Annotated in this window: 36 protein-coding genes and 1 riboswitch; of the genes, 24 read left to right on the top strand and 12 right to left on the bottom strand. The window is 44.7% G+C overall.

The window, feature by feature from the left end; all coding sequences use genetic code 11:
- Positions 1 to 103 precede the first annotated feature (103 nt).
- Together RN22_RS08130 and RN22_RS08125 are read left to right on the top strand one after the other, a co-directional pair.
- Positions 104 to 445, top strand: a complete 342-nt coding sequence (locus RN22_RS08130; RefSeq protein WP_046303860.1) for a PilZ domain-containing protein — start codon at positions 104 to 106, stop codon at positions 443 to 445.
- Between the two features lie 165 nt (positions 446 to 610).
- On the top strand, positions 611 to 958 hold the full coding sequence (locus RN22_RS08125) for a hypothetical protein (RefSeq protein ID WP_046303859.1): 348 nt from the start codon (positions 611 to 613) through the stop codon (positions 956 to 958).
- A gap of 88 nt (positions 959 to 1,046) precedes the next feature.
- Here RN22_RS08125 and rarD read toward each other — a convergent pair whose 3' ends face one another.
- Positions 1,047 to 1,946, bottom strand: coding sequence for an EamA family transporter RarD (rarD, locus tag RN22_RS08120; protein ID WP_046303858.1), 900 nt, complete (start codon positions 1,944 to 1,946; stop codon positions 1,047 to 1,049).
- A 666-nt stretch (positions 1,947 to 2,612) separates the two neighbouring features.
- Here rarD and RN22_RS08115 point away from each other — a divergent pair.
- Positions 2,613 to 3,689: an RES family NAD+ phosphorylase gene (locus tag RN22_RS08115; protein WP_046303857.1), complete on the top strand. Its 1,077-nt coding sequence runs from the start codon at positions 2,613 to 2,615 to the stop codon at positions 3,687 to 3,689.
- A 191-nt stretch (positions 3,690 to 3,880) separates the two neighbouring features.
- Complete coding sequence (locus RN22_RS08110; RefSeq protein ID WP_046303856.1) at positions 3,881 to 4,342, top strand: hypothetical protein; 462 nt, start codon at positions 3,881 to 3,883, stop codon at positions 4,340 to 4,342.
- Positions 4,343 to 4,402: 60 nt separating this feature from the next.
- On the opposite strand, the gene RN22_RS08105 is transcribed toward RN22_RS08110, so the two are convergent.
- A complete protein-coding gene (locus RN22_RS08105; RefSeq protein WP_046303866.1) occupies positions 4,403 to 6,121 on the bottom strand; it encodes an RluA family pseudouridine synthase in 1,719 nt (572 codons plus the stop codon).
- A gap of 266 nt (positions 6,122 to 6,387) precedes the next feature.
- On the opposite strand from RN22_RS08105, the gene RN22_RS08100 reads away from it, so the two are divergent.
- The 3 genes from RN22_RS08100 to RN22_RS08090 all read left to right on the top strand — a co-directional run bounded on the left by RN22_RS08100 (position 6,388) and on the right by RN22_RS08090 (position 17,305).
- Entirely contained in the window at positions 6,388 to 8,133 is a 1,746-nt protein-coding gene (locus RN22_RS08100) for a ShlB/FhaC/HecB family hemolysin secretion/activation protein (RefSeq protein ID WP_046303855.1), read from the top strand.
- A 21-nt stretch (positions 8,134 to 8,154) separates the two neighbouring features.
- Positions 8,155 to 12,753 carry a filamentous hemagglutinin N-terminal domain-containing protein gene (locus tag RN22_RS25590; RefSeq protein ID WP_046303854.1) on the top strand — a complete coding sequence of 1,533 codons (4,599 nt, stop codon included), beginning with the start codon at positions 8,155 to 8,157 and terminating at the stop codon, positions 12,751 to 12,753.
- A gap of 61 nt (positions 12,754 to 12,814) precedes the next feature.
- The gene (locus tag RN22_RS08090) at positions 12,815 to 17,305 is read left to right on the top strand and encodes a filamentous hemagglutinin N-terminal domain-containing protein (protein ID WP_046303853.1); all 4,491 of its coding nucleotides are present in this window, start codon (positions 12,815 to 12,817) and stop codon (positions 17,303 to 17,305) included.
- 70 nt (positions 17,306 to 17,375) lie between these two features.
- On the opposite strand, the gene RN22_RS08085 is transcribed toward RN22_RS08090, so the two are convergent.
- The 3 genes from RN22_RS08085 to RN22_RS08075 all read right to left on the bottom strand — a co-directional run bounded on the left by RN22_RS08085 (position 17,376) and on the right by RN22_RS08075 (position 20,051).
- Positions 17,376 to 18,674: an alpha/beta fold hydrolase gene (locus RN22_RS08085; RefSeq protein WP_046303852.1), complete on the bottom strand. Its 1,299-nt coding sequence runs from the start codon at positions 18,672 to 18,674 to the stop codon at positions 17,376 to 17,378.
- A gap of 37 nt (positions 18,675 to 18,711) precedes the next feature.
- Positions 18,712 to 19,413, bottom strand: coding sequence for a PilZ domain-containing protein (locus tag RN22_RS08080; RefSeq protein ID WP_002541854.1), 702 nt, complete (start codon positions 19,411 to 19,413; stop codon positions 18,712 to 18,714).
- Between the two features lie 212 nt (positions 19,414 to 19,625).
- Positions 19,626 to 20,051, bottom strand: coding sequence for a thiol-disulfide oxidoreductase DCC family protein (locus RN22_RS08075; protein WP_046303851.1), 426 nt, complete (start codon positions 20,049 to 20,051; stop codon positions 19,626 to 19,628).
- 106 nt (positions 20,052 to 20,157) lie between these two features.
- On the opposite strand from RN22_RS08075, the gene RN22_RS08070 reads away from it, so the two are divergent.
- A complete protein-coding gene (locus RN22_RS08070; RefSeq protein ID WP_002541851.1) occupies positions 20,158 to 20,787 on the top strand; it encodes a LysE family translocator in 630 nt (209 codons plus the stop codon).
- A 153-nt stretch (positions 20,788 to 20,940) separates the two neighbouring features.
- The gene (locus RN22_RS08065; protein WP_046303850.1) at positions 20,941 to 21,336 is read left to right on the top strand and encodes a hypothetical protein; all 396 of its coding nucleotides are present in this window, start codon (positions 20,941 to 20,943) and stop codon (positions 21,334 to 21,336) included.
- Positions 21,337 to 21,394: 58 nt separating this feature from the next.
- Here RN22_RS08065 and RN22_RS24665 read toward each other — a convergent pair whose 3' ends face one another.
- Positions 21,395 to 22,144 (bottom strand): Crp/Fnr family transcriptional regulator, encoded by a 750-nt coding sequence (locus RN22_RS24665; protein ID WP_082111384.1) that lies wholly within the window; start codon positions 22,142 to 22,144, stop codon positions 21,395 to 21,397.
- Positions 22,145 to 22,229: 85 nt separating this feature from the next.
- On the opposite strand from RN22_RS24665, the gene RN22_RS08055 reads away from it, so the two are divergent.
- Positions 22,230 to 23,603: a hypothetical protein gene (locus tag RN22_RS08055; protein ID WP_197076270.1), complete on the top strand. Its 1,374-nt coding sequence runs from the start codon at positions 22,230 to 22,232 to the stop codon at positions 23,601 to 23,603.
- Positions 23,604 to 23,698: 95 nt separating this feature from the next.
- Positions 23,699 to 24,370, top strand: a complete 672-nt coding sequence (locus RN22_RS08050) for a hypothetical protein (RefSeq protein WP_197076269.1) — start codon at positions 23,699 to 23,701, stop codon at positions 24,368 to 24,370.
- A 48-nt stretch (positions 24,371 to 24,418) separates the two neighbouring features.
- Here RN22_RS08050 and RN22_RS08045 read toward each other — a convergent pair whose 3' ends face one another.
- Positions 24,419 to 24,958, bottom strand: a complete 540-nt coding sequence (locus RN22_RS08045) for a peroxiredoxin (RefSeq protein WP_046303849.1) — start codon at positions 24,956 to 24,958, stop codon at positions 24,419 to 24,421.
- Between the two features lie 230 nt (positions 24,959 to 25,188).
- Here RN22_RS08045 and RN22_RS08040 point away from each other — a divergent pair, with 230 nt between their 5' ends.
- From RN22_RS08040 to gbpA, 4 genes are all read left to right on the top strand, one after another.
- On the top strand, positions 25,189 to 25,818 hold the full coding sequence (locus tag RN22_RS08040; RefSeq protein ID WP_046303848.1) for an NAD(P)H-dependent oxidoreductase: 630 nt from the start codon (positions 25,189 to 25,191) through the stop codon (positions 25,816 to 25,818).
- A complete protein-coding gene (locus tag RN22_RS08035; RefSeq protein ID WP_046303847.1) occupies positions 25,815 to 27,764 on the top strand; it encodes a monovalent cation:proton antiporter-2 (CPA2) family protein in 1,950 nt (649 codons plus the stop codon). The genes RN22_RS08040 and RN22_RS08035 overlap by 4 nt, the downstream gene beginning before the upstream one ends.
- On the top strand, positions 27,764 to 28,246 hold the full coding sequence (locus RN22_RS08030) for a GNAT family N-acetyltransferase (protein WP_046303846.1): 483 nt from the start codon (positions 27,764 to 27,766) through the stop codon (positions 28,244 to 28,246). The genes RN22_RS08035 and RN22_RS08030 overlap by 1 nt, the downstream gene beginning before the upstream one ends.
- Before the next feature lie 215 nt (positions 28,247 to 28,461).
- Positions 28,462 to 28,554, top strand: a riboswitch (cyclic di-GMP riboswitch).
- A gap of 95 nt (positions 28,555 to 28,649) precedes the next feature.
- On the top strand, positions 28,650 to 30,215 hold the full coding sequence (gene gbpA / locus RN22_RS08025) for an N-acetylglucosamine-binding protein GbpA (RefSeq protein ID WP_046303845.1): 1,566 nt from the start codon (positions 28,650 to 28,652) through the stop codon (positions 30,213 to 30,215).
- Between the two features lie 107 nt (positions 30,216 to 30,322).
- Here the strand turns inward: gbpA and RN22_RS08020 are convergent, their stop codons facing one another.
- From RN22_RS08020 to RN22_RS08005, 4 genes are all read right to left on the bottom strand, one after another.
- Positions 30,323 to 30,571: a hypothetical protein gene (locus RN22_RS08020; protein ID WP_046303844.1), complete on the bottom strand. Its 249-nt coding sequence runs from the start codon at positions 30,569 to 30,571 to the stop codon at positions 30,323 to 30,325.
- Positions 30,572 to 30,580: 9 nt separating this feature from the next.
- Entirely contained in the window at positions 30,581 to 31,723 is a 1,143-nt protein-coding gene (locus tag RN22_RS08015) for a Na/Pi symporter (protein ID WP_046303843.1), read from the bottom strand.
- A gap of 159 nt (positions 31,724 to 31,882) precedes the next feature.
- Complete coding sequence (locus tag RN22_RS08010; protein ID WP_046303842.1) at positions 31,883 to 32,386, bottom strand: murein L,D-transpeptidase family protein; 504 nt, start codon at positions 32,384 to 32,386, stop codon at positions 31,883 to 31,885.
- 206 nt (positions 32,387 to 32,592) lie between these two features.
- A complete protein-coding gene (locus RN22_RS08005; RefSeq protein WP_046303841.1) occupies positions 32,593 to 33,165 on the bottom strand; it encodes a hypothetical protein in 573 nt (190 codons plus the stop codon).
- Positions 33,166 to 33,592: 427 nt separating this feature from the next.
- On the opposite strand from RN22_RS08005, the gene RN22_RS08000 reads away from it, so the two are divergent.
- The 4 genes from RN22_RS08000 to RN22_RS07985 all read left to right on the top strand — a co-directional run bounded on the left by RN22_RS08000 (position 33,593) and on the right by RN22_RS07985 (position 37,397).
- Positions 33,593 to 34,303 (top strand): DUF969 domain-containing protein, encoded by a 711-nt coding sequence (locus RN22_RS08000; RefSeq protein WP_046303840.1) that lies wholly within the window; start codon positions 33,593 to 33,595, stop codon positions 34,301 to 34,303.
- 5 nt (positions 34,304 to 34,308) lie between these two features.
- Positions 34,309 to 35,214 carry a DUF979 domain-containing protein gene (locus tag RN22_RS07995; RefSeq protein WP_046303862.1) on the top strand — a complete coding sequence of 302 codons (906 nt, stop codon included), beginning with the start codon at positions 34,309 to 34,311 and terminating at the stop codon, positions 35,212 to 35,214.
- A gap of 8 nt (positions 35,215 to 35,222) precedes the next feature.
- Positions 35,223 to 35,861, top strand: a complete 639-nt coding sequence (gene pcp / locus RN22_RS07990) for a pyroglutamyl-peptidase I (protein ID WP_002538581.1) — start codon at positions 35,223 to 35,225, stop codon at positions 35,859 to 35,861.
- Positions 35,862 to 36,245: 384 nt separating this feature from the next.
- Entirely contained in the window at positions 36,246 to 37,397 is a 1,152-nt protein-coding gene (locus RN22_RS07985; protein ID WP_002538582.1) for a porin, read from the top strand.
- A 404-nt stretch (positions 37,398 to 37,801) separates the two neighbouring features.
- Here the strand turns inward: RN22_RS07985 and RN22_RS07980 are convergent, their stop codons facing one another.
- Positions 37,802 to 38,833, bottom strand: a complete 1,032-nt coding sequence (locus RN22_RS07980; protein WP_002538584.1) for an extracellular solute-binding protein — start codon at positions 38,831 to 38,833, stop codon at positions 37,802 to 37,804.
- Positions 38,834 to 39,267: 434 nt separating this feature from the next.
- Here RN22_RS07980 and RN22_RS07970 point away from each other — a divergent pair, with 434 nt between their 5' ends.
- The 5 genes from RN22_RS07970 (at position 39,268) to RN22_RS07950 (ending at position 42,170) form a co-directional block, all read left to right on the top strand.
- Positions 39,268 to 39,771: a GNAT family N-acetyltransferase gene (locus RN22_RS07970; protein WP_046303838.1), complete on the top strand. Its 504-nt coding sequence runs from the start codon at positions 39,268 to 39,270 to the stop codon at positions 39,769 to 39,771.
- On the top strand, positions 39,768 to 40,151 hold the full coding sequence (locus tag RN22_RS07965; RefSeq protein ID WP_046303837.1) for a RidA family protein: 384 nt from the start codon (positions 39,768 to 39,770) through the stop codon (positions 40,149 to 40,151). Before RN22_RS07970 ends, RN22_RS07965 begins: the two co-directional genes overlap by 4 nt.
- Positions 40,152 to 40,213: 62 nt before the next feature.
- Positions 40,214 to 40,846 carry a LysE family translocator gene (locus RN22_RS07960; protein ID WP_046303836.1) on the top strand — a complete coding sequence of 211 codons (633 nt, stop codon included), beginning with the start codon at positions 40,214 to 40,216 and terminating at the stop codon, positions 40,844 to 40,846.
- Positions 40,847 to 41,303: 457 nt separating this feature from the next.
- A complete protein-coding gene (locus tag RN22_RS07955; RefSeq protein WP_052737508.1) occupies positions 41,304 to 41,783 on the top strand; it encodes an RDD family protein in 480 nt (159 codons plus the stop codon).
- Positions 41,784 to 41,924: 141 nt separating this feature from the next.
- Positions 41,925 to 42,170, top strand: coding sequence for a hypothetical protein (locus tag RN22_RS07950; RefSeq protein WP_046303835.1), 246 nt, complete (start codon positions 41,925 to 41,927; stop codon positions 42,168 to 42,170).
- Positions 42,171 to 42,336: the final 166 nt, after the last annotated feature.

The raw sequence follows: 42,336 nt of genomic DNA, 5'->3' as shown, positions 1-42,336 counted from the left end.
GCCGCGCCTAAAACGCTTATGGCTAGAACAAAATTTAACCACCAAAGGTCAACAGCCCCTAATATAAAAGATAGGAGTCCGGCAATCGGGAGTCAGCGCGCCGATGGAAAAAGACGAAGAACAAGAAGAACAGCACCGCAATTTCTTTAGGCTGAGATATAACGAGCCTGAAATGCCTACTTTCCTGTGGGATGGGGAATCATTCCGTGTGAGTGAGATTTCAGAGCAGGGTATCCGCATTGAAGTCAAAGCGGATACCCAGATTGTTGATGGGGAAGTGATTGCGGGCGTTATTCAATTTGACGATGGTGGCGAGATAGAAATCCAGGGTAAACCACTGAGAAGGGAGGAGGATGAGTTGGTCATCAAACTCCATCATGGGGTCGAACTCAGAATCATGAATAAAGAACAGATTCGAATAAGAAAAAAATATAGCCGCGACTGAACCTGATCTGGGTTCAGCTCTCGAATTTCCTCCGCTTTATCATTTGAAATCCTATGCCTTTCCTTCTTAAAAAAGGGAGAAAGGCAATGGAATGCTTGCCTTAAACTACGACATTAAGTGTTGGATAAATCAACTCGACATGAGCTTGTTCTCAAAGGATTTGGTATGGCTGATATGGCAAAAAATGCAAAATGCGCCTTGGTGTCTTGTTCTCTGTTTTTGACCAGCTTTGCACCTTCATCATTCGCGCTGGAATTGACTCAAGCACAAAAAGAAGAATTCGTGAACAGCACAGTGATGATGCTCGAAGCAGGCGGAATTCTGGGTTCTATTGCTAAATGCTCGGGTAAATCTGAGGGTGAACTAAAACAAGGGTACGAAGAAGTACTGTTCAAGTGCTACGACGAGATTAAGAGTTTTGACGACATCTCTGTCTGCCTGACGGAAAAAGTACCCAAGATGACGGGACTCACCGCGGAGCAACTGGATAAGTGCGTGCCGGACGATATGTGATTTGATCAAAAAGGGGGCATAACGCCCCCTTAACTTTTTCTAACGCAAAGCTTTACTAGAAAGCCAATCTGCCCAAGGCCAACAGCCCCTAGTGCTGCGGTAAGTCCGGCTTGGGTTTTACCTTCACCAGACTTTCGATAATGCTGATCGCCAAGCCCAGCCAAATCAGACCAAAGCTCACCGTTTTCACGTTATCAAATGTCTCACCAAATACTGCGACAGCCAGAACAAACTGCAATGAAGGTTCAATGTACTGCATAAAGCCAATCATCGACATTTGCGCATACTTCACCGCTTCAGAGAAGAAGAACAGCGGCAACAAAGTCACTGGCGCAGCGCCAAGGTAAAGCAGCAGAGTAGAGATATCGCCGGATACCGCCACACTGGTGCCTGAGCCCATCTTGTACGCCATGTAGATTGCCGCAATCGGCAGAAGCACAATGGTTTCCACCAACAGGCTTGAAATCGCATCATACTTCACATGACGCTTACACCAGCCATACAGCGCAAAACCCACTGCCATCAGCAATGCAGCAACAGGTAGCTCACCGTATTGCCAGATTTGATAGCTCAACCCCAAGGTGCCGAAAACCACAGCGGCTTTCTGCCCCAAAGAGAGCTTTTCATTAAACGCCACCACACCCAGTGCAATCACCAGAAGTGGGTTAATGAAATAGCCAAGGCTTGCATCCAACACGCGATCGTTGGTCATCGCCCATGTAAAGGCACTCCACGACACACACATCATGACAGAGGCAATGCCCGCAAAGAGAAACGAACGCTTGTCGGCAATCAGCGCTGCCCAGTTCGGCGACTTGGCTTTGCGCAGTTGAAGCACCAAAAGCAAAAATGGCAACGACGCGAGAATACGAAGTGCCAACAGCTCATCCATGGCTGCGTTGGGCAAAAATTGGTAATAGAGCGGCATTGCGCCCCACAACAGGAAGGCAACAGCCGCCATCACGTTACCAAAACGTGTTGGACTCATAGATAAATACCTGGATGAAAAGTGGTCAGAGGATGCGCGATTGTATAGCGAGATCGGGATTTGTAAAGTGACTAAGTTGAAAGAATGACGCGTTAGGATGTGGATTTTCGTGGACGTATGGAAACGGTGAATTTTTGGATGTTTTCAATGGTTAAAAAATCAGTTATCTAAGGGGATTAGGCGAAATCATTTAACATTCAAAGTTGAGTTTCTTGCTCGGAGATTTTGGTCTGCCAAAGCGTTCAGTCTGTGACTTTTAATTGCTTGATAGCCGTTGAGGTAAAATCCGTCGCCAATTCCGCTCTTAGTCCCTTCGTCTTAACAAGGGGAAGGTTAGTATGGAGGTTGGTTCTGACAAGGTTTTGCCTAAAAGTGAGTTAGCATTTCGACCATCTGAGCGCACGATTCATCTAACAAAATCTAAATTTTTCTTATTCATTTCAGCTATATAAATACACAGCACAATGTAAATAGTAAAAAAGCGCATGTTTTTAGTAAGGGACGCCCGTTTTCTCCCATTTAGGTCGCAACCATAAAAGTTAATTCACTGATTTTACATGCCTATATGGTAAGTTGGCATAAGTGTACGCGAACTAATCGAGCGTCTCGGTTTTGTACTAAACGGGAAAGCTGCCGCTAATAAGTTGTTAGGCAAATAGGTAAAATATGAATCAACAGTCCCTTCTTCGTGAAGAAATACTTCTTTGTTCCAATTGCTTTAATGATGAAGGCTTAAAAATCGATGCATATAAGGTAGGCAATGAATCTCAAGAAAAGTGCCCAAACTGTGGTACTTCAGGGGGGAGCAAGCTTACTAAAGATTTAATTAAAGGTTTGGCTTATCGTTTCTTTGTCAGTGGCACCACAATTCGTTGTGATTATGGTGCTGCGCCTGTAATTCAAACCAATGAGTATCATTATGGTAAAAGTGATATAAGTCCATCGGTATGGTTAAAGAAGGACATCAAATTGATAGAAGATGCGGCTCAAATTGGTTTTTTCCATTACGGTCCGCGTTTATGGATGATCGGTGAAGTTGAACCGCTCAAAGATTTACAAAACGAAAGCACACGAGACGGTATTATCAAACGAGTAATACACGAGTATCCCGAAAAAATAGTCCCTATCGGTACTAAATTTTACCGTTTGAGAATTAGCCCTAACAAACCTTCTGAGCCCATGGAATATGATAGTCCGCCAATTGAATTTTCAGGTAGAGGGCGCTTAGACTCATCAGATTTATCTGTGATGTACGGCTCCCAAGATCTTGACGTTTGTATTCATGAATGCCGAGCTTCGGTAGATGATGACATATATGTAGCTACGCTAAAAACTATTAAAAACTTGCGGTTGTTGGATCTGACTCATGTTCTGGAAGAGAGTTTGACAGAGTTTGAGAGTTTAGATATGGCTATACATATGTTGTTTTTAGCTAAGTCTCATTCCTATGAAATCTCCCGCGCCATAGTTAAGGCGGCTAAAAATGCAGGTTATGATGGCGTTATCTATCCTTCATTTTTCAGTTTAATTAGAACTGGAGGGCATCCATTCGAAACTTCTTATGGTCTGTCATTACGTAGGTATCACCCTGAACGAGAAAAGTATGCACAGGCTTACACCATAGAAAATTTGGCTCTTTTTGGTTTTCCACTACAGTCTCAGTTGGTAGAAATGGTTTCCATTAACCGGCTTATCATCACACACGTTGGGTACCAAGGACATTTCGGTCCTGTCGAGTATTAAGTTGAATCGATTGACAGTATTTGCCTAACAAGTTGCTCAAACGGACAAAAAAGCAGCTGGCTTTTGCTCGTTATTCGCTAATTTTTGCTAGCTATTTTATTGCCGCTTAGCAAGGCTTTAGGTAAAGAAGAATGCATTATTGGCAGGACAGGAATTTTTAGATACAAATGCATTAAGACAGGAGGCTAATCTTGGCGAAAACTTACGACTATAGCTTTCTTTGGAGGGCTAGACATCTAATACTGATCTTTGTTGCTGGTGCTGTTCCACTTACACTGGTAACTATAAAGCAGGGTATATCACCAATACTCGAGGATCCTTTAGTTATACTCGCTATTTGGGCTCTATTAAGTATAGGTGCGGTTGTTAGAATAATTAAAGAAAGGTCATTGACGAAATCAATTTCAATCAGTGGGAAAGAAGTTGTTCATATAAGAACTGATGGTGCAGTAAAAGAATTTACCATCGACAAAATATCAAATATTAAAATTTTGGATGTGTCACAAAGTTTAAATGGCTATAAAGAAAAAGAAATGATCCTTGAATTTAAGCAGGATGATGAAAAACTCATAGTGCCAGTGAACATTAGGCAGTTTGATGAGTTGTATTCGATTCTAGCTAATGAATTAAGCGGTAACCAAACTTCCATCTAACTTCCCCCTGAAAAGGGGGAAGAACTAAGAGCCAAACCCCAGCCTTAACCTTTAATCTTCCTAAAACCCACAATCCGCCTCAAACGTCATTCGCTTATGCGTATACGGATGATCAAACGATAACTGCTCAGCATGCAGGTGGAGGCGTGTATCCGGCTCTCCATAAAGTACATCGCCGACCATAGGCTTATTTAGTCCCTTCGAATGTGCGCAGTGAACGCGGAGCTGATGGGTGCGGCCGGTTTTAGGGTGCATGTAGAGTTTGCTGCGGTCGTTTTTCACTTCAATCAACTGCCAATAAGTGGTCGCGGGTTTGCCGTGTTCAAAACACACCAACTGGCGCGGTCTGTCGTCTGGATCGCCGCGCATCGGTAAGTTGATTTCACCTTGTTCTTGCTCAACCACACCTTCCACCATGGCGACATAGCGCTTTTCCACTCCTCGGGTGATGAACTGCTTTTGCAGGCTTTTGTTTGCACGACGGGTGAGTGCGAATACTAACAACCCAGATGTAGCCTGATCCAGTCGATGAAGCACAAAAGGGCCTTCTACTTCAGGGAACATTTCAATAACGCGGGTGTAGGCGGAGTCTTTAATCGTCTTGCCCGGCACGGAAAGCATGCCAGAAGGTTTGTTGACGACAACAATCGCTTCGTCCTGATAAACCACGTCCAGCGTTTTATCTTCTGCCCAGTTTTGCTCAAGTGGGTTTGGGTCAACCGTTAAGCCTTCCAGCATATGCCCAAGGATGGGATGACACTTTCCGTGGCAAGAAGGGTAGAACTTTTTGTGCTGACGCACTTCGGATTTTGGCGATACACCCCACCAAAATTCCGCCATCGCCAACGGTGTGTAACCGTGTTTATAAGCGAAGTGCAAGAGTTTAGGCGCTGCACACTCACCTGCCCCCGCTGGTGGCGTTGGGTTGGTGGTGGGCGCAAAGATCGCTTTGAGGGACTTCTCTTCGCCAAGCGCATTGAGGAAACGGTATTGCTCAAACAGCTTATTCTGAAGGGCATTTGAGAGCGTTTTACGTTGCTGTTTGGCGTGCTCAATATCTGTGGTTAATGCGCTGAGCTGTGATTCGATAGCGTGGGTCTTATCGTCCCACGCCATTTTCAGGTATTTAAGCGTGTTCTTCTCTGCCACGCTTTGCTTTGCCAGATGGTCCAAGGCAGTTTTCAGGGCATCACCCGTTAAGGTTTCTTCCGCCAGTTTTCGTTCTTGTTTTCGGGTGGCGCGGCCTTCAATCATGCGCTGGCGTTGCTGCTGTTCTTCTGCCTCGTATTCGATCTGCATTTGAGCAAGTTGAGCGCCCAACTGGGCTAACAAAGGATTGGTCGAAAGTGTGGATACCTGAGTGTTTAGCTCAGTGATCGCTTCCAGTTCTGTTCTGAAGAAACACTCTTCCGCCAGCATATCGAACACAGGTGGAACGAAGTGAGGCAGTAAGTTTTGGTCAGCAATTTTGCCGGAGAAGGCACTGAAATAGCCAAGTTCACCTTGAGGTGATCGCACTAACAGCACACCAAACATTTTGCCTGTGCCTTCGGCAGACTCTTCAAGTCTTGGAGCCAGAGCTTCGTCTAAACCGAAATTATGTTGCCAATCTGTCTGCCTTGCGAGGTGTTGTTGCAGTTCATCTGCTGCCAGTACACAAAGCGGATGTGGCTGATAGTAAAAGGGAAAGGTAAATGCACCTGGCAGTTCGAACTGCTCTGTCTCGCCTTGAAAGCGGGTGAACAATTCTTCAGGGGTAAATAGCATTTCTTGGTGCATGGTCTTCATCTATCAGCGCCTAGGTTGGGGGCGTGATTTTACCTGTTTAGGTGAGAAAAACCACGTCATTAAATGGCTTTGGATAAAGCCAGTTCTCCGATTTTAATCCATGATAAATATAATGTTTTTATGTTAATAAATCATTTATGTGACATATGGCTTGTTTGTGGGTCTATAGTTAAGTGAATTCCCCAGCATTGGTCTAAAAATTAGTTTGGGAACAGTGGTTTTTAATATCATCGAATTTGAGTTATTGGAAAGGACGTATGTTTACACGAGTGAAGATACAATGTTTATTACTACCTTTTTTATCTTTTTCTCATATTGAGTCAGCTTGGTCAGTTCAAGATATTGGAAGAGCGCTGGAAAGTAAAGATAAAGAAAAATACCTAAGAGAACTGCCTAATAGTTTAGAGGTGGAGAGTAAGTCTAATAAAAGAAATAACATAAGTGTAGATAGCAAAGACTATAAATTCCATGTGGAAGGTATTTTCGTTGATGGGTCCTCCGGATTAATTGAAAAAGTGGGTGCCGTTGAATACTTCGGAGGTTTTAAAGGTGCTTCGTACACATTTAACGAACTGCAGAAAATTGTTGATGATATAAATTCTAAATTATTTGAAGAAGGGTATGTAACAAGTAAGTTTTACTTTCCTCCTCAAGATGTCACTGAAGGTAATGTCGTAGTTAAATTTATTGAAGGTGTTATTGATAAGCCAGGGACGTTAGAATTAAATTCGAGTTTTCTAGGAAATGATGATGAAAGTTATATTTATGATTTCATTGAGAAAAACCTTAATGACGGGGATGTGCTTGATAACGACGATATAGAAAGGAATCTTTTATTGCTTTCTGATCTTCCTTCATTCTCAGTAAGTGGAAATCTAAAGCCTGGGAAATATGAAAACAGTACAAGAATTGAATTAGATATAAGTAAAGATGACACATTGAATCTTGTCACTAGTGTGGATAATTATGGTTCGAGATACACTGGTGAATACAGATATATAGCGGGATTGACATGGAACAACCCAACCTCAATTAAGGACCGACTATCGTTTTCCTTACTTAAATCTGGTGGGATGGGAGATCAGATTTATGGGCAAGTTAACTATCAAAATTACATTGGCTACTCAGGACTCAATTTGAAGTTAAGCCAAAGCTGGATGGAGTCAGAGTTTGGTGGTGTATTCGAACCTCTAGATTCAGTAAGCAAGGCAAGCGTAAGCAATATATCGATTTTCTATCCAGTGATTAAGACAAGAAGTAAATCGTTGGATGTGTTTGTTTCTTACGATAAAAAGAATCTGAAAGATGAGCTTTTAGGAATCAAAACTAACCATAGAGAAATTGACCGAGGAGCTATTGGTGCTAATTTCCATTTCAATGATGAGTTAATTATAGGCGCTTACAATATAGGGAAAATTTCCTACTACAATGGATATTTAGATCTATCAAAAGTATATGGCTCTTATGAGTCTGACCAAGCTCTAGGGGGAGCGAAAACACACGGGTCATTTGAAAAGCTCACCTATTTTATTAGAAGAATACAAAACTTGGGTATGAACATCACTGCTATTTTTGATTTAGATGGACAAGAAGCGTTTAATAATTTAAATAGTGCGGAAAAATATGCATTAGGTGGCGTTTATGGAGTTAGGGCCTATCCGGATGGTGAATTATCCGGAGATAATGCTTTAAGAATGGCTTTGGACATAAAGTATAGACTTCCAACGTCATTGTTCAATTCAGATTATTACTTATCTACTTTCTACGATTGGGGTGTGGTAGATAGATATTATGATTCAGATAACATTCCAACAGACAGAAAGAATAAAGTCTCGATACAAGGTGCTGGGTTGGGGCTAGAAATAAGCAGTAAGGAAAATTTTCGATTTTCTTTGATGTTGGCAAAGCAATTAAAGCGAGATTATGAATATTTTAATGAATATAACAGCGATGGTACGAAAGACCGCGAGAGGCTTCTAGCTAGTTTTTCATATGAGTTTTAATTAATTTATAGGGGTATCAGTATGAAGATAAGAACCTTTGAAGCTAAATCAAACTCTTTCGTAGTGAGTATAATTGTATTTTCTTGTTTTTCATCAATAAACTTTGAATCTTTAGCTGACTCTAGTTTGCCAGAAGGTGGTGTCATTATTGCTGGTGACGGTAGTTTTGAAATTAATGGTAAGACACTGAACATCCACCAAATGACACCAAAAATGATTACAGAGTGGATGGCGTTTAATATTGGTGAAAATTCCTCTGTGAATTTTATCCAGCCTGACAAGAACGCCATCTCTCTAAATAGGGTGATCTCTGAAAACCCTTCGAAGATTTTAGGAAATCTGTCCGCTAACGGACAAGTGTTTCTAGTCAACAGTAATGGAGTGCTTTTTGGCGGAAATTCGTCAGTAGACGCTGGCGGCCTTCTGGTTTCGACATTGGATATAGAGAATGAGAAGTTTTTGCAAGAAAACTATGAATTCAAAAATGGAGAAGGCTCTGGGAGCATTGTTAATTTTGGTGATCTCACAGCCAATCACGGTAGTTACATCGCATTGATTTCGCCAAATATATCTAACAATGGGGAAATACAAGCTCACCAAGGAAACATTGCACTGATTTCTGGTGATAAAGTCGATATAGATTTTGGTAGAGATGGACTTATAACCTATGAAGTAGATAGTGGCTTGATTAATTCTCTTGTTGAAAATAAAGGGACCATTCTTTCGAGAGGTGGCACTGTTATCATGAGTGCTAAGGCCAGAGATAAATTAACAGATGCAATCGTCAATAATAGGGGAGTTATTAAAGCTAAAGGGTTCTCATCCCATAACGGTAGAGTGTACCTTCATTCAGAAGGTGGTACTACAATTAATTCCGGAAATATTGATGTATCTAGTGAATATGGCATTGGTGGAAGTATCCGACATACTGGGAAAAGTGTAATTTCGGAATCGGGTTCAATATATGATGCATCAGGCGACCTTGGCGGTGGAGAAATCGAAATTGGTGGTAGTTGGCAAAATACCGACTTCAACGTAATTCAATCTGATTACACAACTATAGAGTCTGGAACCGTAGTAAAGGCTAATTCGATAAAAAGTGGTAATGGAGGAAGGATAGTTATTTGGTCCAACATAAATAGTATGGACGGAAAAACTACGGTTAATGGAAGGCTGGAAGCCAAAGCTGGCACAAAAGGAGGTAATGGAGGCAACATTGAAACCTCCGGGCGACATATTGATCTGGATGATATTGAAATAGATTTAACATCTACTCATGGCAGTAATGGAACTTGGTTGATCGATCCAACCGATATCATTATTCGAGATGGCATAACAACAACACCGGGTGAGAGTGATTTACCAAATTATGAAGGAAAGACTGATACTTCATATATACTTTCTTCAGATATTGAAGCTCAGTTGAATGTAGGGACTAATGTTATTATCCAAACAGGCTCATCAGGTAGTGAAACGGGCACTATAAGAGTAAATGGTGCAATATCAAAGACGAGCGGTGGTGATGCATCTATCACTTTGAAGTCTCACAATAACATTTTTGTGTATAGAGCAATCGATTCGACATCGGGTAAACTGGACATCGTTCTCCAGTCCAACATTGATGATACTACTGGTGGTGTTGTTGTTAGAGGGAGTAGTACACATATTGATACAAATGGTGGTGATTTTACAGTTACTGGAGGCTCTAATGGTACAGACGGGGCTGAAGCAAGTTCCGGAAGTCAATCGGGTTTTGACTACGGAAATGGAGCCACAATTAATACTCAAGGTGGGAACGTTTTAATAAACGCTAACGGTCAAGACTTAGTAGGAGTTAATTTTTCAAACGGAACAATTAACTCCGGTCTGGAAGGTGGAATACATATTTTATCTAAAGGAACAGGAACGCCTTTTCTCATCAAAGAAAACGCCAGTGGGCCGGTAAGGTTGATCGCAGGAAGCGGAGGGTTAAGAATTGATGTTGAAACTTCAGGAGGTACTTTATCTAAAGATGCATTAAGTTTAGGTAATAACTTGGATAGCATCAATGGTCAGCATCTTTTACAAGCTATTGATGGAAATATAGTAATAAACTCCTACACTCATGGTGGTGATAGTATCGCTACAACTAATAATGCTTTTTATTCAAGAGCTGATGTAAAGATCGAGACTGTATCTAGTGGGGATATAGAATTAAATCTGCATTCTGAAACCGGTGCTGGTTTAAAATTTGATGACAAGTTAGAGATAGCATCTGCTGGAAATTTGAATATAAATGCAAAAAGTGATTTTGATCATGCAATCCAATCAGTAGACCTAAGAAATGATGGCTTTAACGATTCTTTGTTTAAATCAAATACTGGAAATGTTTCGATAAGTGCAGAAACGTTAGATTCTCATGGTATTTACTTTAAAAATGGTAATGTTAACTTCCAATCAGGCTCAGGGAATATAAGTGTCCTAGCTAACAACCTGGATACAACAGACTCTAACACTAATTATAGTGGCTCTGGAGAACTGACAATATCAACAAACCATGTCAATCGTAAGATTTTCGTTGGAAATAGTGGTGATGGGCTTATACTATCATCAAACTTTTTTGATAATGAAATGTTGGATGGTTTTTCATCTATAAATGTTGGAGTGTTGGAACACGCCGGAGGTCTTCACATTCTAGAGGATTTGCATTTAGACAGTGCGTTGAAACTATCACAAGGTAGCGGTGGCATTGCGATTGATTCAAGGGTATCTACTGCTTTATCTAAAGGATTGACAATTGAAAATAATAGTATTACGACACAAGGTGAATTAGGATATATAACCTCAGGGTCTCTTCTATTAATTGGCACCGGTACTCATATACTAAATAATCATAGCAATGATGTAGATGTCTTTGCAGCTAATACAGGGGCAATAAACTACATAGATTCTAACGGATTAGATATAAATACAGTCGATGGTGTAGATGGAATCGTATCCACAGGTGATATATCTATAAAAACCATTAGCTCCAATAAAGAAGATGATTTGTTAATTTCCAAATCTATTATAACTACATCTGATTCGGATAACGCATTATTGTTAAATTCAGGTGTTAATGAAACTGCAGGAGACAGTCAATTATTGCCTGACCGTGCTGATATAATTTTCAACGAGGGTCAAATAATAGTTGGAGATGGCGGAAGAGCTTTATTGTTGACCGGGAGTATTTATGGAAGTAGAAGTTTGGCGTCAGAAATAATTCCTGGCAATTTTCGTTACGGAAGTGATGAAACGATAACGAATTATACTTCTCAATTAGGTTCAGGTGTTTATCAAATATATAGAGAAAGACCAGAATTGTCAGTATCTATAAAAGATACTACGTCAAATTTTAACGGTATAGGATTTGAATCTGTACAGTTTGACACTATCGGCTACATTAATAACGATGGAAGCATTAGCCCATCAGAGTTAATATTTGGCGGTACAGGTATAGGAGCAATAGAACCTGGTACCTACACGTTAGAAGCCCTGGCTAGTTCTCTAGGTTATAGAGTCAGCTCTAACGAAGCAACTTTGGAAATACTCCCTTCTGAGGAAATCGCTGTTCCTGATAATGAATCACCGACTTTCATCCCGGAATTACTCGAACCAAATCTAGAACCATCACTAGAGCTGAGTTTTGAAAATGAACAAGACACTGAGGCATTGATTAGCTTTAATTCTGTGGATTCAGGAGAAACTGCCGTTAATAGCGAAGAAGATACTTCAATATCTGGAAATACGGCGGTAGTCGATTCATTTCAATGGTCAATTGAAGAACTAAAACCTAGTGATTCAGACATCATAAAAACAATTAAAGGCTTTGAGCCTGGTTTAGATAAAATAGACATTTCGAACGTGTTTGAAGAAATGGGCGTGTCCACTGTCAGTGAAATATTTAACAACATAAATATTAATAGTTCCGGTGGGAATGTTGAAATTGAAATGTCGATTGACCCTGAATTAGGAAATAGTAAAATTGTAATTGAAGGGTTAACAATAGATGAGTTGATCGGTGTGGATACATCCACTTATTCTCAAGAGGAGATTATAGAGCTTCTTATGTTCTCAGGTGAATTAGTTGTTTTAAATGAAAATTCTACGCAACTTGGATCTTCTCTCGACGATGTAATGGTAGCTTCTGATAAAGGACAAACTCTTTTCTCCGGAAAAGGTAATGATACTCAACTAGGTAGTGTCGGACCGGACATACTGGTCGGGGGGAAAGGCAGAGATACCTTAACGGGTGGTAAAGGTAATGACATTTTCTCGTGGTCATCTTTTGATCATAGCGAAGATATTGTAACAACAGATACAGTGAAAGATTTTAATATTAATGATGACGAAATACATCTATATGATTTGATCGAAGATGAGTATCTCACAGCGTCGGATAGCACTGTTCTTAAGGATTATATTGAACCAATGTTCACATCGGATGGACTGGAATTACATATTTATGAATCTAGCGGAATCAAAGTACAAGTTATAAACTTGGAAAGGGTCAGCCCTTCAACTCTCGGTGTTGAAGCTACAGATAATTCAGATGTTATTTTAGGTGCTTTGCTTGAATTTAATGCCATCATTTTAAAATAATGGCATTTTTTCTAAAGCATCAAGGCTTTAATTCTTATAAACTAGGTGAGCGAGTATTATAATGAATACAAGTTATAAAATGACTTCTATGTCTTTATTTAAAAGACTGTCTTATAAAATACATTTTGTAAGAGTTATTTCTGGTGTTTTTATTGTTTCGGGATCATGCACTTTTCCTAACAATACTTTAGCTAGTAACGAACTGCCTAGTGGAGGAGTTATTGTCGCTGGGAAAGGGAGGCTTGAATATAATGGCAACGTACTGAATGTAAGCCAGTTAACACCAAAAATGATCAACGACTGGTTGGCTTTCAACATCGGAGAAGAAGCATCTGTCAATTTCATTCAACCCGATAAAAACTCAATTTCATTAAATAGGGTTATTTCTGATAATCCATCAAAAATCCTTGGGAATTTATCGGCAAATGGGCAGGTTTATTTGGTTAATGCCAACGGTATTATTTTTGGAGGTAATGCGTCTGTCGATACAGCTGGTTTATTGGCATCAACGCTTCACATTGATAATGAGAGTTTTCTCTCTGGTCAATACCAGTTTTATGGTGGTGAAGAAGCGGGCTCTATTGTAAATCTAGGAGACATTTCTGCTGGGGATGGAGGGTACGTAGCATTTATCTCTCCTCACATATCAAACTTTGGTGAGTTGGAAGCTAATCAGGGTTCGATTTCTCTTATTTCTGGTGACAAAGTCAATATCGATTTCGATGGCGATGGGCTAATTACCTATCAAATCGAGCAAGGGCTTTTAAACTCTCTTTTATCCAATAAAGGGTCAATTGTTGCGCGCAATGGTACTGTAATCATGAGTTCAAAGGCAAGGGGAGCTATATCGGATTCTATCGTAAACAATGAGGGTGTAATTCAAGCTACAAGCTTTTCCTTAAAAGGCGGTAGGGTATACCTTCATGCTGAAGGTGGCCAATCAATAAATGCTGGTGTCATAGATGTTTCTAGCGAAATGGATACCGCGGGGAGTATTCGCCATACGGGGAATACAGTGATTGCAAAAACTGGTTCGCAATATCATGCTTCTGGATCTTTAGGCGGCGGGAAAATAGAAATTGGGGGGAGCTGGCAAAATTCTGACTCTGAAGTTGGTCAAGCGCAAAGTACGGTTGTCGAATCTGGTAGCTTACTTTCAGCAAATGCAGAAACTCTCGGTAACGGGGGCCAGGTCGTTATTTGGTCAGACTTAAATGATCTAGCAGGCGAAACACGAGTACATGGTACGATTGAATCCACTGGCGGTATTGAGGGTGGAAATGGTGGTCATGTAGAAACATCTGGTAGGTTAATATCGCTAAATGGTATTCGATTAGATCTGAAAGCATCAAATGGTAACAATGGTTTGTGGCTAATAGATCCTACCGATATTACTATCCGTGATGCAGGTACAACAACACCTGGCAGTTCTGATTTGCCTAACTATGAAGGTGCAACGGATAGTTCGTTTATCACAACTGCCGATATTGAAACCCAGTTAAACGCTGGTACAGATGTGGTTATTCAAACAGGTGGTTCCGGAACTCAAGTCGGCAATATCCGGGTAAACGGGGCAATCGAGAAGACTTCGGGACAAGACGCATCATTAACTCTAAAAGCTCATAAAAATATATTTGTCACCAAAAAAATTGCATCAACATCTGGAAAGTTAGATATCCAACTTCAATCTAATATTGATGATACTGATGGTGGTGTTGTTATTTCTGGCAATGGCACAGATCTTGTCACCAATGGGGGAAATGTTACAGTTACAGGTGGGTCAAATGGCTTAGATGGTACAAAAGCAAGTGGTGGTACACAGGCTGGTTTTGTTTTACAGAATCTAGCTTCAATAACGACAAATGGCGGTGACGTATACATAAAGGCTAATGGTAATGGGCTTTTTGATGGAGTGCGACTGAAGTCTTCTTCAATTGATGCTGGATCTACAGGTGGTATTCATCTCATTGGGTCGGGTGACAATAGTCTTGGTATCGCCGTAATTGAAAATGATATTGGCGCAGATGGGAATACAGACCCAACGAGTATTATCGCTGGTACAGGTGGCCTAAAAATAGAGGCGAACGGGAAGGGATACTCTTCGAGCAAAACCGGAATGATCATTGGCTATGGCTCATTGGAGGCAACACAAGCGCACGAGTTTAAATCAATTGGAGGAGATGTCGAAATTATAGCCACGTCTTCAGGTCCTAGCGGACAGGCCGATGGTAGCAGCGGCCTGTTTTCTAAAACAAAGTCAAAGTTTGTGACTACTGAAAATGGTGACATAACTTTTGATCTACAAGGCATACATGGTGCAGGACTAGTGTTGGATGGTGAGTTTATTGTCAGTTCTGCTGGAAATATTAACTTAAATGCCAGTAGTGATAATGCCAGAGCAATTATATCTAAAGATACTCAATTGAATCAGGCTAACAACGTGGTATTTCAAACAGGCTCTGGAGATATTAGCATTTCTGCAGTGTCAGATGATGTCAAAGCGATAAACCTTGAACACGGAAACTATAATTTCCAGTCTATCGATGGAAATATCAGCCTTATTACGGATGGTTTTGATTTTAGTTCTTCGAACAGCACAAGATTTAGTAGTATTGGTGAGTTTACTGTTAGTACTAGTACTTATGATAAAAATATTTCAATAGGCGGGTCTGGATCTGGTCTAATATTGAGTGCTGCATTATTTGGTGATCAGATATCGAATACTTTCTCAACTGTTAATATAGGGGAGGCCACTCATATTGGAGGGCTTTCTGTTGATGAGGATTTATTGCTGAATACTAACTTGTCTCTTCTGCAGGGGGAGGGCGACATTTCAATTAATGCAAAGGTATCTGTCCCTCCGTCCGGAACGATAAGTGTGCAAACAAATGGAAACTCAACCCAGAGTGCGGATGGCGCTTTAATAGGGAATAATCTGTTACTTTTGGGGAGCGGGACACACACTTATAACAGCACCTTAAATGATGTTAATACCATCGCTGCCAATACTGGCAACCTTTTATATATCGACCAGGATGGTCTAAACATAAATTCGGTTTCCGGTGTTGAAGGTATAAATGCGACCGGAACTATTTCACTGAGTACACTAAGTGACAGTGATGATGACGATATACATATATTTGAATCTATTATTACCACAGATAATACTCAAAATGCATTGCTAATCCATGCTGGGGTAAACGAAGCAGCAGGTGATACGTCGTTGCTATCAAGTCGTGCCGACATCATCTATAACAATGGAACAATCCAGGTGGGTGACGGCGGTCGAGCCACTTTCTTGACTGGCAGTGTTGCTGGTAGTACTAACTTGACGTCTTTGATAGAAGGCGGAAACTTTCGATACGGCAGTGATGAAAATACCACAAATTATACTGCTGCTCTTGGTAGTGGACTCTACCAAATATACCGCGAGCGACCAACACTTAATGTGGCAGTCGATAACATCTCAAAAACCTATGATAGTGAAGCTTTTACTGAAGGAAGCTACACCGCCACGGGCTACTTGAACAACGATGATGACAACAATCATTTAGATATTGTTTACGGAGGTACAGGGGTCGGTGTTATCAACGCCGGTGATTATACGCTTACAGCGACGAGTGCAAATAGTGGATTAGGTTATGATGTAGTCACTTCGGATGGTAGCCTAACTGTCAACAAATCGGTTTTAGTTGTGACAGCACCAAGTGAAACCATATACGAAAATGGCCAGCCTTATACCCCGTCTGGGGAAATCAATTATCAAGGATTTGTTGGTAATGAAGGGATAGATAACCTCAACGGTGAAGCTGTGTTTTCCGGGGAAGCTGTAAGTGCTATCGAACCAGGGACTTATGAGTTGTCTGTGTCTGGTTACGGTAGCGATAATTATATGATTGAGTATGTTGTTGGGCAGGTACATATAGTTAGCCAACCTATACCGCCCACGCCGACACCACCCGATGTTCCAGATGTTCCGGACTTCATCGGAGAAATCGTCACCGAAAGGCCAGATGTTTACGACCCAGACTTGAATGTTACGGGTGACCACACAATTGTTGATAATGATACTACTGTTACCAATCCTAGCGTTATTTCATTTGATGACTCGGTATTAGAAAATAGCGGTGTAGTTAATGAAGGATTATTGGCACTGGCGGTAGATTTCAAAGTTGTTGAGTATATTGATAGTGTCCCAAGAAATACCATGAAATCTATGTCTTTTATCCAGGCTACAGATGGTACTTTGGTCGTTGATAAGGAAACTTCATTTGGACTTGAGAGAGTACCTCAAGATCCTAAAAATATGTTGGTGGTTTCTCTAGAATCTGAGTATGACGATAAGCCAATGAGGTACAAAGTAGACTTGTTTGACAATGAAATTTCCATTAAGCCTCTTGATAAGATGTCTCAAATTCTTCTACAGAAGAACCGTAAGAAATTGATCTCAGATGTATTTTTGAATTTAAACGTAACACAAAACATTCAGCCAAATGACATTGAAGTGGTTCATCTCCTATTATATGGAGTATACACACATCAGGAAACATAATAGGGCATGTTTCAAAATTTAAAACAGCCTCTAATTTCTTCTGAGGCTGTTTTGTTTATCTATAGAAACGCTATTTAGTTGATATGTTTTTTATCTGTACTCCCATATCAATCAACTTATCCAGGATCCTTTCTCCATCAGCACGCAGACCATTGTGTTCATATTCGTTGGTGATCCATGCACGGCTGTTTGGAACGCCTTTCAGGGTTTCGCGTGAGTAATCCATTTCGACATACATGTCGTCGGCATAAACAGCACAGGTGACAGGCACCGTGTTTTCAGCGAGTTTCTCGACATCGTAAAGTGCAGGCCAATCTGATTTGGTCGCCAGTGCTTCTGCTGCCTGTTTGAGCGGCAGTAAATTTTGCATTTGGTCGAACATCCACGGATAAACCATCTCGCCTGTAAACAGGAAAGGTTTACCCGGTTCGTAATTAAACTCGGCGTATTCCGCATTGCGAATGCGGTGTGCAGACCAAACTGATGCTTCGCCCTGATTGTAAATTGGTTCATGCAGGAAAGCGTAAATCGGGTTTGTCTGATAGCTTTGTTCCGACAACATCGCCTGCAGGAAACTGACACTCAGTACTTTGCCTTGGGCGGTTTCTGTAAAGGCTTCTTCCAACAGGTAGTACATTGGCAGATTGGCACCGCTTCGGCCCAAATTGATGCCAATTTGTTGGAACTGTTCAACGGTAAAGGTCTGGCCGTTTGGCAGTTTCACATCGCGGGTTCGTAAGAACTCAGCAATTTCTGCGCAACGTCTTTGTGCGGATGGAAACTGGTCAAAGAAGGCTTTGTTTTTGTCTAACACACGTTGATAGGTGGCACGGTACACATCATCAGCATGACGGGTAAGAGAAGGCACACCGCCTGTGATGTAAACGCGATGCAGACTTTGCGGATAAAAAGAAAGGTAAGTGAGCGAGCAGAAACCACCAAAGCTTTGACCCAGAATTGACCATTTCTCAGCCCCTAATGCTTCACGAATGGCTTCAGCATCACGAACGATGTTGTCTGCACGGAACTGGCTGATGTATTCCACTTGCTTCGCGTCATCCATATGACTCAACGTCTGGTGAGTCAACGGCGAACTCATGCCTGTACCGCGCTGGTCCAGCAGCAATACACGGTGATCTTGCAGGGCGCGTTTCAGCCAGCCACTTTTTGAATCAGGACGCGGAGACGGAAATCCTGGACCACCCTGAAAGTAAACCAGCCAAGGTAGATTGGCGTCTGCTTTGGATAACTCCACCACCTCACGGGCAAACACGGTGATGCGAGTGCTATCTTTCTCGCTGTAGTTGAGCGGCAGGTCGAATTGGTGTTGACGAAAAAGCACGCCACTGTCGATAAAGGATTCTTGCATAACCTGTGTTCCTTGTCGTGAAGAGGAGAAGCGGCTGTCAGGAGACAGTTGAGACAGCGCTGGTGGAGTTATCAGCACTCAATTCGGACGCCAGAATGAGTTTAGCTAAGGTATCGCGAGATTTGCTTTTACTTGCGTCACTAAATTTAATGCCGAGTTGAACACCCTCGCCATTGCTGGTCACGTTCATGACCGTTCCTTCAAATTCCACGGGGTGATCAAACAGCGCATTGATGACAAAGCCGATGGTTTCACCTTCATCAATGAACTGGCTGTTGGACACGCGAATGGCACAACCGCTCAGCGAAAAGTCAGACAGCTTAGCCAAGGCTTTACGTCCATCAATAATGAGATGAACAATACGCGAAACAGCATATCTGGCATCAGAACGCATGCGGTGGATGCTCACTTGAGGTGGCAACGCTATCGCAATCATTTTCTCCGGGCGGTGTAATACGCTGAGAATATGAGATTTGAACGCAAAGATTTCACCGTAGCGTGATGAGGTTAACCCCCGCACAACCGCTTGCATGCCAGATGTGTCAGTCAGCAGCTTCGAGAGCTCAGGATCAGTGGGCGTTTCCAGCAGGATGTACTTTTTCTCGCGATATCCGATAAGGCGCGAGGCGCCACCAAACGCTTTGATCTTGTCTTTGTACCTAAGCTCGAAAGTCAAAGGTGTTCCAACAGGCAGCGTTGGTAGGAATGCTGAAGGTGTAAGAATATCAGTGGTTTTCATGTTTCAAATAGAGCAGTTGATGCGCATCGCTTATTTGGATGTACCTAAGCCATCTTCTTCTTAATGTTGCGACGCATAGTGTAGTGCACTGATGGTGAGGGTTAATGAAGATTTAGTCAATAGATTGAGGTGCTGCACAGAAATACATATTTATGATGAATAATCAGCAGGTTACCTAATTATTTGGTTGCTGAATGAGAGCGTTTGTTTTGTTAGTTTTTATGATTGTCGGGTTTTTCTTCGGCAATCGAACAAACGCCATTCTGGCAAGGCTCACATTTAGAACGGCCAGTGAAGAGGTATGAGATTTTGTAGCGGTTTCTGGCGAAGAAAAGATAGGCTTTGTCTGCAAACCAGCGGATCACAGGTAAACGCAATAGGCCAATCCAGCGCTTTTTCCCGACAAGAGACCAAGCTTTATGGGTGACATCTAGCCCTAGCAGCAAAGTACCATCGCTCAATTTTCCGTGCAGAATTTTGCTGGCTTCCATGGGGTCGATATCTGGAAACCTTGATTTGAAATCCGGTGCGAGAATATCTTCAAACTTTAAGCTTTCCGCTTGGTTAAGCGCGCGCAACTGATCCATTTCAGCCACGCAAAGTGGACAACTGCCATCGAAGAAAAGGGTGAAGGTCATCGGAGTACTCTTGTTTGACTAATTTACTTTACAGTACGGCCTTGATTTCAAATCGGATCGCCATAATATCATCCTAAGAAGGTTACCAGAGCAAAGGAGAAAGGGAATGGAGTTCTATCAGGCGTTTTTAACATTAACCTTAGTGCACTTGTTAGGTGCTGCCTCACCGGGTCCAGACTTTGTGATGGTATCGCAGCAGTCTCTCGTTCACGGCCGTCGCGCCGGTCTCCTTGTTAGCCTCGGTATTGCTCTCGGACTTTCTGTTCACATTATTTACTCCTCTATTGGCCTCGCGACCGTGATCAGTGAATCCTCAATGGTGCTGACGGTGATGAAATATCTGGCCGCGGCGTATCTGATTTATCTTGGCTGGAAAGGCATTCGCAGCAAAGCCGCGGTGGGTGATGACGAACAAAACGTGAATGTGAAGCCACGCTCCGCATCCAAGCTGATTTCGATGGGCTTTGTGTGTAACGCTTTGAATCCGAAAGCGCCGCTTTACTTCCTCTCTGTGTTCACTCTGGTGCTTTCGCCAGAAATGCCAGTGATTGAATTATTCCTGTTGGGTGTATGGATGATGTTCATCCAGCTGGTTTGGTTTGGTTCAGTGGCGTTGGTACTTTCCAAACCTACCGTGCAGGCAAAGTTCAAGCGTATCGGCCACTGGGTTGATCGCGTGCTTGGCTCAGTGATGCTGGCATTTGGTGTGAAGTTACTGTTTACCAGTACCAAATAGGATTTGCTTTGAACAAATGCAAAGATAGGGCCTCAGTTGAGGCCCTTTTTTCTCCCAAATAAAGGCAAGAAGAATGTAAAACCGCGGACAGTCTCCACCTTCTAACCAGTGATATTTTCATTATCCGAATATGGATATATGGAGATATTCACAATGAGAGTGGTTTTAATTCTTTCTTACCTTTTAGGGATAGCACTCCCTGTACTGGAAACCTATCGACGGGGTTTTGAACATTGGATGGTCAATTCCATGACAATGGCGGGCGACTACTTGATGGGAGCCGTTCTTTTGGTGGCGGCACTTGCTTTCAGCTTCAACAAAAAATGCGCCGGTGTATTGATGGTGATTGCCTGGAGCTACGTGCTCGGCGTGATGAACGCTGCCTTCTGGGGACACTTGGAAGGCGCTATCAGGGGTATCACACAGTGTGACAATGACCCATTGGAATTCAAGGCCATCGCGGTCAAAGGCGTTATCTGGGGTTTAGCACTGATGTCGGTTTATCTATCAGCACGCTGGCTTTACCTCAATAAACCTCAGATCCAATAGAGCCTGTTTTTCTCAGTCTTTACGGGCTTTATCGAGCCCGTTTTCTCGTTTACCGAGATTAACCCTCAAACTGCTCTTCCGAGTGCAAATCCCCGCTGTTGATGAAGTCTTCCATCCTGTCGCTGTCGACGATATCAATGCGTTTGTAGCCCAATTGGATGAGGTTTTTTTCGGCGAGTAGCTTGAGCGAACGGTTGACTGTCTGTCGGGTATAGCGAAGTAAATGAGCCAGCTTGTCTTGAGTGTAAAAGATGGGGCAAATCTCACCATGTGAGGCGTTGAGCTTACTGAGGAGTAACAACAGCTTGGCGACGCGGTATTCGTTTTTCAGCATGGCGGAATCTGTGGTCCATTCCATCAACAAACGGAAACGGTAACTGATGGCGCGAATAGCGATTTGATAGAGCTCGGGGTAGCGGTTTGCCACATTCCGCATGTGTTTGGTGGGGAGAGATATCACGGTGGTATTGGTTGAGGTATAGAAGTCGTAATGTGACGGTGTGTCGTCAAAACATCCCAACCAGGTGATCCAGCTTCCAGCCCCCAAAGCGGCAATACACACTTCATCGCCTTCAATGTTTCTTCCTAACAACTCGACGTGGCCATAAACGACCAAGCGCATCATCTCGACGGGCTGGTGAGCGGCGTTGAGCAGTGTCGGAATCTTGTAGTGCTCAAGCTTTGCGCCTTGCGCCAATTCTTCAATCGCCGCTTTCGGCAATGTGGCTAATGCTCCGTTGCTAAACAACTCATGGCGAATTTCTTCCCGTTCCAATGACGAATTTTTCAATTGTAGGGTTTTTGACATTCTCTCGATCAACGCACTGATACCGTTGTTAATGAATTGTTAAGTCGATTCTAAGGCAAATACAACTACGAATGAGGTATCGAGAATGAAAAAACTGCGAAATCACCATCGTTCAAAGAAGATGGCGACAAGTTTAAGTCTGTTGATGATGCTTTCAGGACTCATCGCTTCTCAGGCATCTGCAACGGAGGGATTTGAAAGCCTGCCGGGCGAACGTTCCTGCCTATTCCGCTATGGACCTGTTTCAGCCGACCCCTACATCAATGTGGCATATCCCGATGCCGCAGTGAAATACTGGGGAGCAGCATTCAGTATTCCCAAGGGTGCCAAAATGCATCTGGAAGGGGAGTTTCCTTATTCCAGATACATGTCCCTTATTAGCTACGACGAAGGAGGAAGGCCGGTCCAATCCCTGCCTGATTACGCGATAAAACCACTGGAAGGCAGTGATAATCCTTACCGCGTGGGGAATTCAAGAGATAACGAGCAACGAAGCTATTACGTCAAGGTGCGGGATGCAAAACCGTCAGAAGATTACACAGGAGCATTGGTGCGGGATGGATTTGAATCTGATGTTATTCACGCGCCAAGCTATGCCAATGGTCAGCAAGTTCTCATTTACCGCATTTACGCCCAAGATCAAAACACAGGAGAAACTGCGGGTAGTCCGTTGCCAACCCCTGTGGTTACCTTAGCGGATGGAAAAGAGCTGCGTGGGCAGGACGCCTGTGATGCGCTGAATGCCAAGCAGATGTTAAGAGCGAATTTCAGCGCATTAGGTATTCCAGTAGCGCAATATATCGAACTTGCCGACCAGCCCGACAAGCCCCTTGGGTTTCCTGCCACAAATCCTGCGAAATGGCACATCCAGTTAGACCGGAAGAGCTTGCTGGGGATCTTTACGGGAGACATTGACCCGAACTCGCGCCGAAGTGAAGGCGGCTTCTATCCAAACCTGGATAACAACTACATTCGAACGGTGGTTAACCGTAAGTTAGGGCCCGTATTTGTTCTGAGAGCAAAGGCACCTACCACTCCGAAAACCTTTAACGGTGATAAGACCATGGGAACCGGTGATCTGCGCTATTGGTCTGTGTGCTCCAACAAAGGTTTTGCGAACACCCGCGTGAATGATTGCCTTTATGACGAGCATATCCCGGTTGATCAAAATGGCTACTTTACCGTGGTGGTGAGCCGCGAATCAGACAGGCCAAGAAATGCCTTTCCAGAGTGTGGCATTGGTTGGATCCCGATGGCAGATGACGGAGATGGCGTGTTTGATGAAGATGCATCGATTGTTCAAATTCGACATATGCTGGCTAAACCTGAATTTAGGCAGGCCATTCAGAATATCTATCAGGATAAAGACATTCCTTCCGTCATGGGTGAGTACTTCCCTAAAACCTTCTACACCACAACCAGCAAGTTCGAATTGTTTTTCCCATGTTCGAATAACTAATTCATTCAAATAGACAATGCTCACCAGTTCATAGGGCAGGGGCGTGAACCTCCGGCCGGGGTGAGTCTTGTCTGAAAATAGGCAAGGAGAGCAAGATGAAGTCACTATTTGGCCCAATCGCAATGTATTTGGTCACCATGTTGGCAGCGGGTATGGTTTCTGCCACTGAGACCATTGTTGGGGATAAAGATGATCCCACCTCTATCAGTTCATTTGTGGGTTTACGGACAGGTACAAACGGATATGGCGCGATTTTCCAAGTCGGCCTCAATGATGAAGAAAGCACCTTTGGACACAACAGTTTCTTTCAATTGAAGAACGATTTTGAAACCGCCCATTTGCGTCACTTTTCCGTTTATAAAGGCAGCGGCACCGGAATTTTCTTTGATGGTCAACATGACAACAGTGGTCAGTTTGCGGTGAACAGAGCTTCACTAGGCATTATTCAAATCATTCCGGTTGGCGACAATTTAAGAATTAATCCGGCATTGCTCTATGGCGAGACCTGGACAGATGATGAGCGGGTAAAGCGGGTTGCCTTTCCGGATACCTCTATTGCGACCTTGTATACCTTTGTGCGTTGGCAAGTGAGCGATGACTGGTTCGTGAATCTGGTTCCCCAATACACCTACAGTCTGGATGGCAGGAAAATCCGGCTGTTCGAAATGGTGACTCAGGTTGGTCACAACATTTCGCCGGAAACCAGTTTGGCGATTAATGCGGATGAAGATGACGAGTTTTGGCTAACGATTAAGCATGCTTTTTGACGAAAGGGAGAAAAAGAAAGCCTCAAGCGAGGCTTTCTTTTTTATTTTTCAGTAAGGCGCTGTACCACGGATTGGGTAGTTGTTATCTGGATTACGAATCCACGCCAGACCATTCACCAGCGTTTCCACATCAGGGCGAACAAATGGGTTATTGGAAATATCGACGACTTGCACTGTGCCCTGCTCGTTAATGACGAAAAGTCCTGGCTCTGCAAAGTTGTGGTCAGTTTCCTGCTCTGAACGCGGAAGAGAAACCCAAAGACCCAGCTCTTTCATTTGCGCTTCAGATAAGCCGTATGCAAGCGGGAAGGACACTTCCAAGCGCGTCATGTGCTCTTCAAGTTGAGTGCTGCTGTCGCCAGATGCAGCAACAATATCGATGCTAATATCCGCCAGTTTCTCTTTGTAATCTTCAAGATGGTTCAGGTAGCGCGTACACATTGGACAGTGACGACCACGGTAAACCACCACCATCTGCCAGGTTGCTCCTTCGCGAGGTTTGCCGAGTGTATGCTCGCCGCCTTCAAGATCCTTCAGTGTTATTGATGGGAATTCGCTTCCCGCAGCCAGCTTGTTTGTATAAGTCATTTTCTAGCCTCCCAGTGATTTGTTAAACAAGATTGGCCATCATGGTTACCACTGTCAACCAGTATACTTTTAGTAACCTTTCGGTGAGAAATTGCTAAATTGAGAAAATATCAGTGAGATTCAGAAGGTAAGATAGTCGTGATATTAACTAGACTAGACGCAGTAGGTTGTGCATTAAATCTTGCTCGCGACATTTAATGTGCTAATCCAGTCAGTCACTAAGGAAAGCTATGGCAGACAATAAAAACAAGGTTCTGGTGCTGTTTGCGCATCCTTCGCAACGGCGTTCAGAAGTGAACGCGCCGCTCTATAAAGTGGCTCAATCAGTGGAGGGGGTGACAACCGTTGACCTTTACGCTGAATATCCCGACTACCACATCAATATCGATCTGGAACAAAAACGTCTGCTTGAGCACGATGTGGTGATTTTCCAGTTTCCTCTCTATTGGTATTCCACCCCGTCCATTTTGAAAGAATGGCAAGATTTGGTGTTGGAATATGGCTTTGCCTATGGATCGAAAGGTACGGCACTACGTGGAAAACAATTCTTGTGTGCCATCACTGCTGGTGGCATGGAAGAAGCCTATAAAGCGGATGGTTTTAACCACTTCAAAATCCGTCAATTACTTGCTCCCATGGAGCAAATGGCTTGTCTGACGGGTATGAATTATCTTGCCCCTTACGCACTGTTTGGTTCCCGAACCGCAGTGGAAGACGACAAGGTTGGGCGGCACACTTCAAGTTACGAGTTGCTTTTAAAAGCATTCGTGAGTGGAAGAGTAGACCTTGAAAAAGCAGCGGCGAGTGAAAAAATTACCGCTACTAATATTGGACATGTGCTCAAGGAAGGTGAGTCATGACAGGCATTTTTCTACAGGCATTTATTTACCTGATTGCTGCCGTTGTTGCAGTGCCTATCGCCAAAAAGCTGGGTTTAGGTTCTGTGCTTGGTTATCTGATTGCCGGTGTGGTGATTGGCCCCGTGATTGGTCTGGTGGGTGATGAAACCACCACCATTCAGCACTTTGCAGAGTTTGGCGTGGTGATGATGCTGTTTCTGGTGGGCCTAGAACTTGAACCCAAAATGTTGTGGTCAATGCGTAACAAACTACTTGGCTTGGGTGGTTTGCAGGTTGGTCTGACAGCAGCCATCGTGATGGGTATTGCGCTGGCGCTGAATCAGGTATGGAGCGTCGCGCTGGCGATTGGTCTTATCTTCGCGCTGTCTTCCACCGCCATCGTTCTGCAAACCTTTAATGAAAAACGCCTGACCAAAACGGAAGGTGGGCGAAGCGCATTCTCAGTATTGCTGTTCCAGGATATCGCTGTTATCCCAATGCTGGCGTTTATCCCGCTTCTGGCGTTGCCGGAGTTGGTTGAGCAGGCACAATCTGCAGCCGCGGCTGCGGCTGATCATCATGAAGAAATGAGCCTGGTGGCTGGGCTTCCCGGCTGGGCATTGGGCTTGGTTATCTTGGGTGCAATTGCGGGTGTGGTTGTTGGCGGACATTTCTTAAGCCGTCCACTGTTCCGCTTCGTGGCAAGCTCTGGCCTTCGCGAAATCTTTACCGCGACAGCATTGATGCTGGTGATTGGTATCGCAGCGCTGATGAGCTTGATTGGACTTTCCCCAGCACTGGGAACATTCCTTGCGGGTGTGGTATTGGCGAACAGTGAATTCCGCCATGAGTTGGAATCTAACATTGAGCCGTTTAAAGGTTTGTTGCTGGGGTTGTTCTTTATCACCGTCGGTGCGGGCATAAACTTCGGCATTCTGTTTGATGACTTCTTTGTCATCATTGGATTGACCATTGGCTTGATGGTTCTCAAGGCAGCGATTCTGTTTATTCTGTCGCTGATTTTCCGCATCAAAGGAACGGCACGTTGGCTGTTTACGTTGAGCCTTGCGCAAGCGGGTGAGTTTGGTTTTGTTCTGTTGAGTTTTTCTATGCAGAACCATGTGTTGCCGATGGACGTTGCTCAATTGCTGTCTTTGGTTGTGGCGATTTCGATGTTCCTGACGCCGGGTTTATTCATCCTGTATGACAAAGTGATTCTGCCGCGCTTCGAGAAAAGCGCGAACGATCGTGAAGCCGATGAAATTGAGGAACAGGGCAGTGTGATCATCGCGGGTGTTGGTCGCTTTGGTCAGATTGTGAACCGAATGTTGACTGCCAATGGCGTGAAGACAGTCGTCCTTGATTACGAAGCGGCGCAAATTGAAAATCTTCGTCAAATCAATATTAAGAGCTACTTCGGTGATGCTACACGTCCTGAACATCTTCACACGGCAGGTATTGAAGAAGCAGCGATACTCGTGGTGTCGATGGATAATCAGGAAACCACGACGGAACTGGTGGAATACGTTAAACAGACCTATCCACATGTGAAGATTCTGGCTCGTGCTTTTGACCGTGGTCATGCTTATATGCTGCGCCATGCAGGAGCTGATTACGTGATCAAAGAAACGTTTCTTTCCGCGTTGGAGCTTGGTGCGGAAGCACTTCGTTCATTGGGTGAGCACCCGTTCGTGGTTGAACAGCACAAGGCCACATTCAGACGCGTCGAGAATGAAAGTTCGCAGAAGCTGTTTGAAACGTGGAAAGGTGGTGATGACAGTAAGAGCTACGATACCCATTACCAGCATCTGTTTATCCAACTTGAAGAAGCCATTCGTGACGCGATGAACGAAGACAGAATGGATCGTCACAGCATGACAGAGCGTGAGTGGACACCACCGCCAAAAGATTACCTCGACGACTTCAACGATGACGCTGAAGACAAATCTGAGGAAAAGCCAGCCTGATGCTACTGGTCCCGTTTCGTGAAGAGAACGCGCCACAGCTTTGTGATTGGATAAGAAGTGCCCGGGATAACTTCCTATGGGGAGGCCCGGCCTTCGAATTCCCTTTGCAGGTCGAGAAAGTACGCGAACACATTGCGAAAAAGGAGGTGACTCCTTATCTGGTCATGCACGACGGCATTGCTGTTGGCTATATCGATATTTACCGGGTTTCGAAGTCGGAAGTCCGTTTATGTCGGGTGTTGATTGCCGACACATCGGCGCGTGGTCAGGGGCTGGGGAAACAGTTGGTTTCACTGGCGCTTGATGTGGTGAGTGAAGATACAACAATCCGCACTGTGTCACTGGCCGTATTCGCGCATAACGAGGTGGCGGTTCGCTGTTATACCTCGTTAGGTTTTGAACGGCTTCACGATGAAACAAAAGTACGTGAGTTTCAGGGAGAGGATTGGACACTCTACCGGATGAGAAAGCAGATCGTTTAACGGCGCAGCGTGGTTAGAAAAGCCAGACACTCTGTATAGGATGTCTGGCTTTTTTCTTTCTATTACAGAAGGTTATCTCGACATGCTATTAGGGTGAATAATCGCCTAAATAGCGATAAATTTGTGATCCTGGTTCATTAAATGGATCGATTGGCGAATTTTGATGAAGAAAAAGATTGCGCGATATCAATTTCTGAATACGATGCGCGCCATTCCACAGTCAACGGCAAACTGCCTGAAAAGGTAGGACGCAAAGCTTCCGGTCTAAGAGTGAATTGAATGCCACTTACGATAGCGGGGCCGCCATTTTCGACAGCCTGTATTCAGGGCTGAAAATGTTCCGATGCGAAAGTTTGTCCGTGCTTGGTTAACAAAACAAAAATAGCCATTAGGAAGCACACAAATGCTCAAACTCAAAACCACTCTCCTGCCTGTCGCGGCGGCGCTTTTCAGCGCAAGTGTTATGTCCCACGGTTACATCAGTGCCAAAGACGGTGGCATTGCTGCTGGCCGTGCCGCGCTTTGTAAATATAGTACACCAACCGGCGAGCAGAACTCTGCGTGTGGTCAGGTTCAATGGGAACCTCAAAGCGTTGAAGGCCCAGAAGGCTTTCCTGAGTTCGGTCCTGAAGATGGCAAAATCGCCAGTGCTGGCTTAATTCAGTTTTCTCCGCTTGACGAACAAACCGCATCGCGCTGGGTAAAGCAGCCAATCAAAGCGGGTATGAACGACTTCGAGTGGATCTTTACGGCGAACCACGTTACTCGTAACTGGGAATACTACATTACCAAAGCAGATTGGAACCCGAACCTGCCACTGGCGCGCAGCACCTTCGATCTGAACCCTTTCTGTGTGGTGGAAGGCAACATGCAAAAGCCGCCGAAAACCATGCTGCACGGCTGTGATGTGCCAGAGCGTGAAGGCTACCACGTGATTCTGGCGGTATGGGATGTGGGCGACACTGCTGCTGCGTTCTATAACGTCATTGACGTGCAATTTGATGGTGATCTACCAGTATTGCCAGAGTGGACGCAAGGCGGCCAAATCAACCCAGGTATGAACCTAACGAAGGGCGATGTGGTATTTACCCGTGTGTTTGATTCAGAAGGCGAGCGCCCAGAGCTATCGACCCGTCTTGAAATCGACAGTGAGAAAGCAGGTGAAGCGAATACCTGGTCTTACAACCTGGCGACCAAAATCAACCAAACAAATGAGAACATCCAAGCAGGTCAGCGCGATGCCAATGGTGCGTTTAACCCAGTGTTTGGCGCAAACCCAATCTACCTGAAATCAGCCAGCGGTTTGACCCGTGTAGAAGTGGGCTACGAGATTGAATCCCCTGAGCCGGAATACACGGTGACCATTGATGGTGTGGCGCAGGAATATGTGATTCGTGATGGCAAAGTAGCGCTGGATCTGGCTGTGACGGCTTCTGGCGATCTGACCGTTGAAATGACAGTTTATAACCATTCGCAGGAAGCACTGGCTTATGAAAAACTGTCCCTGGCTGATGGCACATCGACCGCTGTTGATATGGTGCTGGAAAACGCAAAAGCCGGTCACCATATGCTGGTTTCCCGCTCAAAAGATGCTGAAGGCAATCTGGTCGACCAACAAATGTTTGACTTCTTCCTGCTGGAGCAAGGCGAGCAATGTGGCACAGACCCTGAAGCCGTTAACCACCCAGCTTGGTCAAATGCGACGATTTACACTGGTAGCGAGAAAGTCAGCTTCAATGGCTTGGTATGGGAAGCGAAGTACTGGGTTCAGGGCGCTACACCGGACTCAAGTGATGCGTGGAAACTGATCAGTCAAATGCCAGTGTCGTGGACATCAGGTAAAGCGTATCTGGCGGGTGAGCAAGTGATCTTCGAAGGTCGTCTATATCAGGCAAACTGGTGGGTAAACAACAGCCCAGCCTCTGCACCAGAAGCGTGGAGTGACAAAGGCGCTTTCGACTGCGAATAAGCGGCATAACGAAAAGAACATAGAAGCAAAAAAGAAGCCCGGTGCGGGGGACTGCATCGGGCTTTTTTCTTATGTGAGTGCTGTAGTTAACGGTTTAACGCTAACACTCAATCATGAAGCTTTTTATGCAGCTTCTCGATCAAGGCTTTCAGCTCGCTTGCCGCAAGTTTACTGAACTCTTTTAAATTCGCACCGTTGTGTTCGGTGTCTTCAATGACGGCTTCAAGGTTGTCGATCATCAAGTGCTTTTGACGTTCTTCCTCCTCTTGTGCGGCGAGCTCCAACTGAGACAAGAGTCTGCGTGCGCGGTTGATCTCTTCAACTAGCTCGTCGTAAGACATTTTTGTATCTGGCATGGTTTCCTCCTAGCTCAGCAAAATCAGGAACAACGGAATAACAAAGAACACGAAGAGTATGTAGCCAACGGCATAGAGTTTGTTTTCGGCAGCAAGGTTGCCAAGCCATGCTGCAGCTCTGAGTGGGATTTCCCGTAAGAACGGCAACCCGAATATCACTAACACCCCGAGGACGTTGTAGACAAGGTGTACCAAGGATATTTGCAAGGCAGCATTGGCGAGATCACCACTGACCGCCGTAGCGGCAAGTAAGGCTGTCACACAGGTACCTATATTCGCGCCCAGCGTGAAGGGATAAATATCCCGCACTTTAAATACACCAGAGCCAACCAATGGGACTGCAAGACTGGTGGTTGTAGAGCTCGACTGAACCAGAATGGTAATGATGGTGCCAGAGAAAATCCCGGTAACCGGACCACGTCCAATGGCGTTGTGAAGAATTTGTTTAGCTTTACCTACCATCGCGACTTTCAACAGCTTGCCAATCAAAGTGATTGAGACGAAAATCAGGCCGATACCGAGGAAAATCATCGCAATGCCGCCCCAAGGATCACCCAGCACTTCCATGGCACCTTGAACTGATTTGATAATCGGCTTGGTGATGGCCTTCATAAAGTTAAGGTCACCCATACTCATACCATCGGTGCTGGAAAGAGGGGCTACCATCCATGCGCTTATCTTCTGAAGGAATCCAGTTGCGATCTCTAAAGGCAGGAAGATAACCACGGAAATAAGGTTGAAGAAATCGTGGACCGTGGCGGCAGCAAATGCGCGCTTAAATTCCTCCTTATTACGGACGTGACCCAGACTTACCAAGGTATTGGTGATAGTAGTACCAATATTCGCCCCCATCACCATGGGAATTGCAGTAGCGACGGGAAGACCGCCTGCCACCATCCCTACGATGATAGACGTCACTGTGCTGGAGCTTTGAATGAGTGCGGTACAAACCGTACCAATGATGAGTGCTGTAAAGGGGTTTGAAGCAAATTCGAACAGTTCTTTCGCCTGTCCACCTGTCGCCCATTTAAAGCCTGTTCCTATCATGCCTACTGCCAGCAGGAGCAAGTAGACGAGTACAACGATTTTTAGCCATACGATGAAACTGACAGGCTTCTCCGCCGGCTGATTCACAGCTTCTATTTGTGCCATAGTTCTATCCCTAGTCAACTGAGTTGTTATGTTTTCCAGAGCCAAAACTAGGAGAGGTGTATGAAGTTTCTCTTACACTTCGGAGGCGGAGCGGTGAAAGGCGTTTTAATTTCTTTAACTCGAGACGATGAGGGTTGCTGCAACAGGTTTTTTTGCCGGTCACCACTCAATATCAATAGGTGTTCCCACTTTCACCAGACTTAAAAACTCATCCATTTCCTCGTTATCGATGGCAATACAACCATCCGTCCAGTCTTTGCCCCGTTTAATACTGGGATGAGGGCCGTTACCATTTTTCTGTCCGTGGATCATAATCTGTCCGCCAGGACTAAAACCCAGCTTTTCGGCGCGTTTGCTATCGGTTTCATTGGGGTAGTTAATGCGGATTGAACGGTAGAAGCTGGAATGTTCGTTAATCAGGTCGAGGAAATAGCGGCCTTCCGGCGTGCGTTTGTCTCCTTCGCGGAGTTTGTGGCCTTTTGGGTTTGCTCCTAGGGAAATGCTGTACCAACGGACGATTTTATTCCCCTGAATCAGATACATCTTGCGGGCAGATTTGTCGACTTTCACCAAGTCGATCTTATGCTCGGTTTCCATTCCATTGGCTGAGAAAACCAGGCAGCACAGCAAAGCTAAGCCCAGTGCTCTGAACAACGATTTCATAGCTTCCCTAAAATTTAAGAGTTCCATTTCATTATTGGTGACAACACCGGAAAAGTCGCAACAACAAGCCCGTAAGCCAATTATTTAAACGGCATGGCATGTCGAAAAACAGTAAAACAAGGGAAACCGGAAAGGTGGTGTGTCAGAAGTGATATTAAGCCCCATCAGCGGGATGGGGCTCTCAAACTGATAATTGCGCGAGCGTCTTATTCCGCGAGGATATCGATGCAGCTATCCCAGGTCTTCTTGGTAACAGCGTCATGAGAAGAGGATTTCTTGTATACCGCGTCAATCACTTCATAAGGCTTAGTGGCTTTGTAGCTTGCAAATACCATGTAGGCATCAAGCTTGGGCGCGCCGGCTTGTTTGAGATCGTAAGCACCACCAGCCACTAAAGACTTCTGCGCGCAGAAGCTTGCGACGTTTAGGCGCTCTGCAGGTATATTGGCGACCTTTACTGCACATTGATCGAAGAGGTCGACGGAATAATTCCACGCACTGGTGAAATCTGCAGCGTACACATCTTCGACCAAATTGAGTTTGATTTGTGCAGCAGTACCTGAAGCAAATCGGTCAATCTGGGATTGTTTAGGTTGGTCTTGTAGCTTCTGAGAAGCGACAAGGTAAGCCATATCCGCCAGCTCAGCGCAGTAAGACATCTGAACCGTTTCTTTATTGGAATAAAGCTGAATGGGCTTAATGGGTTCTGGCTGGTTGGTACAGGCCGACAGCGTGGAGACAGATAAAATCAAAGTGAGCAGAGAACGAGTCGGTGCCATCATACATCCTTATTGACTGCGTCGATTCGGGACAACAAAACAAGCGGCCAGTATATATAGCTTTATTGGTCCTTTTTGTTTTCAAATTGAGATCTAAACACCGTAATCTATAATCCTAATAGTTGCTTTGTTTTAGCGCATTTCGTTCATTTTTCGCCCGCTGGCCGTATTTGAAGCACTCATTGCCTTTTATGCTAGAGATAAAAGGAGAATAAATAGGCAAACCAAAGCAGGGTCCTTGCTTAACTAGAGGAGAGTTTTTCGACTTTAGTGGTAGAAATGAATGACTGGAGTAATTGAAGTGATTTATTGGTTGTTATAACAAAAAACTCTGATTGGAGGAGAAATTTCGGCTCTCGTATACTCGGGTGGAAGGCAGGTGGAAACCTGCCAAAAACACAATAAAAACGCCGTGTAGAGGGCAAACATGATCGACTTCTGGCCATTGATTGGCATCGTAATTATTACGGTAGGGTTGGCACTAAAGCTAAACACCTTGCTTGTTATTTTAGTTGCTGGGGTAGCAACGGGCCTCGTTGCCGATATCGCCTTGATGGATATTCTTTCCACGCTGGGCCAATCCTTCACCCAAAACCGCTATATGTCTCTTTTCATTCTTATTCTTCCCATGATTGGCATCCTAGAGCGCTATGGTCTTCGTCAACGCGCAGAACAGCTGATTGGTTCCATGAAAAAAGCGTCTGTCAGCAAAATTCTGATGACTTATCTGCTATTGCGGAAAGTGACGAATGGCATGGGTTTGAGCATTGGCGGTCACCCATCCATGATCCGTCCTTTAATTGCACCTATGGCGGAAGCGGCAGCAGAGAAAGCTTCACCGAAGCTGCAAGAAGAGAAGCGTCAGGCCATTCGCGCACTTGCTGCAGCCAGTGAAAACTTTGGCAACTTCTTCAGCCAACTGCTGTTTATCGGCACGGGCGGTATCCTGCTGATTAAAGGCGTGATGGCTGACAACAAGTTGGATGTACAGTTAGAAACCATGGCGTTGTGGGCGCTGCCAACGGCTATTGCTTCTTACATCGTGTTCGTGGTTTTCAGCAAAATCGTGGAAGCCCGTTTGCTGAAAAACTTAGAAAAAGCCGCTGCAACGGCGACTGACATTAAAAGCGAAGGGTAATGGCCATGCTTGAATATATTTACCAAACCACAGGTTTGCTGTTGCTGGCTTTCTCACTTCAAACCTTTTTGGACAAAGACAATCCCAAACGAGTTGGTACTGGCCTTTTCTGGTTAATTTACGGTGTGACCTTTATCTTCGGCACGATGATACCGAACTGGGTGACAGGCTTGATGGTACTTGCGTTGACCGCGCTGGCTGCTGGCGGCTTCATGGGTGTGGGCAATTACAAAACCACCAACGAAGAAGAGCGTCAGAAAACCGCGTCTGTGCTGAAAAACAAACTCTTTATCCCCGCGGCGATTGTGCCAGTGGGAACCGTTGCTATCAGCCAATTCACTTCTCTGGGCGCGCTGGTGGGTCTGGGTATTGCTTCGATTGCGTCAATCATTGTGGCGCTGGTCATGACGAAGAGTCAGCCTATACACAGCCTGAACGAAGGTCGTCGCCTGATTGACTCTATTGGCTGGGCCGCAATTTTGTCGCAATTTCTCGCTGCATTGGGTTATCTGTTTAATCAAGCGGGTGTGGGTGATACCGTCGCGCAAATCGTGAAAATGATGATCCCGGAAAACATGCTGCTGGTAAATGTGATTGCCTACTGTGCCGGTATGATGATTTTCACTGTGGTGATGGGTAACGCCTTTGCGGCCTTTGCGGTGATCACGACAGGTATCGGTATTCCACTATTGGTGTTGGAAAACGGAGGTAACGCCGCAATTATTGGTGTGCTGGGCATGCTTTCAGGTTATTGCGGTACCCTGATGACACCTATGGCGGCAAACTTCAACATCGTGCCAGCTGCGTTGCTTGAACTGAAAAACAAGCACCACGTTATTCTGATGCAGGTGATCCCAGGGCTGATCATCTTGGCATTCAACATATTTGTTATGTACAGCTTTGCATTCTGAGGAAAGCGATGAAAAAAGTTCTGATTACGGGTTTCGAGCCGTTTGGCGGCGCATCGATCAACCCTGCGCTGGAAGCGGTGAAAAAACTAGATGGCGCTGAGCTTGACGGTGGTGTGATTGTGACCTGTGAAGTGCCGGTAACGCGGTATGATGCACTGAAAGCGATCAGTGAAGCCATTGAGGCGCATCAACCAAGTTATGTAATAACCGTCGGTCAGGCTGCGGGTCGCAATGCGATCACACCTGAGCGTGTGGCAATTAACATGGACGACTTCCGTATTCCAGATAATGGCGGAAACCAGCCGATTGATGAGCCTATCGACGAAGAAGGGCCTGCGGCCTATTTCTCGACCTTGCCGATCAAAGCAATCACCCGCAAGCTTCAGGAAAACGGTATTCCCTGCCAGGTGTCGAATACCGCAGGTACTTTTGTTTGTAACCACGTATTTTATGGTATTCAGCACTTTTTACGTGACACAGATATCGGCCACGGCTTTATTCATATCCCTCTGCTACCAGAGCAAGCAGCTGCGACCGATCAGCCATCCATGTCTCTGGATACTATCGTCGAAGGACTTCGTTTGGCAGCTCAAGCGACTCTTGAGAACAAGAAAGACATTTCTGAGGGGGCAGGGCAGATTTGCTAAGCCTCAGCGACTGATAGCCTAATAAGAAAAGAGCCGATAATGTCGGCTCTTTTTTTTGTTATTTGGAGGACACTTTTTCATTTTCTGGTGCCCCAGCATAGTCTCCTAGCACTGATCCTTGAAACGCAAATAATCACCATAGCTTCTCAAATGGCCAATATTCAAATAATTGAATATTTAGTGCATAGATAGCTAGTGTTCAATTATCGTGGAAGCGTATTTCTTGCCTTTCTTAGTTCCTCATTCAAAAGTGGGGCTTATTTCATCCTAACTCTTAATTATTAGGTTATTAGCGTCGGTATACGATGAGTGCTCACTGTGATTTACCCAAGTTGCAGTGGTGTTATTTGGCCTTGTGCAAAAATGAGTAAGGAGTACCCATTAATGAATAAGCATGCGCTTAAATTTGCGCCAATGACTTTGGCGATGATGTGTGCAAATGCATCTGCCGCTGTAACGCTCTATGACGATGATACCCATTCTGTTACCACCGATCTTCTGGTCAACGTCTTCTATACCAATTCGAGCTCTGATCGTTTGTCTGACTTCAATGATCCGAACAGCAATAAAATCAGTCGTGACCAGTCTCGTGTTCGTATCGGCTTTTTGCCTAACTACATTGGTTTTAATTTTAAAACCGAAGTGAATGATCTCAAGATTGGTGCGCGTTCGTCATTCTGGGTCACGCTCAATGACACCGACAATAATCGCGGTGCAGAAGGCTTAGGTACCCGCTCTGGTATTGATGTGCGCCAGTTCTACGCCACTATTGATTCTGATTGGGGACAGGTATTGCTGGGTAAGGACTTCGGTCTGTTTTCACGCAGCAACATCCTTACCGATGAGTTGCTACTCGGTCACGGCCAAAGCAGTGATTACTATGGCCTTATTGACGGTGGAAACGTTTCTTTCGGTAACATTGGCTCGGGTTACACCTACCCATTCCCGAAAGCTCAAATGACTTATCGCACACCTGATCTGTCTGGTTTCCAAATTGCAGTAGGTGTGATGGACCCAAGCAAGAAGAGCGCAAATAGCTCGGAAGACAGCCCTCGATTTGAAAGTGAAATCACTTACACCGGCGACTTTGATACTGTTGACTTCAAAGCTTACATCAATGGTGTGACCCAAAGTTCGGAAGACAGTAATGGCACTGTTGATTCGGATGGTTTGGGCGGTGGTGTGCGAGTTGGATTCGGTGGTTTAGCGTTGAATGCTTCTGGTTTCAGCACTACAGGGCTAGGAGATGTGGCTGGCTTGGATACTATCGTGAGTACAGAAAAGACCAAGTCAGATGGCTATTTGCTGCAAGGCTCTTACACCTTTGATAGTGAGCGATTTGTGCTGTCCTACGGCAACACTGAAGTCGACACTGATGGCACTAAAACGCTGGAGTACGAAAACAAAGCGGTTGCTTGGTTCCATACTGTGAATAGCAATCTGACCCTGGTGGCAGAATATAACCGTACCGAAGTGAACGAAGGTAACACCGAGAAAAACAACACCTACGCATTAGGCGCAGTCGTCACTTTCTAACGGTTCTGAAGAGTACCCTTAAACCACGCCTGGTTTATTAAGCACGATAAGTGTTAGCGCTGAGAGGTCGCTTTCTGCAGTGTGCTAATGGCGTTAAGTTTGGCTTAGAGCTTAACGTCCTTTTTTCTTGCTCATTCCTCTGAAAAAAAATCACCCCAAGAAAATATCTGCAAATCCAGTTGGTTGGCTTTGGAATAGGCAAAACTTCGGCCTTGGGGTGAATAGAAGAAACCGCTTTCATAAAGCGTATTCAGTAATGCAAAAAATGCCTGCCTATCGGTTTAAAACAAACGCTCAATTTAAAAGATGAGACGATTTCTCAGAGAATATTTACGTAGAAAAAATAAGGAAAAACAACGAAAAGGCCACTTCTGGGGTGGCCTTATGTAAACAGATGCTAAAAGTTATTCGCCAGTTTTCAAGCGCAGGAAGTAGTTTTCGTACTTCTCGGTCAGGTCGCCAACGGCGTCTTGCCACTCACCACGGTCAATGTCTTCTTGTGGCGGGAACAGAGTTGGGTTGTCTTTGTATGCGGCGTTAGACTTCTCAACCGCAGTCAGGTAACCGGTATCAGCACTGATTTTTGCTGCAATCTCTGGACGCAGAAGGAAGTCGATCATCTTGTGAGCCGCTTCGGTGTTCTTCGCGTTCTTTGGAATTGCCAGGCTATCTACCCAGAAGATACCGCCTTCTTTCGGCCATACCAGCTCAATCGGCAGACCTTCACGTTGTGCAGCGGCTGCAGAGCCATTCCACAACATGCCCAGACCTACCTCACCAGACAGATAAGGGTTCGCTGGGTTGTCTGAGTTGAATACCAATACGTTTGGCATCAGCTTTTTCAGCTCTTCGTATGCTTCATCAATCTGTTTTGGATCGGTAGAGTTACCCGAGTAACCCAGCTTACGCAGCGCGATGTGGAACACTTCGCGGGTGTCGTCCATCAGCATGATTTGGCCTTCTAGTTCTGGGTTCCACAGATCTGCCCAGCTGTCGAAATCTTCTGGGTTGTACATGTCTGTGTTCACTGCCAGACCTGTCATCGCAATCACGTGAGGAATGGAGTAATCGTTGCTTGGATCGAACGGCTTGTCGAGGTAGTTCTTATCCAACTCGGTGAAGTTGTTCAGCTTCGAATGGTCGATTTTCTGGAGCATACCTTCATCGCGCATTTTTGCTACGAAGTAGGTTGATGGCACCACAAGATCATACCCGTCTGGGTGGGTTTTCATTTTAGCATACAGGGTTTCGTTCGACTCGTACGTTGAGTAGATAACCTTGATGCCAGTTTCGCGGGTAAATTGTTCCAACAGCTCTGTTGAGATGTAAGGACCCCAGTTCGCGAAAATCAGCTGATCATCAGCAGCTTGTGCCGGTGTGGTGAAGATAGCGGCTGCACATGCAGCGCTGGCCAGAATTGAAGACCATTTTTTCATTGTCGGTTTCCACCTCCAAAGGCCCCCTCGATAGGGCGCATTAATACTTCAGGGATACATCGTCATCCCCGCGTTAACATCTGAATTTACTCAGAGAATCTCGTCGGTTGGGCGGTCAGAAAGACATCCGAGCCCGAAAAAATCGGCGCGATATTACAGCCGAAACCCAGTGCTGGCAACTGATTCAGGCGACCGAACACCACTATTCGCTTACAGGGAAAAGAACAAGACAATTTCTGTAATGCTGACGTGAAGAAAAGAACCAAAAAAGACAGCACTCCCAATGGTGGGAAAGGAGCGAGTTTCATTGGACCTCTTTGGCATTTGCGACGCATGTTGGGAAGTTACATTTTAAGGGGGTCACCTGTCAGTAACAGATAGTGGCGGGTGATACCTTATGCCGTCCAAAAAGGTCAGGCATCAGGATAGAAAAGATGGAGATAAAACTCAGAAAAGCAGTGTTATCTGACGCGGAGCAAATAGCAAAAATTCATGTCGACTCTTGGGAAGTCGCATTCGAGGGGTTAATGCCAGAGAACTATATCAAAGGCTATACGCTCTCAGCCCGGATTAAAGAGTGGCAGGAAACTATACAAACAAATGCGGAATTTGTTGTTGTTGCGGAAAGTGCCTCCACAGTGGTTGGGTTTATGTCCTATCGACCCCACCCAGATGCCAGAGAGATCATTGAGCTAAGTAAGTTGTACCTTTGCCCAACCCAATATGGAAAGGGCATGGGGAGTCTATTTATGCGCAATTTGGAAAATGCAGCTCGAGATAGCGGCGTGAGAAAGATCCATTTATACGTGCTGAATAACAACGCAACAGCCATTCAGTTTTACACGAAGCATGGTTTTGAAAATGCGGATGGTTTTGCTTCGGAAGAGTTTGAAGGCACCACAATTATTGATGTACTGATGACGAAGAGGGTGTCATGAAGAAATCAATCGTCCCAGAAGAATTTAAGCATTACTTCGATGATTGGCATTTTTCACCAGTGATCGATGCCGATGGCACTGTGTATCTTTCCGGTGTGACTGCTGCAAGAAAAGACAAGCCAATCAGTACAGACCCGGAAGAGCAGTTTCACGATGCGTTTTACAAGCTAGGCGTTTATCTGAATGCGGCAGGGCTCTGCTATTCAGATATTGTTGAAATGACCACATTTCACATCGAACTAAAAAAGCACATTGATGTTTTCTCAAGGGTTAAGGATGAGTACATCAAAGCGCCATATCCGGCTTGGTCTGCCATTGGTGTATCGGAGTTTATCCCTGACAATGCGTTGGTAGAGATGAGAATTGTTGCCAAGCGCTAGTATGTCGGTGAGGTTGTGTTTAACATGCGCGCATACTTTGCTGCGAATGATAGGGGATAGACATGATTGATTTAGCTATTTTGCCACTCTTCTTCATATCGACATTTTTCCTCGTGATCTCTCCCGGTCCTGATTTGCTGCTTATTTCAACTTACTCATCGATTGGTGGATTGAAAGCTGGGATCTCGATTGCGTTAGGCATTTTCATCGCTGGTCTTATTCAAACGATGCTGGTGGCATTTGGTCTCGGAAAGCTCATGCAGGCAATGCCAGTTGTAGCGTTTGCAGTTAAAACGATAGGGGCGCTTTATCTCGCTTGGCTTGGTCTCTGCATGCTCAAAGTGTGGTTTGCGAATGATCAATTCTCACAAAGTGAAGCAAGAGCGAAGTCGTTGAGTTCGACACAGCTTGTGTATCAGGGGCTAATCAATAACCTGATGAACCCCAAAGCCCTTCTGTTTTTCAGCATGTTTCTACCCCAATTTACGCACTCGAACGATAGCCTGACTTCTCAAATCTTGGTGTTGGGAGTGTTACTCAGCACGACGGCTCTGTTTATGAATATCTTGTTCTCACTGACATTCAGCAAACTGAGTTTATACTTCAAAGGAAAACTCGCGCTGGGTCGACATGTTGATGGAATACTTGGAGTCATATTCCTAGGTTTAGCGACAAGGCTAGCGACAAACGACTAAGTCATCACAAAAAATTCAATACCAACACCCAAAGCTCATCACTTTGGGCGTTGGCACATAATTTCCCCCTGTTCTGGGACAAAGAACAAAATGAAAAATTGGAAAACTGCCGCCCATTGAGTAATGAGTTTCGGTATAGCAATTGTGGCTATCTGGAAGAAAGTAAAACCCATGCCTGTTTGATGTGGAATCCCTATTTGGGCAGGTTAGAGAAAACGATAGGTACTGTGGCTAAGCAACCTTCTCTAAAAAGCAGTACTGTTGGACTGATTAATATTGATAGCTCGCTGCTAAAATGTTTTTGCTTTCAGTAACAGTATTGAGTGTGGCTGCAGAGTAAATCTAACACTTTGTATTAATGGGACATAATAGTATTCACTGTTTAAGGTATCCTCAGTTAAAACATAGGGAAGTTTGTCACTTCTCTTTTTATAACTCTCAATAAATAAGTGAATACATGGATAGAAAGGAACCGCTTCTGGGTAAAGTCGATGTGGCTTTGGAAGAACCTTCTTTAGATGGAGGCCAATTAGAACCTAAACCTCCTGCTCGTATTACAGCTCCGCTTTTTCAGCGCTATGTAGCTCAGATTATCGACGCGGCTGTGAGCGCATTTTTCTTTCTTGCTAGCTTTGTCGTATTCGAAAAAGCCGGTGTTGATAACGAAAATGTCCGAATTTACTCACTGCTCGTTGCGTTGTCGTATTACCTCTTTTGTGACTCCCTGCCCAGAGGAAGAAGCGTTGGTAAAATGTTCTTCAACATTTCAGTCGTGGACTCAAAGACAGGCAAGTATTGCTCCATACTCCAGTCGTTTCTGAGAAATACCTTGTGCCTTGTCCTCGGGGTTCTAGATGCGATTTTTATTTTGAGAAAGGACCGAAGACGACTGGGAGATCTTCTCGCTAGCACGATAGCAGTGAAGCTGAAAGTTTGATGAAGAAGCAACTCAGAAGGAAAGCCTACACCTGAGCTTCTCTCTATTTGGTGATTCTTTTAGTACTCTCTCGCATTGCCAGCCTTATCTGAACCATGGAATAATCCCGCCAAATGTACCAAACATAACGACACTAAATTTATGACTGACAAAATTGATATCATCAGCACCCTCGAAGAGCTGGAAACCTTCCTGATCGCCATTGAAAGCGGTGGTTTGGGACTGACGGGTGTAGCGGGTGTTGCGCTGGCAACCAACAATGCCAATGGTCAGCCGTTTCTAGCCGTGCTGGATGATAAACATCAACTTATCCTTGCGCGCGACGTAACGCCTGAAGTGTTTGAAACCGGCAAAGATCTGGTTCGTTACGGGCCGAAAAAGCACTAATTCCTGATTTAGGAAGTTCGCTTTCTCTAACGACAAACGCCCTCAATTGAGGGCGTTTGTCGTCCGGAATCTAACGGCTGTTCCGGTATTTCAGCAAGTGAAGGTAGTGCTTTGAGTAGTACCCAAACAACCTGAAGATGCATGATTCAGCGAGATTGACTGGCGT

It is taken from the genome of Grimontia sp. AD028 (assembly GCF_000973155.1).
Taxonomy (GTDB): domain Bacteria; phylum Pseudomonadota; class Gammaproteobacteria; order Enterobacterales; family Vibrionaceae; genus Enterovibrio; species Enterovibrio indicus.
The sequence above is the reverse complement of the archived record's forward strand: the minus strand, read 5'-3'. Positions and strand labels throughout refer to the sequence as shown.

Coding starts and splice junctions, on each gene's coding strand:
- RN22_RS08130 (WP_046303860.1), top strand. CDS start 104: ATGGAAAAAGACGAAGAACAAGAAGAACAGCACCGCAATTTCTTTAGG.
- RN22_RS08125 (WP_046303859.1), top strand. CDS start 611: ATGGCTGATATGGCAAAAAATGCAAAATGCGCCTTGGTGTCTTGTTCT.
- rarD (WP_046303858.1), bottom strand. CDS start 1,946: ATGAGTCCAACACGTTTTGGTAACGTGATGGCGGCTGTTGCCTTCCTG.
- RN22_RS08115 (WP_046303857.1), top strand. CDS start 2,613: ATGAATCAACAGTCCCTTCTTCGTGAAGAAATACTTCTTTGTTCCAAT.
- RN22_RS08105 (WP_046303866.1), bottom strand. CDS start 6,121: ATGCACCAAGAAATGCTATTTACCCCTGAAGAATTGTTCACCCGCTTT.
- RN22_RS08100 (WP_046303855.1), top strand. CDS start 6,388: ATGTTTACACGAGTGAAGATACAATGTTTATTACTACCTTTTTTATCT.
- RN22_RS25590 (WP_046303854.1), top strand. CDS start 8,155: ATGAAGATAAGAACCTTTGAAGCTAAATCAAACTCTTTCGTAGTGAGT.
- RN22_RS08090 (WP_046303853.1), top strand. CDS start 12,815: ATGAATACAAGTTATAAAATGACTTCTATGTCTTTATTTAAAAGACTG.
- RN22_RS08085 (WP_046303852.1), bottom strand. CDS start 18,674: ATGCAAGAATCCTTTATCGACAGTGGCGTGCTTTTTCGTCAACACCAA.
- RN22_RS08080 (WP_002541854.1), bottom strand. CDS start 19,413: ATGAAAACCACTGATATTCTTACACCTTCAGCATTCCTACCAACGCTG.
- RN22_RS08075 (WP_046303851.1), bottom strand. CDS start 20,051: ATGACCTTCACCCTTTTCTTCGATGGCAGTTGTCCACTTTGCGTGGCT.
- RN22_RS08070 (WP_002541851.1), top strand. CDS start 20,158: ATGGAGTTCTATCAGGCGTTTTTAACATTAACCTTAGTGCACTTGTTA.
- RN22_RS08065 (WP_046303850.1), top strand. CDS start 20,941: ATGAGAGTGGTTTTAATTCTTTCTTACCTTTTAGGGATAGCACTCCCT.
- RN22_RS24665 (WP_082111384.1), bottom strand. CDS start 22,144: ATGTCAAAAACCCTACAATTGAAAAATTCGTCATTGGAACGGGAAGAA.
- RN22_RS08055 (WP_197076270.1), top strand. CDS start 22,230: ATGAAAAAACTGCGAAATCACCATCGTTCAAAGAAGATGGCGACAAGT.
- RN22_RS08050 (WP_197076269.1), top strand. CDS start 23,699: ATGAAGTCACTATTTGGCCCAATCGCAATGTATTTGGTCACCATGTTG.
- RN22_RS08045 (WP_046303849.1), bottom strand. CDS start 24,958: ATGACTTATACAAACAAGCTGGCTGCGGGAAGCGAATTCCCATCAATA.
- RN22_RS08040 (WP_046303848.1), top strand. CDS start 25,189: ATGGCAGACAATAAAAACAAGGTTCTGGTGCTGTTTGCGCATCCTTCG.
- RN22_RS08035 (WP_046303847.1), top strand. CDS start 25,815: ATGACAGGCATTTTTCTACAGGCATTTATTTACCTGATTGCTGCCGTT.
- RN22_RS08030 (WP_046303846.1), top strand. CDS start 27,764: ATGCTACTGGTCCCGTTTCGTGAAGAGAACGCGCCACAGCTTTGTGAT.
- gbpA (WP_046303845.1), top strand. CDS start 28,650: ATGCTCAAACTCAAAACCACTCTCCTGCCTGTCGCGGCGGCGCTTTTC.
- RN22_RS08020 (WP_046303844.1), bottom strand. CDS start 30,571: ATGCCAGATACAAAAATGTCTTACGACGAGCTAGTTGAAGAGATCAAC.
- RN22_RS08015 (WP_046303843.1), bottom strand. CDS start 31,723: ATGGCACAAATAGAAGCTGTGAATCAGCCGGCGGAGAAGCCTGTCAGT.
- RN22_RS08010 (WP_046303842.1), bottom strand. CDS start 32,386: ATGAAATCGTTGTTCAGAGCACTGGGCTTAGCTTTGCTGTGCTGCCTG.
- RN22_RS08005 (WP_046303841.1), bottom strand. CDS start 33,165: ATGGCACCGACTCGTTCTCTGCTCACTTTGATTTTATCTGTCTCCACG.
- RN22_RS08000 (WP_046303840.1), top strand. CDS start 33,593: ATGATCGACTTCTGGCCATTGATTGGCATCGTAATTATTACGGTAGGG.
- RN22_RS07995 (WP_046303862.1), top strand. CDS start 34,309: ATGCTTGAATATATTTACCAAACCACAGGTTTGCTGTTGCTGGCTTTC.
- pcp (WP_002538581.1), top strand. CDS start 35,223: ATGAAAAAAGTTCTGATTACGGGTTTCGAGCCGTTTGGCGGCGCATCG.
- RN22_RS07985 (WP_002538582.1), top strand. CDS start 36,246: ATGAATAAGCATGCGCTTAAATTTGCGCCAATGACTTTGGCGATGATG.
- RN22_RS07980 (WP_002538584.1), bottom strand. CDS start 38,833: ATGAAAAAATGGTCTTCAATTCTGGCCAGCGCTGCATGTGCAGCCGCT.
- RN22_RS07970 (WP_046303838.1), top strand. CDS start 39,268: ATGGAGATAAAACTCAGAAAAGCAGTGTTATCTGACGCGGAGCAAATA.
- RN22_RS07965 (WP_046303837.1), top strand. CDS start 39,768: ATGAAGAAATCAATCGTCCCAGAAGAATTTAAGCATTACTTCGATGAT.
- RN22_RS07960 (WP_046303836.1), top strand. CDS start 40,214: ATGATTGATTTAGCTATTTTGCCACTCTTCTTCATATCGACATTTTTC.
- RN22_RS07955 (WP_052737508.1), top strand. CDS start 41,304: ATGGATAGAAAGGAACCGCTTCTGGGTAAAGTCGATGTGGCTTTGGAA.
- RN22_RS07950 (WP_046303835.1), top strand. CDS start 41,925: ATGACTGACAAAATTGATATCATCAGCACCCTCGAAGAGCTGGAAACC.